The following is a 57,671-nucleotide window of genomic DNA, read 5'->3' as shown; positions in this document are numbered from 1 at the left end:
GATTCCAGGTACTGAGCCTGGGCCTGGGAAACGGAAACTGCGAGCAACAGGGTGCCGACCGATATCGGCTTGATGCGTACTTCCATGTTCACCACTCACTTTCTTATTGTTGTGTAAGCGCTGGGGCGCAGGCTGCGATCTGTTGATCTTGATCTTCAAAACATAAAGTCAAAAGATCGCAGTCTTCGGCAGCGCCTACAGGGATTTGCGGTGTTATCGGGTTTTCGGGCCTTGTCCGAAGGCCTCATCCACCCGCGCCAGATCCTGTTCGTTCAAGGTGCCGGCGTAGTAATGCAACTTGGTCCAGGCCATCAAATAGTCGTACCGCGCCTGTGCCAGATCGCGGCGGGTGGTGAACAACTGCTGCTCGGCGTTTAACGCATCGAGATTGGTTCGTTCACCGCCGAGAATGCTTTGCTTGGTCGAAATCACCAGCGCTTCCGCCGAGGTGAGGGCTTTCTGGTAAGCGCGTAATTTATTCACTCCGGACAGGCAGGCGCTGAACTGACGACGCAGTTCAATCAGCGTCTCGCGGGTCTTGCCATCCAGTTCGTACTCGGCCTGTTCCATGGTGCGGCTGGCCTGACGCGTCGAGGCCGACACCCCGCCGCCGGCATACAACGGCACGCTGACTTCCAGGCCGATGGTGTTGGTTTCGTAGCGCTGGTTGTAGGTGTTGCCGCTTTCCGATTCGTTCTGCCGCATCGAGGCATAGGCGTTGATTTTCGGCAGATGCCCGGCACGGTTGCGCTCTACCTCGTACCGCGCCACTTCCACGGCCTGACGTTGGGAGGCCAGGTTCGGGTTATTGCTGATCGCCATTTCGTGCCAAGTGTCGAAATTGGCCGGCATCAGCGCGAAGGTCTGGAAATTCTGATCCAGCGGCGCCAGATCGCTGATGTCCACGAAAGGTGCGCCAACCAGCGCGCCCAGCTCACGCAGCGCGGCATCCTGTTCGTTGCGCGCTTCGATCTCCTCAGCGGTCGCCAGCTCATAACGCGACTCGGCTTCGAGAATGTCGGTGCGCGTGCCTTCGCCCTGCTTGAACATGTGCTCGTTCTGCTGGAACTGCTGTTCGTAAGCCTTCTTCTTCGCTTGGGCGATATCGATCTGATCCTGGGCAAACAAGGCTTTGGTGTAGTTATCCAGCACCCGTACCAACAGTTCCTGGCTCTTGCCGCGAAAGTTCTCGTCAGCGAACAACGACTGCGCCACGCCCTTGCGATATGCCGCATAGGCTTCGTAATCGAGCAACGGTTGTTGTAGCGTCAGGGCCGAGCCGTAACTGCTGTAATTGCGCTCGTCCGTACGATTGCGCGCTCGTTCATCGAGGGACGTGGCCTTCGAGGTATTGCGGCCCTTGTTATAGGTGTAACCGATTCGCGGCAGCAGCCCGGCGCGGCCAATGGCGCGGTTCTCCAGGCCGGCGTCACGCTCCTTGATCGCACCGAGGAACACCGGATCATTGCGCAACGCCTGTTCGTAGATCTCGAACGGCCCCATCGCCGCCACTGCCGAGTGACTCGCGAGCAGCATCAATGCCGCCCCGAGCATGGAAAGCTTATTCATACAGCCGGACATCCTTATTCTTCGGTCAACGCAAAGCCGGCCCGGTCGAGCAGCGGTTTGAACAGATAGTTGAGGAGTGAGCGTTCACCGGTGCGCACAAACATTTCTGCCGGCATGCCGGGCTTGATCACCAGACCATTGAGCTTTTCCATGGCCTGATCGCTGACGCTGCTGCGCAACACGTAGTACGGCACGCCGGTTTTCTCATCGACCATCTGGTCGGCGGAAATCAGGCTGACTTCACCGGGTACACGCGGGGTTTTACTCTGGTTGAACGCGGTAAACAGGATGTCCACCGGCAGGTGCGTGCCAACCTTGTCGATCAGGTTGATCGGCAAATGTCCTTCCACTTCCAGGGTGGTGCCTTGCGGAACGATCTCCAGCAGGGTCTCGCCCTGACGCACCACCGCGCCTTCGGTATGTACGCCCAGATTGACCGCCACGCCATCCGCCGTGGCGACGATTTCGCTGTGTTGCAGATCGAAACCGGCGGAGGTCAATTGTTCGGACAGGGTGACGCTTTTCAACTGCGCGTCGGCCAGTTGCGTGCGGACTTCCTTCTGATATTCCTCACTGTGCTGTTGCAGTTTCAGGCGCGATTCGAGGATGCCCTGCTCCACGCGACCGCTTTCACCGGTGTTTTCCGCCAGTTGCTGCTGCACTTGCGACAGTTGGCGCTGATATTCCATCAAGCGGTTGCGCGGGATGTAGCCGTTGTCGGCCAGTGGTTGCAGGTTGCTCAACTGTTGTTGCAGCGAGTCCGCCTGGGCATTGAGGTCAGTCCGCGCACGGCGCATGCCGGCCAGTTGCGCGGTGGCGCCTTCGATACTGGCGCGCAATCCGGCCTGCTCGCGATAGAACGCTTCGCGGCGGCTGCTGAACAACTGACGCTGACCTTCAAGGACCAACGCCAGACGCGGGTCCGGGTCGTTGCTCAACTCGGCCGGAAAGGTCACTTGCTTGAGGTTGTCACGCTCGGCCTGCCAGCGCGCCAGACTGGCCCAGGCCATGCGGTATTGCGCTTGAAGCGATTGCACATCGGCGGCGACTTGCGTCTGGTCGAGGCGAAACAGCGGTTGCCCCTGTTTCACGATTTCGCCTTCGCGCACCAGAATCCGGCTGACAACGCCGCTGCTCATCGACTGCACCGCTTTACGTTTGCCCGAGACCACCACGGTACCCTGCACCGGAATGCCCTGATCCAGCGGCGCCAGAGCCGCCCAGGTGAAGAAACTGCCGGCGCCGACAATCGCCAGAATCCAGCCCATACGCGCGAAGAACTTCGCATCGCGTTCCGGGCGTTCGGTGATGTACGCGTGTTCCATGCTCGCTTCGTTTTCAGTGTTCATGCTGACGCTGCTCATACACCCGAATTCCTTGTCGTGGGCTGGTACTGCCGACTCATGCTGAGCCCGCCCGGTGCTTGCGCAGTTTTCTCGCGAGGTTGTTCATTGGCGGCGCCAGACAGCGCCTTGAGCACGTCCTGACTGGCGCCAAAGGCTTGCAAACGCCCGTCGTTGAGCACCAGCAGCTTGTCGGCCTGGGCCAGCACCGAAGAACGATGCGTCACCAAAACAACGGTGGTGCCTTGGGCCTTGAGCTGGGCGATGGCGCTGGCCAATGCCGCTTCACCGACGGTGTCGAGGTTGGAGTTGGGTTCATCCAGCACCACCAGACTTGGCGTGCCGTACATGGCGCGAGCCAGTGCCACGCGCTGCTTCTGACCGCCGGACAGGCCGCTGCCGTCCTCGCCCAGTTGCGTGTCGTAGCCTTGCGGCAGACGCAGGATCATTTCGTGGACACCCGCCTGTTGCGCAGCGGCCACGACTTTCTGCGCATCGGCCTCGCTGAAACGCGCAATGTTCTCAGCAATGCTGCCGCTGAACAGTTCGATGTCTTGCGGCAAGTAGCCAATGTACGGACCGAGTTGGTCGCGATTCCAGCGATGGATATCCGCGCCGTCCAGTCGCACCGTGCCACCCAGTGTCGGCCACACGCCGACCAGTACACGGGCCAGCGTCGACTTGCCGGAGCCGGACGCACCCAGTACACCCAGCACTTCACCAGCGCCAAGGTTGAAGTTGACCATATGCAACGTCGCGGCACGCTGCCCCGGCGGGCCGGCGCTGACTTGCTCGAAGGTGATTTGGCCTTTCGGCGCCGGCAGCGCCATGGCGTCATCACTTGGCGGGAAGGCTTGCAACAATGCGTCGAGACGCCGGTAAGCCAGCTTCGCCCCGCTCCACTGTTTCCACACGGCAATCAATTGGTCGATCGGACTCAGCACGCGACCCATCAGGATCGAACCTGCGATCATCATCCCGGCAGTCATGTCGCCCTTGATGACCAACAACGCGCCCAGGCCAAGCACCAGCGATTGCAGGCATAAACGCAAGGTTTTACTCAGAGAACTGATCACGGCGCCGGTGTCGCTGGCCTGATTCTGCAGACCGAGAAAGCGCGAATGCACCTGGAACCAGCGTTTGCGCAGCGAACCGAGCATGCCCATCGCCTGAATGGTCTCGGCGTTGTGCAGGTGACTGGTGGCCAACTGGCTGGACTTCTGCGAAAAACCGGCGGCTTCGCCCAACGGCTTTTTGGTCATGTATTCGTTGAGGCAGGCCAATGCGATCAGCAGCAGCGCACCCGCAGTGGCAAGCACACCGAGCCAGACGTTGAACAGGTAAATCACGAACAGATACACCGGGAACCACGGCGCATCGAAAAACGCGAACAACGCAGGCCCGGTGACGAATTGGCGAATGTGAGTCAGGTCGCCCAGCGACTGGCCGGCGTTGCCTTCGCCCTTGAACAGGTTGCGTTCGAACGCCGCCTGATAGACCCGCAGGTTGAAACGGCGCTCCAGTTGGCTGCCGATGCGGATCACGATAAAGCTACGCACCACTTCCAGCAGGCCGATGAAAGCGAAGAAACCGACGACCATCAGCGACAGCATCACCAGAGTGGTTTCGTTCTGCGACGACAGCACCCGGTCATAGACCTGGAGCATATAGATGGAGGGCACCAGCATCAGCACGTTAATCAGTGCGGTAAAGCAGCCGACGCTGATCAGAATGCTTTTATAGTCACCCAATGCCTTGAATAAGGGAGCGGTGGCTGGGGCCTTCGCCATCTTCATTGATTCTTCCTGATCGATATCTCTCGCCAATTCTGGGCAAGACTTGAATTAGTTATCCGCGCGATGCGGGAACTTGCTTTTCAGATGGCCGTTTACACTTTCATAACAACTTCCGTTATTTATTACGGTGCAGTTGGCATTAAAGAGCCTGCTTATAACCAAGCAGGAGGGCCTTATATTAAAACTCTGTCAGCTACTTGATCATCACGACGATTGCGCAGTGCGTTGAAGTGTAATGACCAGGCCTGATTTCAAAGTCGTCAGGTAAAGCCCATCACGTTGTCGGCTGAAGAACTGAATTCTTGAGCCCTCCTTGCCGGTAATCGACAAACCGTCAGGATCCGGAAACCAACCGATCGGCTCTTCCTCAAGCCATGCACCCAGGCAGTCGGCGCCCTTGCCCAGCGTCTTGTTTGAAGCCAGTTCCACAAGGCAGGTATTCGAAGGCTTGTCTTGCATTTTTTGTGCTTCGGGCGAGTCGCCCCGAGCCGACAAGGTCGCCTGCCACTGACCGGCGAATACCGAGGGTTCTTCGAGTCTCAGGCTGCTTGCCATGCTTGTTTCTCCAGAAATCATAATCAGCGTTGCCATCAGCCACGCCAGCGTCTTGTAGGTAAAAGCGTTTCGACTCATAGGACATTTCACTCCGATGCCTAGCCTTGCCTACCGGGCAGGACGACGCAAGCGAGAAAGCGGCGCATCACGCGCCACTCTCCTGTTTCACATCAAGCCGCGATGTCGCTGGTTATTGCCTGGCCAACGGTGCTGACCTGGAAGTCGGCGACGCCGTGCCCGGAGAAATCCACCGAGAGCAGGCTGTTGCCGCCCGACGAAGTCAGAACCGCATCGCCGGCTGCACCGGTGAAGCTGCTGACAAAGTGCAGGCCGGCGCCTTTGGTGATACCGGTCAGGTCGATTTTGTCGAGACCGCTGACAAAATCGAGGATCTGATCGATCGCACCCGGCTTGGAGTCCGAGCTGGCCGCGAACACAAACGTGTCCGAACCGGCGCCGCCCAACAGCTTGTCGGCACCGCCAGCGCCCCAGAGGATGTCGTTGCCGGCACCGCCCTTGAGCTCGTTGGCCACGCTGTTGCCGATCAGCAGATCGTTGCCCGAACCGCCGATGGCGTTCTCGATGATCGCGCCCTTGGCGATGGACACGTTGCCCACCAGGCCGCCCACGTCGGAGAACGAAGCGTCATTGAGGTTGATCTTCTGGTTCTGGGTGAAACCCGAGAAGTCCAGAGTGTCCTTGCCGCCCGCATCCCACACCGAGAACACCACTTTGTCACTCGACGACGAAGCGCTGAGGAAATCGCGACCGGTGTTGGAGTTGAAGCCGTAGGTGGTGTCACCGGTACGGGTGGTGGTGTTGGCACCGTAAAGCTTCTGGATCGCAGCGATATCGTCCATCAGCGGGCCGGAGGAATAGGCTTCTACGCCGCCCTTGCTGAAGTTCTGATTGGTGTTGCTCTCGCTCCAGTAACTCATGACGCTGTAGCCGCGGGTGTCTTGCCCGTAGGAAGCGTCGTTGTAAGTCGGGTTGCCATTGCCGGCGTTGTAGTCGCCAGGGTGGGCCAGACCGAGGCTGTGACCGATTTCGTGAGTCAGAGTCTGACGACCGTAGTTGTTCAACTCCGGATTTTTGTTTTGCGTGTAGCCACTGTTGATCAGGTACCACGAGGTGCCGTCGTAGCCGGCGCCGGTGCCTGGCAGATAAGCGAACGCTGCAGCGCCATCCTGGCCACCGCTGTAGTTACCGAAGGTCATGTGGCCGTCGCCGCCCGAGGCTTTTTCGGTGAACGTGACATTGGCCACATCGGCCCAGGATTGCATGGCGAGCTTGGCCTGGGCTTGTTGCTGAGCACTGAACTGACTGAACCCGCTGATCCCGTGCTTGTTCATCGTGCTGGACGATGCCGACGTCAGGAACGTGTAGGTGAGTTCAATCTTGCCGCTGCCATCCTTGTCCTGGTAGGCAGCGCCGTCGCGCAGCAACTGGGTTGCGGCCTGGTCGACGGAGAAGGAGGGTTTGCCATTGACCGTGAGGTTGCCGCCACGATCATATTGATGGCTGAAGCTATTGATCTGGTTGTACGCCGAGCTGGCTGCGGCCAGAGGTTGCGGCGCCGCGGACAGCAGAAAAGCCTGTTCGGCAGTATCAATAGCATTCGATTTAACTTTCGACATAAACACACTTCCTTGTTTAGCAATGGAACAGTTTTTGTCAGATAGCGACAATCTCTGGCGAGATCGTCCTATCACTCGCCCAATGAAGGCGTAAGAAACCTGACACAATTCGAAATCTGTCGTAAAGGATTTTTTTGAGATCGAATCTGGCTGTTCCGGGAAACTCCCGTAAACAATACGTGCGGGGGTCGAAAGAATGTTTTAAAGGGTGGGGCATTGCCTAATTGTCTGACGATTTTCTATTTAAATATTAAATATGGGTAAGTTGCTTTTTGTTGGATACGTCTCACTTTTCTGCACATTATTAGTGCGTGCCAGCGGATTGATATCAATCAATAACAGCCACTTAAAACTCATTGTGGGAGCGAGCAAGCTCGCTCCCACAGGATTTTTGTTTTGTTAGCTACCGGTGCGAATCTTGTTCCATACCCGCGTGCGAATCCGGTCGATATTCAGCGGCATCGCCTCCAGCGCAAACAGCTTGCCCATCATCTCCGGGCTCGGGTAAACCTTGGTGTCGTTCTTGATGGCCGGGTCGATAAGGCTGTCGGATTGTTCGTTGCCATTGGCGTAGTGCACGGAGTTGCTGATGTCCGCCATCACGTCCGGGCGCAGCAGGTAGTTCATGAACGCATAACCGGCCTTCTCGTCCGGTGCGTCGTTGGGCATGGCGACCATGTCGAACCAGATCGCCGCGCCTTCCTTGGGAATTGCGTAGCCGATTTCGATACCGTTCTTCGCTTCTTTGGCGCGGCTCTCGGCTTGCAGGATGTCGCCGGAGAAACCGACGGCCACGCAGATATCGCCGTTGGCCAGGTCACTGGTGTATTTCGAGGAATGGAAGTAGCTCACGTACGGCCGCACCTTCATCAGCAGCGCTTCGGCCTTTTTATAGTCCTCGGGATTTTTGCTGTGGTGCGGCAGGCCCAGGTAGTTGAGCGCGGCCGGGAGCAGTTCCGGGCCATTGTCGAGGATGGCTACGCCGCACTTCTGCAGCTTTTCCATGTACTCGGGCTTGAATATCAGATCCCAGGAATCCACCGGTGCGTTGTCGCCCAGCACCGCTTTGATCTTGGCGACGTTGTAACCGATGCCGGTGCTGCCCCACAGATAAGGAAAACCGTGCTCGTTGCCCGGATCGTTGGTCTGCAAAGCCTTGAGCAGCACCGGATTGAGATTCTTCCAGTTCGGCAACTGGCTCTTGTCGAGCTTCTTCAGCGCCCCACCCTGAATCTGCCGGGCCATGAAGTGGTTGGACGGGAACACCACGTCATAACCTGAGTTGCCGGTCATCAACTTGCCGTCGAGGGTTTCGTTGCTGTCGTACACGTCATAGGTGACGCCGATGCCGGTTTCTTTCTGAAAATTCTTGGTGGTGTCCGGCGCAATGTAGCTGGACCAGTTGTAGACCTTTACCGTGTCTGCGGCGTGACTGATGGAGGCGACCAGCAGCAGCGGCGCCAGGGCGAGGGTTTTCTGGATCATGGGTCGATTCCTGTAGAGGCTATTGTTGTTGGCAGGCAATCAAAGGATCAAACAATCAGAAAATCAGTACGTAGGTCTTGCGCACGGTCTCGTGGATATCCCAGATACCGAGCGTGTTGGCCGGCAACATCAGTGCATCGCCGCCTTGTATATGCAGGGTTTCGCCGCCGTCATCCGGGGTGAACGTGCAGCGCCCGGAGATGAAGTGGCAGAACTCCTGAGCGGTAATCTGCCGGCGCCAACGCCCGGGCGTGCACTCCCAGACGCCGGTTTCGACGCCGTCTTCACGCTCGACGCTGGTGGTCGAGGCAATGGCGATCGGTTCGCCGAGCGGTACGGCCACCGGATTGGATTCTTCCAGTTGGAGCGTGGCGGTGTTTTTGAACTGGGTGATGCTCATGGCGTTACCTGTCTTGGGGCTTTCTTGGTGGCTTTTTTTGGATTGCGTTGACGCTCAGTGCATGAAACCTTCCATGAAACCGGCCACCTGACTGGCGAGCTTGCGCCGCCATGGCGCGGTCGCCGGGTTGGCCAGGGTCTGGTCTTCGTGGACGAAGCTTTTGATGATCGCGTTGTAGCCGAGCCAGCGGCACGGCTCCGGCTCCCACGCACGTAGCGCGTGAATTCCGCCATCCGGCAGCACCCACGGCTGTTTAACCAATTCGCTGTCGCGTTCCAGAATCAGATCCGCCAGAGTGCGGCCACCGAGATTGCTGGCACCTACGCCCTCCCCGCCATAGCCGCCGGACAGCGCAATGCCGTTGGCCCGATCGCAGAGCATGTGCGGTTTGAAATGCCGGGACATGCCAAGATTGCCGCCCCAGGCGTGGGTGATCTGTACGTTTTTCAGTTGCGGGAACAGTTCACCGAACAAGTAGCGACGCAGTTCGACCTCATCGCGAGTCAGGTCAAAGTTGTGGCGCAGCTTGCCGGCAAACTGATAGCCGCCACGGGCGCCGAAGATCAAACGGTTGTCGGCACTGCGCTGGCCATACGTCACTTGGCGACTGAACTCGCTGAAGGCCTGGCCGCGACTGAGGCCGATCTCGTCCCAGGTCGCGGCGGACAACGGCTCGGTGGCGACGATCAGGCTTTGCACCGGCAACTGATAGCGCCCCAGCGGCGGCAATGTCACCGCATACCCTTCAACCGCCGGCACGATCCAGCGACTGCGCACACTGGCCTTGGCCGTGCGCACGCTACCCGACTGCCAGTGCGTGACAGGGCTGTTTTCGTAAATTCTCACGCCCATGTTCTGCACGGTGCGCGCAAGGCCTCGAACCAGTTTGGCCGGGTGGATGGTCGCCACGTGTGGCGCATAAATGCCGCCGTACGGTTTGGCGATGCGGATCTGCTGCGCCAGTTGCTCGGGGCTGAGCCAGCGGTAGTCGTTGTCGGTCAGGCCTTGGGCGTGCAGGCTGGCGAGGTATTCACGCAGACTGGCTTCCTGCTCCGGGTAACGCGCGGCGCAGTACAAAACGCCACCCTTGCGGTAATCGCAGTCAATGCCTTCGCGTTCGAGGACAACTTCCACTTCATCGGGGATGCTGTGCAGCAGATCGAACGAGGCGCGACGCTGCTCTGGCGACAACCCGGCCAGCAGACGATCTTCACCGAGCAGATTGCCCATCAGCCAACCGCCGTTACGGCCGGACGCGCCGAACCCGGCGGTTTGCGCCTCAATGATCGCGATGTCCAGGTCCGGGGCCTGTTTCTTCAGGTAGTACGCCGTCCACAGCCCGGTGTAACCGGCGCCGATGATCGCCACGTCGACGTCCAGATCCCGTTCAAGCTCCGGCCGCGCGATCAGCGGCTCGTCGAGTTGATCCATCCACAAACTGATAGTGCGCCACGCCGGCATGCAAGACTCCGCCACTGAAAACCTTCGATGGCGTCGATCCTAGTGCGCAAGCTCAGAGGATGTCTTGCGCGCGTGTCCGCAAAGAAATTTGTTTGGCGTAAGCCTTGGGCGACTGACCGGTGTGCTGCCGGAAACAGCTGTAGAACGCCGATAGCGAGTTGAATCCGGCCGCAAAGGCCAGCTCATCGATACGCACCGGCGGCGTGGCGGCGTCCAGGGATTTGAGCAAATGCTGTAACCGTGCCTGATTGACGTAGCGATAAAAGCTTTGCCCAAGCACTTGATTGAGCAGGTAGGAAATCTGGTTACGGCTGTATCCGCACTCCTTCGCCACCCGTTGCAGATCAAGCTCAGGATCAAGATACGGCTGTTGCCGTTCGAAATATTGCTGCAGATCGTCAGCCATGAAGCTCAGTTGGCGCGGAGAAAGTCCCAATCGACTGACGGCCGGACGCTGGCTCGGCGTTGTCTTGTCACTGGTTTGCCCACGCACCAGTGAGGCGTACTCGTTGACACGCCAGATCAAACCGTCCCTGACCGTGATCGCCTCACTGGAACGGAACGACACCAGACCGTCGCCACCGCGCAAGGTCACTTCGTATTGAATGAACGCTGTGTTGCCGTCGACACGGATCCGGTCGCAATGCTCCAGCGCTTCGTCGAATTCCCGCGGCATGCTGACGCGCACATACTCGCGCAACTCGTCGAGGCCCAGTACGCGGTTCTGGAAAAAATCGTTGTACTGGATATCCGGGTGATACAGCGCCATGACGCTGTCCAGCTCGCGGTGTTTCCAGCTCAAGTGGTAGCGCATGACCGTGGCAGCCGTGGCCTTGGTCTGTTCTGGGCCGTCGTCGTCGGCGTGCATAAGGAGCTCGGCGAAAAAGAACCGAGCTTGCCCAAGTTCGGCACGTGCATCAATGGCTAATCTGCAGTGGCACTGCGGCGATGATCGCGTAGGCCATGACCTACATCAAAAGATGCGAAGCAATCGCAAAATGAACTGAAAACTCTCACAGAAATTTCACATCGAGATGCTACTTTTAATGGCAAGTCACCGGTTGAGCCAATGAAGGCTCTTCCCACCTAACATGAGCAAACGGAAGCGCTCGATGAAGAAGGCGGGCAACATATGAATAAAGGTTCAAGCAAAGTCACATTCCCCAATGCCTGCCAGCTGATGCGCTGGCATTTTCATCCCATGGGTTTCGAGGCGACGATGGATGCGCCCGGCAGCATGATTGCCCGTCTGTTTGATCGCGCCAGCGGCGAAACCATGATCGCCATTGCTGGCATCCCGTGTGCCACGGTGATGAATGCGGCCGATGTCGAGCGAATTATCGAGGCTGTGGAGGATGAGCTTGAAACTTTCATTCCTCCAGAATCTCTCAGGAGTTATGCATAACCTCTTGATTTACAAAAAAGCCCGCACAGTTTGCGGGCTTTTTTTGTGGCTCATGCGGTGGACTTTTCCGTTCGATGATCGAGGAAGAACGGCTTGTCCTTCACCACCCGATCAGACGCCCGGGGCATATTCACCGCTTGCACTTCTTGCGGCTCGACATACCAGTAGCAATGGCTGACTGCCCTCGTAATCCCGACGTAGGCCAGGCGCAGGATTTCATCCTTTTGCGCAGTATCGTATGGCTCGCTGTCGCCATTTTTGCCCAGACCGGCCATGCGATACACCTGATTCTTGTACGGCGAACTGGTCAGGTGCTGGCAGTCTCCGAGCAGAAACACCGCGTCTGCCTGCAAGCCTTTGGCGCTGTGATAAGTCAGCTGTTTGAGTCTTCTGGCTTCGTACGGCAAGCTCGAATCAACATTAACTACCGACTGAATATGCTCTTCAATCAACAACTTATCGCTGCTTTTTCGATAAAGCATCAGGATTGAATGGCCCTGTCGATAGTGTTCGGCAAGGCGTTGCCCCAAGGCTTGATCGTCACGCTCCAGTACGTTGACTGGCTGCAAAACCTTGGGTTCGCCACTGGCCTTGGCTTTCTTGCCGGGGATCGCCGGTGCAGCGCGAACGATGTGTTCAGCCGCATCGATGATGTGCTGATGACTGCGATAGTTGTCACTGAGCATCACCCGTGTGGTGCTCGGAGAGGGGAATTCCTTGTTGAACTCCATGAAATAGCTTGGTGAACTGCCGCGCCAGCCATAAATGGACTGCCAATCATCGCCGACACAGAGCAGCGATGAACGCTGCGCGCCCCGCCCGACATGCATCGCGGGGCCACGACTGCGGATTTCGTTGAGGCTTGCGCGGATCCAGGAAACGATCTGCGGCGAAACGTCCTGAAATTCATCGATCATCAGGTGCGACATCGGCCGGAGCAATTCATCGCTGAGCAGCTTGAGGTTCTCTGGCGAGTGCTCACTGAACAACGCGAACATGCGGTTGTAGGTCATGATCGGCGGCTTCTGGTCGAGCAGATGATCTTCCAGAGCACGCCAGAACAGGCTCAGCGCCTCGAAGAAAAACCGGTCCGGATCGTCCTTGGCGAAACTCATACGTCCGACAGCGTCAGGCACATCCAGTCCCAGGTTCTCGATGAAGCCTGCTGCTGCAACGAAACAGTCGAGCAAAGGCGCGGAGGCCAGTTCGCCTTTGACTTTGTAATCGAAGCCCGGACCGGCGCTGGCATCCGCCGCCAATGTCGCGAGCACGCGTTTGGCCGACTCGTAACCATCTATCCAAATCAATGGCTTACGACAGAAAGCTTGAAACAGGGTGCGTTTGACCGCCCACTCTGCGCGAACGGAGAGCTTGGCATTGGGCCGGCTGAGCTGTGGGTTTTCCCGTGGATCGAAACCGAGCACCACCCAGGCGTCGAGGCTTGGGATATAGCCATGGCAATGGAATTTCGCCCCGTTGATTTCGAAAGTCTGCCGGTTTGGTTCGATGCCTTTGATGGGCCAAGCACCCGCACGAAACCACAAATCTTCAATGACATCGCAGAGTTCTTCGTCGCGTTTGGCCGCCAGCTCGGTGACAGCCATACGCTTTTGCACATCCGGGTGATCGCGCTCCAGCTCTCTGAGCTGCAAGCCCGCCTTGGCCATAGGCTGAATCAACTGGAGGAAACGCTCGTCCTGGCTGAATAAGCGGTGGTAGCAGGCATTGAGCTGCTGGCGCTGAGCATCGTTGATGCGCAGGTCGAATGGATTGCTGTCGACCTCCTCGTCAGCGCCCTGCGCGCGATGGCTGAGGTTCTCGAATGCCTGCAAGCGTTCGAATCCCGGCAGGCTGCGCACCATCGGCAGAATGCGCGAGTGAAAGGTTCGCACCAGTTCCCGCGCCTGTTTCAAGCTCAATACTTGACCCCAAAGCGCAAAAATCTCGATCAGTTTGTTGATGAAGTCCTTGCGCGACTCGCGGGTGAAGGTCACTACGGTCATCGAATCGATTTCAAAGCCGAGATACTGGGTCAGCAGCAGAATGCGCAGCACCAGCGTGGTCGACTTGCCTGCTCCGGCACCAGCGACCACGGAAGTTGACGGTGTCTCGCTGAAAATCATCTTCCATTGCGCGGCACTCGGCTGAGCGTGTTCCGGCAACAATCTAGCGACATCGGCCTTGATGCGTTTCTTCAGCTCGGCGGTGAGTGGCAGGCGCCAATCGTCGAACAAGTGATTGTCGACGCTCGGCGGACGATGCTCGGTGCTGCGACTGTCGCGGATCAGCAACACTTGCCGGCCTTCCTCCAGCCCCTCGAGCTTGCCCTCTTTAAAGCCGTACTCGACGCCCGCAGTGTGACCGCTGCGAAAGCCGTCAGCCTGGCCGTGCAGCCATGACGCACGGTGCTGAGCCCGCAACCGAGTCAAACCATGACCAAAGAAACGTGCGGCCAGGCGCTTGAACCAAGGCATCTCAGCCAGCGGACGTAGTTCAGGAGGAAGATCGGGGGTGTGTTGCGCCACGCTAATGGGCTCCAGTGGGTAAGGCTGTTGCGGCTATGGTGTCTTTATTTACCGTTGAGTTCTAGCAAAATGCTTACGCGTCATTGGTTTAGGCGATGAATTGAAGGTGAGATGAAACGGTTTCGACGCCCTCTTCTATCAATTTATCCGATGATAATGCCGCATTTTTTACGCTTTTTATCGATGATTGACTGATAGATGATCGCCGTCATAAACCACCGGTCTTGCGCCGGGTGCGGCTCTCTCGCCCCGCGACAAACCTTTTGAGGAGACGATCATGCTTGAACTCAGACCTTTCAGCTCGCTGGGCGGCGCCCATCATGGCTGGCTGGATGCCCATCACCATTTTTCATTCGCCGAATACTACGATCCGCAACGCATGAGTTGGGGCAATCTGCGGGTGTGGAATGACGACGTGATTGCCGCAGGCACCGGTTTCCCGCAGCACCCGCATCGCGACATGGAAATCATCACCTATGTACGTGAAGGTGCGATCACCCACCAGGACAATCTGGGCAACAAGGGCCGCACCGAGGCTGGCGACGTGCAAGTGATGAGTGCCGGCACCGGCATCGCGCACAGTGAATACAATCTGGAAGCCGCAGACACGAAAATCTTCCAGATCTGGATTTTGCCCACTGAAACCGGCGCACCGCCGTCATGGGGCGCGAAACCCTTCCCGAAAGGTCAGCGTGAAGGCTTTGTAACGCTTGCCAGCGGTAAGGATGGCGATGATCAAAGCCTGCGAATTCGTGCCGATGCACGCTTGGTCGCGGCGAACATCAAGGCTGGGGAAACTGCTGAATATCGCCTCGACGAAGGGCGCCGGGCTTATCTGGTGCCGGCCACTGGCGTAATTGAAGTCAACGGCCTGCGTGCTCAAGCACGGGACGGTGTGGCGGTGGCGCATGAACAGTTGCTGACGGTTACGGCGATTGAAGACAGTGAGATCGTGTTGGTGGATCTGGCTTGAGTGCTTGAATTGCAGGCGTAAAAAAGGGCAACCGCGAGGGTTGCCCTTTTTTATGCTGCGATTTCAAGGAGCATCACTTGCTGGAGATAGCACCATCCACCAGGGTCTGCGCCTCGGCCACCAATTGCTTGAGGTGGTCGTCGCCGATGAAGCTTTCGGCGTAGATTTTGTAAATGTCTTCGGTGCCAGACGGACGTGCGGCGAACCAGCCGTTTTCGGTCATTACCTTCAAGCCGCCAATGGCCTGATCGTTGCCCGGCGCGTGGCTGAGAATGCTCTGAATCTTCTCGCCTGCCAGTTCTGTCGAGGTCACCTGCGTTGGCGACAGCTTGCTCAGCAGTGCTTTCTGCTCCGGATTGGCCTTGGCGTCGACGCGCACCGAGAACGGCTCGCCCAGTTCTTCGGTCAACGCGCGATAAGCCTGGCTTGGATCGCGGCCGGTACGAGCAGTCATTTCTGCAGCAAGCAATGCCGGAATCAGACCGTCCTTGTCGGTACTCCATACGCCGCCGTCCTTGCGCAGGAACGAGGCGCCGGCACTTTCTTCGCCACCAAAACCCAGCGAACCGTCGAAGAGGCCGTCAGCGAACCATTTGAAACCGACCGGTACTTCATACAGACGACGACCCAGACGCTTGGCGACGCGGTCGATCAAACCGCTGCTGACCACGGTTTTACCCACGCCAGCATCGGCACGCCATTGCGGACGGTTCTGGAACAGGTAATCGATGGACACCGCCAGATAGTTGTTTGGCGCAAGCAGGCCACCCGACGGCGTGACGATGCCGTGGCGGTCGTGATCCGGGTCGCAGGCAAACGCCACGTCGAAACGCTCTTTCAGACCGATCAGGCCTTGCATCGCGTGGCTGGACGACGGGTCCATTCGAATCTGGCCGTCCCAGTCAACGGTCATGAAACGGAAGGTCGAATCGACTTGCTTGTTCACTACGTCCAGATCCAGACGGTAGTGCTCGGCGATGGCCGACCAGTAGCGCACCCCTGCTCCGCCCAAAGGATCGACACCCAGATGCAGTTTGGCATCACGAATGGCGTCGAAATCGATCACGTTGATCAGATCGGCAACGTAGGTATTCACGTAGTCGTGGCGATGGGTAGTGCTGGCCTTCAGCGCCTGCTCGTAGCTGATGCGTTTCACGCCAGCCAGTTTGTTGACCAGCAATTCATTGGCCTTGGCTTCGATCCACTTGGTGATGTGGGTGTCGGCCGGGCCGCCGTTGGTTGGATTGTATTTGTAGCCACCGCTTTGTGGCGGGTTGTGCGACGGCGTGATGACGATGCCGTCGGCAAGGCCCGAGGTACGGCCGCGGTTGTAGCAGAGAATGGCGTGGGATATGGCAGGCGTCGGCGTATATTCATCGCCTTCGGCGATCATCACGGTCACACCGTTGGCTGCCAAAACCTCCAGCGCACTGGCACCGGCCGGGGTCGACAGTGCATGAGTGTCGATGCCGACAAACAATGGGCCGGTAATCCCTTGGGCTTCCCGGTACAGGCAGATTGCCTGGCTAATGGCCAGAACGTGCCATTCGTTGAAACTCAAGTCGAAGGAACTGCCGCGGTGACCGGAGGTGCCGAACGCCACACGCTGTGTGGAAATGGAAGCGTCAGGTTGGCCGGTGTAATAAGCCGTTACCAGTCGCGGGATGTCGACCAACAATTCTGCCGGTGCCGGTTTGCCCGCAAAAGGACTGATAGTCATGCATGACCTCTGAAATAGAGTGGTTCAGGAATAGAGCGCAGTTTACTGGCAGTTTGACCGCTATGCGAAGGGATCTATCCGGAACTCTTCCGATGTTTTTTAACGTTACTCATCCGGTGCCAACCGCAATGCATCGCCCAGCAGCCCGACGACGCTGACCAGATCGTGATCGCCATGAGTCAATGGGCTCAAGCGCAGATGGTGCGCATGCAAACCCTGCAGGCTGAACAACTCCCCGGGCGCAATGATGATCTGCTGTTTGAGCAGGCGATGGAACACGTTGCCCATGTCCACCGGGCGTAGCGAGCGCACCCACACCGTCGCCCCGCCCTGCGGCTCGATAATCTGCAACGCATCGCCCAGGCGCTCACGCAACAGCTGAATCAATTGCGTACGGCGCTCCTTGAGCATCCGCCGCAGTATGCACAAATGCTGATCCAGCCGGCCGCCGGCCAACAGCCTGGCGATCGCTTTCTGGCGGATCGGTGATAAACGGAATGCGCGCAACAGGAAATGGCGCTGCAGCTCACTGCGCCAATGGTGCGACAGGACAAATCCGAAAGGCGCTTCTGCACCGATGAATTTCTCGAACGTGGAAAACACCAGCAAACGATCAGGGTCGAGCCAGTCGCGCAGATGCCGAGAGTCGCCACCTTCATCATCGAGTTCGCTGTAGCAGTCGTTTTCCAGAACCCAGGTGCCATGACACCCGAGCAAATGGGCGATGGCCTGACGATTGGCATGGGGTAACAGGCTCCCCTGAGGCATGCTCAACGCTGAAGACAACAGGATCAACCGCACAGGTTCGCTCTTGAGCAACGACTCCAGCCGTTGGGTATCGATCACTCCACCGGCCATTAGCGGCAATTCGATAACCCGTACTTCGGCGGTTTCCAGCAGGCGCAAGATTACCCAGTCACACGGCGATTCAACCACCACGGTGGCGCGCCGCAATTGGAGTACAGAAATCAGTATTTCCAACACACCGCGCAGGTCTGCGCCGATATAAACGTCATCCGCATGCCAGAAATTCACCGTTGACGAGGTATAGCGCGCAGCCAGTACGGTGCGCAACTCCAGTTCGCCGCAGGGCTGCACCGCCAATTGTGGCTGGCGCGGGTATTGGCGAAGCAGCTCACGTTCGAGCATCAACAATGGGCTGTCGAGCGGTTGCAGTGAAGCCGGCTCGTCGCCACTCAACACACACATGCCCGGTCGCCTGGCGTTGACGTAGACGGTTTCGAGCAGATCTGTGCCATCACCGGGCAGTTGCATGCTCGGTAGCGCTTGCGCGAAATATCCGGACTTGGCTATCGAATAGACGCGTCCTTCCTTTTCCAGCAGCGAATAAGCGTACTGGACGGTCGAGATGGACACATTCAACCGCTCTGCCAGTTGCCGCAATGAGGGCAAACGCGCCGCCGAGCTGCTTCCCGCTTCGTCGATCAGCAATGTCAGATATCGGTAAACCGCCTGATAAATGAAGTCGTTTTCGCGCAACGCTTTCACGAACCCACATCCCGGGATACCGATTCATTTTCCGGTAAATAACTCACAATCAGCCTTCCGCCGACCGATCGGCTGCCGATCCGGAACCCGCCTTGTCCAGACTTCCGTCCTGCGAGACCAAGTCGCTGGATGCGATGATGCGAATCGGCCCCATTGCGTAGAGACGGACGATCAAACTGACGGGCAATCCGCTGACGTCCGTCATCCACTTGAGTACCTGTTCCGGAGCATGCAAGCCCTGCATCGCCCGATGCAAATCTGGCAGTGCCACCAACATGCCGGGATGGCAACTGCGTAAAAACCGTTCAAGACCGGCGCCGCTGTCAATGAACGGCGCAAACAACAGGCAGGTCAGCTGAATTTCGTTCAGATCGAAGTTGGCCATCAGGCAGCTCTCTGCCTGGTGTCGCAACTGTTCAGGTTCTTGCGGATTACCGAAACTGCATAGCAGTTGTTCACACACCGGCTCAGGCACTTGCTTGCGGCGCATCGCACTCAAGCTGCTTTGAAGGTAGTCACTGATTCCAGACTCGTAAGTGCGATCCTCGATGAATTGCGCCTGCATACCTTGCAGATGCGCAGCCACCAAGGGGTCCGCGTATTCGTCGTCACCCTGATAAAGCATCAGCTCATCCGTCTGAAATCCCAGGAAGTCGCTGAGCAAGGGCCACCGCTCTTCGAGCTTGCCGACAATCATGTCATTGATGTTAATGAAACCGGTGCGCCGGCAGGTTTCAAATTGACCTTCGGGCCGCCACGCTACACGCTCCTCCTCCGTATAAAATTCGCGGTAATAATCCCCGCCCAGACCGTCAAGCAATGGGAACAAAATCTCAAAGCCTGAACCACCGACAATCGGTCCGGCAATTGCCGCCTTCTGCACTGCGCGACTCAATCCGTCGAGAAAGTGCTTTTGACGACGCGCAGACTCACTGCCGATCATTGCATCGACGCCATTGTTCCATCGGGCGATCTGACCGTAGAACTCGGCCGTGGCCAGATAAGCGTCATCCCACAATTCGAGCACTTCACTGAAGGTTCTACGATGGCCGATCAGCAGCAGGTTGACGCGGTTGGCTTCACGCCCCTCTTCGCAGATGGGTGCCTGATGATCGAAGGGCAAAACCTGGCGATGATCCACCATCAACAGTTCGACCCGAGGATCGTCATAAAGGAAGAGCGCGCTGTAGCTGCGGTGCATATTCTGCAGTGCCGTATGACTGTTGCCACTCCAGCGCAGGGTCGCCACCCGCAGTTGAAAAGTCGCGGGCGCACGCCCCGCAATACTCAGTTGCGCCGCCCGTAACAAGGCCAGCGTGTAACAGCTGTCGCGTGATCCGGACTGGTTTACCAGCACCTTGAAATGACCGATATTCTCCATGCCGCCAGCCGCCACGACGAGTCGCTGGATCAACAACTGCAATGCCGTGCGTTCGGCGCGAGAGAAGAAACTCAGCAAACGTTGCAATACTTGCTGGTAGACATAATTCATTGCCTGATCATGGATCGTGCTCATCGGTATTTACCCGGTATCAAAAGTTTCATGCCGCGCAAACCGAAACATCAGTCGCACGACAATTCATCAATAAGTAATAGACATTCAGATGCTAACACTTACAAATCTGTAGTCACTTGAAACACTTAAGCTATAAAAAAACCGCCAAATGCAGACTTGGCGCCTCAAGCGACTGTAATCATTGATGTTTTTCTTTTATTTTGGATTCCTAGGAAACTTCCCACAACGTCCCACGACAAATGAGTACAAGAAAAAGAGAAGCAGTTTCCGAATAAACCTACAACAATTAAACAGTAGTGGGCGCGACCAACAGAGTGGGTCGATTTATTGCGCGCAGGGCAAATTGAATGCACAGCCATGACTCATTCCTTGAGATGAAAGTAATCATTCAATTATCAGGGCTTATATTGCGATTAGAAGATACAGATCGAGAGTAAAAACCAGTTCAGTTACTGAACTGATACCCGGCACAGCACCGGGCGTTTTGTTCTTCAGGGGGGGGATTAACACGCAAGAGTCCGTGGGGCCACGGACTCTGATTGCTGGCTTTACGCTGGTTCGACTTGAAGAGCGACCCGTTCGCGGCAAGGGCATTCGTCCATGTAACGATGTGCCTCGACGAACTCATTGAACGGGAACACACGGGTCTTGAGTGGCAGCAAAACACGATCAGCGGTCAACTGGTTGATGTCACGCAAGGCACGTTGCAAGGCGACGTGGTCCTGGGTGATGCCTAACTCCGGCTTACCGGTGAAGTTGCCGATGCAGTGCACGAAGAACTGGATGTTCTTCTGGAACGCTGCGCACGCCGGGAACGGCGTCTGGTTGCCACCCTGCAAGCCGTAAAGAACCAGGCTGCCACGCGGCGCCAGAACATCGCCAAGCAGCGACATCTGCGGACCACCGAGACCATCGAAAACCACGTCCACGCCACGGTTTTCGGTGATCTTGTTGATTCGCATCAACAGATCTTCCTCTTCGGTGACAATCACCTTTTCTGCACCGAGTGAGAGCAGGTATTCACGCTCTTCCGCCTCTTTGGTGGCAGCAATCACCCGCACACCCATCGCCTTGCCCAGTTGAACAAACGAAGGGCCGGCGCAATGGCTGGCGTCAGTAACCAGGGCAAATTGCCCGGGTTTGACCCGCGCCAGATCGGCGTAAGCGAAATAGGCGATCAACAGCGGTGTGTAATGCACACTGGCTTCGATCGGGCTGAGCACATCCGGATAACGGGTCAGCGCGGTACGCGGCAGTACAATCGACTCACCGTAGACCGGATAGTCGTTCGGACTCTCGGCCGGAAAACTGGCGACCTTGTCACCGACGGACAGATCTTCGACATCAGCACCAACCGCCGTAACCACGCCAGCCATTTCATGGCCAAGCCCGGAGGGCAGGCGTGCCTGGGAAGACGCCAGATTCTGACGCCACAGCGTGTCATACCAGCTGATGCCGATAGCCTCGACACGCACCTGCACTTCGCCAGGACCTGGCTGAGCGGCCGCATGCTCTTCGCATTTGAGCACCTCGGCCGGACCAAACTTGTGAAAACGGATCGTGCGGGACATCGCAAACCTCGTCAAAGTAACCTCTAATGCCCTGAACTCTATCTGGGCTTTTGACCCAAGACTATCAGTGGCTATTAATAGTCGACATGCCTGTCATTGATTCCGCAGTATGGGCGGCATTCGCAAAATCCTTGAAAAAACTGCTCACACCGTCGCAGTAAAGCTGAATTTTCCGGTGCAGAGTACCAGCCTTTCCCCGTAAGATTCATGCCGGCCATTGTTCTCATATGGTCGCCCTCGTCAAGCTTGATGACTCTGCCAGGACTCCAGATGAATCGTAATGACCTGCGTCGTGTCGACCTGAACCTGTTGATCGTATTCGAAACATTGATGCACGAACGCAGTGTGACCCGTGCCGCCGAGAAATTGTTCCTCGGTCAGCCGGCGATCAGTGCGGCGCTTTCGCGCCTGCGCGGCCTGTTCGATGATCCTTTGTTCGTCCGCACCGGCCGGAGCATGGAACCGTCCGCCCGTGCCGTGGAAATCTTCGCCCTGCTCTCGCCCGCCCTCGACTCGATTTCGACAGCGGTCAGCCGTGCGGCGGAATTTGACCCGGCCACCAGCACTTCGGTATTTCGGATCGGTTTGTCCGATGACGTTGAATTCGCGCTGCTGCCAATGCTGCTCAAACGTCTGCGGGCCGAATCGCCGGGGATTGTGCTGGTAGTGCGTCGGGTCAATTACATTCTGATGCCGGGTTTGCTGGCATCCGGCGAAATCTCCATCGGCGTCAGCTACACCACCGATTTGCCGGCCAACGCCAAGCGCAAAGTCTTGCGACGCAGTGCGCCAAAGCTGCTGCGCGCCGACACCGTACCCGGCCCGCTCAGCCTCGACGATTACTGCGCACGGCCGCATGCGCTGGTGTCGTTCGCTGGCGACCTCAGCGGCTTTGTTGATGAGGAACTGGAGAAACTTGGCCGCAAACGCCACGTAGTGCTAGCCGTGCCGCAGTTCAATGGTTTGAGTACATTGCTCGCGGGCACTGACATTGTCGCCACCGTGCCGGACTACACCGCTGATGCACTGACGGCTGCTGGCGGTGTTCGCGCGGAAGATCCGCCGCTGCCGACGCGTACGTTTGAACTGCACATGGCCTGGCGCGGGTCGCAGGATAACGATCCGGGTGAGCGCTGGTTGAGGTCGCGGATTCAGATGTTTTTTGGGGATCCGGACAGTCTTTGAAAAGTCTTAGCGGAGCAGAGTGGCGTTACCCGTTAACGCCACTCTGCTCAAGCGTTCATCTTATTCAAACAACCCCAGCTCAAGCAGACCGAGTAAAGCGGTAGATCGACAGGCAGTAGAACAACAGCGCCGACGCCGCCAGCATGCCGCCGACTATCCCTATGTAAGCAAACCCTAACTGGCCGCCTACCCAGCTTCCCAGCAGTGCGCCGCCGCCGATGCCGATGTTGTAGATCCCTGAAAACATCGCCATCGCCACATCGGTGGCGTCCGAAGCCAGCACCAGAACCTTCGACTGCAACGCCAGCCCAAATCCCATGATCGCCATTCCCCAGAACAGACTCAGCAGGCCCAGGTACGACACCTCACCGCTCAAAGGCAGCAACAACATGAGGCACAACGCGATCAGCACCACGGTGACGATCAGGAAGCGCTGCGGGTTATAGCTGTGCAGCCAACTGAACAGCAGCGATCCGAAAATACCTGCACCGCCGAATAACAGCAGGATGAGCGTTACTGCATCGCCACTCAAACCCGCCACTCCTTCAACGAACGGCTCGATATAGCTGTAAGCGGTGAACTGGGCGGTCACTACCATTGCCGTCAGTATGTATACCGCCACCAGCGCAGGTCGTTTGAACAACAAAGGCAGGCTTCTCAGGGAGCCTGAGTTTTGACTCGGCAGCAACGGTAGAACCTTGGCGAGGCACAACACCAGCGTGGCCGCCAAACCAGCGATCACCATGAAGGTCGTGCGCCAGCCCATGGCTTCGCCCAACAACCGACCGAGGGGTATGCCCAGCACCATCGCCAGCGAAGTACCGGTTGCCAGCAAACCCAAGGCTTGAACTTGCTTGCCCGGTGGCGCCAGCCGCACGGCCAGCGAAGCGGTGATCGACCAGAACAGCGCATGTGCCAACGCCACACCGATACGGCTGACCAACAGGACAGCGAAGCTTGTCGCGAAACTCGACAACACGTGACTGACGATGAACATCCCAAACAGCACGATCAACAGTTTGCGCCTCTCGATGTTACGCGTGAGCAGCATGATCGGCAGCGATGTCAGCGACACCACCCAGGCATAGATCGTCAGCATCAAACCGACCTGCGCCGACGACATGTCGAAGCTGCTGCCGATCGAACTCAACAGGCCAACAGGCACAAACTCAGTGGTGTTGAACACAAACGCTGCCAGTGCCAACGCAATCACCGCGTACCAATTACCATTAGTTGTAGCCGTTGAATTGCTCATTGAAGGGCGTATTACTCACTCGAAAATCGCGAACGTTTATGCTTACCCGTCGGCCAAAACCTCAGGCGACCGGTAGTTCGCTGGGGACCGCACTATAAAGAAAAAGTGAATCGATCGTCGACGACCAGCGTCCGCTGCTGGCCCGAAAAGAGTTCAATGGCTGAGCCAGAACCACTTTCGTTTCTGCGTCGCTTTTGCATTTCTGTGCGACAAATCCCGTTTCAGGGCTCCCGCGATGCTCTACAGCAGTGTTAGTTTGTAAGTGTATGTGTCTCATCGTTGAGACACTCCCAACTCACTGCCCTGCAAAGGAATGCCCTTCGTAATGAATTTCCCTTTCAAAAAACTCGCCGCAGCGACCTTGATGCTGGCGGGGCTGTCAGCTTTCACCGCACCGGCTCAGGCCAATATCACTCCACAGCAAAGCGCTGAAATCCTCAAAACCTTCAAGGCCGAATCGACCACCGATTTCCGCCAGTTCCTCGGCAGCCTGGCCAAAAGCGATCTGGCCAAGACTGCTGATATCGGTCCGGCCATTGGCGCTTTCCTCGACAACAAAACGCTGACGGCTGAACAGCAGAACGAGATCTATCGCCTGCTCGGCATCTATACACGCGTGAAATACAGCGCGGCTGCAACCGAGACTCTGCGCGAACTGGTCGAGATCCCGACCTATCGCAAGGACGGCGTTGCTCAGCACGAAAACCCGGAGTTCATCAAGATCGGCGAGAAGATCAAAAGCCTGGCTAAGTCTTTCAATCTGAATTTCCGCAACATCGACAACCGCGTCTATGAGATCTCTCTCGAAGGCACGGGTGATGAAGTGGTCGGCATTCATGCACACGCTGACGTAGTTCCGGTAACGCCGGAAAACTGGGTCCTGAAGGACGGCACCCGCCTCGACCCGTTCAAGATCACCCTGATCGGTGATCGCATGTATGGCCGCGGCACCGAAGATGACAAAAACGGCATCGTGGTGACGATGTATGCCATGAAGGTAATCAAGGACGAAAAACTGCCACTGGCGCGCAATTTCAAGCTATTGGTGGACACCACTGAAGAAACCACCGGCGACGCGATCCCCTACTACTTCGAGCGCAATCCGACGCCAAACTACAACCTGGCGCTGGACGGTGGTTACCCGGTGGTGATTGCCGAGAAGGGCTACGGCACGGTCATGGCCAACTTCGCCAAACGCAAGGGCGAAGGCAAAGGTGCAGAAATCATTTCGATGACCGGAGGCCTGGCGACCAACCAGATTCCTTCCGTATCGGTCGCCACACTGCTGACCGACAAGCCTGCCGAACTGGCTGCCAGCCTGCAAAAGGCCGGCGCTGATTACGCCAAGCGCAACGGTGGCAATTTTGAAGTAGCGGCGAAGGTCGATGGCAAAGATGTCAAGTTGACGGTGACCGGTGTGTCCGCGCACTCCTCCGAGCCCGAGTCCGGGGTCAATCCGGTGGCGCGAATGCTCGACTTCATCAATAGCCTTGATGGCATAGTCGCGCTCAAGCACAACCACATTACCGATGCTGCGCGCTACGCCGCTGACAATTGGGGCCTGGATTACCTTGGCAATAAACTGGAGGTCGGTTTCTCCGATGCCTTCATGGGGCCGCTGACCACGTCGCTGACCTACGTCGGGATGGATGAAAAGACCTTCAAACTTGCAGTCAACCTGCGCGTTCCGAAGGGCAAATCGCCTGAGAAGCTCAAGGCAGAAATCGCCGAAAAACTGGCGGTCTGGAGCCAGAAGAGCCATGTGGCCGTAGCTTTCGACTATTCGATTGCCGAGCCGATGTACCGCAATCCTGAGGGTGAGTGGGTCAAGGCGCTGCTGGCGGTTGCCACGGAAAACCTGGACATGAAACATGAGTTCGGCACTTCCGCCGGTGCTACCTCGGTGCATGAACTGCCCAACGGTGTGCAATTCGGGCTGGCCCGGCCAGAGGCCAAGTACACCGGCCACACTGATGGTGAATTCAAGACCGTGGATCAGTTCCAGCTCGATCTGCAGATCGTGACGGAGATGATTGCGCGGATCGGTCAGTTGCCGAAACTCTGATCATGAGATTCGAACCCGCCGCACTGGCGGGTTCTTCTTTTTAATCGCCACATAATCCCCTTCTCTCAACCTCAGCCCTGATCGTTGCAAAGCAGACAACACAGCATTGCCATCGACGAGATTGATAGCCACCTAACGAAAGGTGCATGCTAGAGGGCTCGCTCGAGTCTTATATCATTCCGAATGATAGTTACCTTTGCTTCATTCGATTCGTGCCATACCACCCCGCCGAGCATCATCCGCCCATCTTCAATACATTGGCGGATGCATCCATGGAACAGTCACTCAAACATTTGCGCTTCCCGTTGGCCATGTTGGCCGTACTGGTGATGAGCGCCTGCGGCAAGACTCCGGAGACTGCCGCCACCCTGCCCGCTGCCAAAGTCAGCGTGGCCAAAGTGCTGGAACAACCGGTCAACGAGTGGGACGAATTCACCGGGCGCCTTGAAGCGCCGGAAACCGTTGAAATCCGTCCACGGGTCTCCGGCCAGATCGACGATGTCGCTTTCACTGAAGGCGCACTGGTCAAGAAAGGCGACCTGCTGTTCCAGATCGACCCCCGTCCGTTCCAGGCTGAAGTTCGCCGCCTCGAAGCCCTGGTCGCCCAATCCCGTGCCAACGCCACCCGCAGTGAAAACGAAGCCGGACGCGGTGAACGTCTGCGCGCCAGCAACGCCATCTCCGCTGAACTGGCCGACTCGCGCACCAGCGCTGCACAAGAAGCCCGCGCCGCCGTCGGTGCACTGCAAGCGCAACTGGATCTGGCCAAACTGAACCTGAGCTTTACCCGCGTCACTTCGCCGATCAGCGGCCGCGTCAGCCGTGCCGAAATCACCGCCGGTAACCTGGTGACCGCCGACACTACTCCGCTGACCAGCGTTGTTTCCACCGACAAGGTCTACGCCTACTTCGACGCCGACGAACGTGTGTTCCTCAAATACACCCAACTCGCCCGTAAGGGTCAGCGCGGCGCCACCACACCGGTTTACATGGGCCTGTCGAATGAAGACGGCAACCCGCACCTGGGCCAGATGAACTTCGTCGACAACCAGGTCAATCCGAAAACCGGCACCATCCGTGGCCGCGCGGTGTTCGACAACAGCGACGGCAACTACACCCCTGGCCTGTATGCACGCCTGAAACTGGTCGGCAGCGGCACCTACAACGCCATGTTGATCAACGACGAAGCCGTCGGTACCGATCTGGGCAAGAAGTTCGTGCTGGTAATGGATGCGGACAACAAAACCGCCTACCGCCCAGTTGAACTCGGTCCGAAGATCGAAGGCCTGCGCATCGTCCGTACCGGCCTGAACAAGGACGACACGATCATCGTCAAGGGTCTGCAACGGGTTCGTCCTGGCTCACCGGTTACCCCTGAAGTGGTGCCGATGGCCAGCGAGCAAACCCTCGCGGCACTCGCTCAACAACGTCAAGCGCTGGAAGCCAGCAACCTGCCAAAAGTCGCCCCTGCCAAAGGCGCGTCCGGTTCGGTTGTGAAGCTGGCTGCTACGAACCCACGCGGTTAAGGGACGATAACTCCGATGAATTTTTCCCAATTCTTCATTTCACGGCCGATCTTCGCAGCGGTGTTGTCGCTGTTGATCCTGATCGCCGGTGCGATCTCGCTGTTCCAGTTGCCGATCAGCGAATACCCGGAAGTCGTGCCGCCAACCGTGGTAGTACGTGCCAACTTCCCGGGCGCCAACCCCAAAGTCATCGGTGAGACCGTGGCCGCTCCGCTGGAGCAAGCCATCACCGGTGTCGAAAACATGCTGTACATGTCCTCGCAGTCCACTGCTGACGGCAAGATCACGCTGACCATCACCTTCGCTCTGGGCACTGACCTGGACAATGCGCAGGTGCAGGTGCAAAACCGCGTGACCCGTACCGAACCGAAGCTTCCCGAGGAAGTGACGCGCATCGGCATAACCGTCGACAAGGCATCACCCGACCTGACCATGGTTGTGCACTTGACCTCGCCGGACAAGCGCTACGACATGCTCTACCTATCCAACTACGCAATCCTGAACATCAAGGATGAGCTCGCGCGTCTGGGCGGTGTCGGTGATGTGCAGTTGTTCGGCATGGGCGATTACTCGCTACGTGTGTGGCTCGATCCGAACAAGACCGCTTCGCGTAACCTGACTGCGACCGATGTAGTCACCGCAATTCGCGAACAGAACCGTCAGGTGGCTGCCGGCCAACTGGGCGCGCCCCCTGCCCCGACTGCGCAAAGCTTCCAGCTGTCGGTCAACACTCAGGGCCGCCTGGTAACTGAGGAAGAGTTCGAGAACATCATCATTCGCGCAGGCGACAACGGTGAAATCACTCGGCTCAAAGACATTGCTCGCGTCGAACTGGGCTCCAGCCAATACGCCCTGCGTTCGTTGCTGAACAACCAACCAGCCGTGGCCATCCCGATCTTCCAGCGTCCAGGCTCCAACGCCATCGATATCTCGAACGACGTTCGGGCGAAGATGGACGAGTTGAAGAAAGGTTTCCCGCAGGGCATGGATTACAGCATCGTTTATGACCCGACGATCTTCGTGCGCGGCTCGATCGAAGCGGTGGTTCATACCCTCTTCGAAGCGCTGATCCTCGTGGTGCTGGTGGTGATTCTGTTCCTGCAAACATGGCGCGCCTCGATCATTCCATTGGTGGCGGTACCGGTATCGTTGATCGGTACGTTTGCGGTGATGCACCTGTTTGGTTTCTCGCTCAACGCGCTGTCATTGTTCGGCCTGGTACTGGCCATCGGTATCGTGGTGGACGATGCCATCGTGGTGGTAGAGAACGTCGAACGGAACATCGAACTTGGCTTGACCCCGGTAGAAGCCACAAAACGCGCCATGCGTGAAGTGACCGGCCCGATCATTGCGACGGCACTGGTGCTATGTGCGGTGTTTGTTCCGGCGGCTTTCATCTCCGGCCTCACGGGTCAGTTCTATAAGCAGTTCGCTTTGACCATTGCCATTTCGACAGTGATCTCGGCATTCAACTCGCTGACCCTGTCGCCAGCGCTGGCCGCTGTGTTGCTGAAAAGTCACGATGCGCCGAAAGACCGCTTCTCCAAGATTCTCGACAAGATCTTCGGTGGCTGGTTGTTCCGTCCGTTCAACCGTTTCTTCGACCGTGCCAGCCATGGCTACGTCGGCACCGTGCGCCGGGTTATCCGCGGCAGCGGCATCGCCCTGTTGCTGTACGCAGGCCTGATGGTGCTGACCTTCTTCGGTTTCTCCAGCACCCCGACCGGATTCGTACCTGGCCAGGACAAACAATACCTGGTGGCCTTCGCGCAGTTGCCGGACGCCTCGAGCCTGGATCGCACCGAAGACGTGATCAAGCGCATGTCCGACCTGGCGCTGAAACAGCCAGGCGTGGAAAGCGCCGTAGCGTTCCCGGGTCTGTCGATCAACGGTTTCACCAACAGCCCGAACGCCGGCATCGTGTTCGTCACCCTGAAACCGTTCGACGAGCGTAAAGATCCGAGCATGTCCGCCGGTGCGATTGCCGGTGCCTTGAACGGCCAGTACGCGAACATTCAAGAGGCGTACATGGCGATCTTCCCGCCACCGCCGGTACAAGGTCTGGGCACCATTGGTGGTTTCCGCCTGCAAATCGAAGACCGGGGCAACCTGGGCTACGACGAGCTGTACAAAGAAACCATGAACATCATCAACAAGAGTCACAGCGTGCCGGAACTGGCAGGCCTGTTCACCAGTTACACCGTGAACGTGCCGCAGGTCGATGCAGCCATCGACCGTGAAAAAGCCAAGACCCATGGCGTTGCGGTCAGCGACATCTTCGACACCCTGCAGATCTATCTGGGTTCGCTGTATGCCAACGACTTCAACCGTTTCGGCCGCACTTATCAGGTCAACGTCCAGGCCGAGCAACAGTTCCGCCTCGAATCCGATCAGATCGGTCAGTTGAAAGTGCGCAACAACAAAGGCGAAATGATCCCGCTGGCGACCTTCATCAAGGTCAGCGACACCTCGGGTCCGGATCGCGTGATGCACTACAACGGCTTCATCACCGCGGAAATCACCGCTGCGGCAGCCCCCGGCTACAGCTCCGGCCAGGCGGAAAAAGCCATCGAGAAACTGCTCAAGGATGAACTTCCGAACGGCATGACCTACGAATGGACCGACCTGACCTACCAGCAGATTCTGTCCGGCAACACCGCGCTGTTCGTGTTCCCGCTCTGCGTACTGCTGGCGTTCCTGGTACTTGCTGCTCAGTACGAAAGCTGGAGCCTGCCACTGGCGGTGATCCTGATCGTACCGATGACCCTGCTGTCGGCCATCACCGGTGTGATCATCTCTGGCGGTGACAACAACATCTTCACCCAGATCGGTTTGATCGTACTGGTGGGACTTGCGTGTAAAAACGCGATTCTGATCGTCGAATTTGCCAAGGATAAACAGGAAGAAGGCCTCGACCCGCTCGCTGCGGTACTGGAAGCCTGCCGTCTGCGTCTGCGGCCGATCCTGATGACTTCCTTCGCGTTCATCATGGGTGTGGTGCCGCTCGTGCTCTCCAGTGGTGCCGGTGCCGAGATGCGTCACGCCATGGGTGTGGCGGTGTTCTCCGGGATGCTCGGGGTGACCTTCTTCGGTCTGTTGCTGACACCCGTGTTCTACGTATTGATCCGTAACTTTGTCGAACGCAGCGAGCAGCGCAAAGCGGCCAAGGCGAACAATCTTCAAAAGCAACCGGAGGCGCAACAATGAGTCTGAAAGTCTTCCTGCCGAGTCTGCTGGTGCTGGCCCTCAGTGCCTGCGCCGTCGGCCCCGACTACAAGACCCCGGCGACGGAGGCGGCCAACATCACGACCGCCACCGACGGCGCCAACGGTCAGAAGAACTTTGACCGTTCGAAGTTCGAAGGCATCTGGTGGCAGCAGTTCGACGATCCGACCCTCAACCAGTTGGTGACGCAATCGCTGCAAGGCAACCGCGAACTGCGTGTGGCGTTCGCTCGCTGGAAAGCTGCCCGGGCGATCCGCGACGACGCCAGCAACGACGCAATGCCGACCATCACCAGCCGCGCCTCCAGCGATCTGGCCAAGGGACAAATCCCCGGCCAGACCACCAATCGGGTCAACAGCGAACGCTATGACCTGGGTCTGGACATGGCCTGGGAGCTGGACTTGTTCGGTCGTATCCAGCGCAATCTGGAAGCCAGCGATGCCGACCAGCAGGCCGCCGAAGCCGACTTGTATCAACTGCAAGTCACCATGATTGCCGAACTGGTGGACGCTTACGGTCAACTGCGTGGCGCGCAACTGCGGGAAAAGATCGCCGTGGCCAACCTGAACAACCAGCAGGAGTCGCGCAAGATCACCATCAGCCTGCGTGACGCTGGTGTTGGCGATCAGCTCGACGTGGAACGTGCCGATGCGCGCCTGGCGTCGGTCGAAGCCAGTGTGCCGCAACTCCAGGCGGAACAGGTTCGCCAGAAAAACCGCATCGCCACTCTGCTGGGTGAACGCCCGGACAAGCTCACAGTGGACTTGAGCCCTAAAGACTTGCCGGCGATTGCCAAGGCATTGCCGATTGGTAACCCGGGCGAACTGCTGCAACGTCGTCCGGACATCCTCAGCGCTGAACGCCAACTGGCCTCGGCCACGGCGCGTATTGGCGTGGCAAAAGCCGACCTGTTCCCACGGGTGAGCCTCAGCGGTTTCCTGGGCTGGACGGCCGGGCGCGGTTCGCAGATCGGTTCCTCGGCGGCCAACGCCTGGGCACTGGGCCCGAGCATCACCTGGGCAGCATTCGACCTTGGCAGTGTGCGGGCCCGTTTGCGCGGTGCCGACGCGGATGCTGAAGGCGCGCTGGCGACCTACGAGCAACAAGTGTTGTTGGCACTGGAAGAGTCGGAAAACGCCTTCAGCGACTACGGCAAACGGCAGCAGCGCCTGATCTCGCTGATTCGCCAGAGTGAATCGAGCCGAAAGGCTGCCGATCTCGCGGAGATCCGCTATCGCGAAGGCACCACTGACTTCCTTGTGCTGCTCGATGCGCAGCGTGAACGTCTGAATGCCGAAGACAGCCAGGCCCAGGCCGAAGTCGATCTGTACCGCGGCATTGTCGCGATCTACAAAGCCCTTGGCGGTGGCTGGCAACCAGAGACGGTCGCCAGTAAGTAAACGTTGTTAAAGAGCTCCTTTGGTTGGCCGCAACCAACCAATTTTTTTGCCCCGCGTATCATTCGGTCGCGGGGCTTTTTTTGCCTGATCCTTTTTGCTTTCAAGCACATTGACAGTGGATGTTGTGCCCGCCCGCAAGCGACACCTGCAAGCGTAGACACTGCATCGAAAATTTGACGGCCAACGGAGTCGACAGAACTTGTAGGCCGATTCGCTCGCGCGGGGTTTGACTCACGGCCCGAGCTGACCGAAGCTTGCCCCTCTGCTCAAGTACGCCAGTTTTCGGAAACCTGCATGCCTCAGTCCCGCCGCTACCTGCTTATCAGCCTTGGCCTTGTGCTTGTTGTCGTCGTCGCATGGCTGTTCCTGCGCAGCACCGCCCCAGTCATTCCGGACGCGATCAAGCATGGCTATAGCGAAGCGCTGGGTGCCGCCCGCACCGGTGAGCCCGGTGCGGCACGCCAGTTGTATCAGCAATTGGGGCGGCCGGATTTGTCGGTCAAGCGGCGCGTCTGGCTGCATGGCGAATTGGCTAACTACCCCAGTCCACAGGCGCTGAAACTCGCCGACGCGGACTTGCAGAACGAAGCACCCCAAGTACGGCTGGCAGCGATCAAAAGTGTGGTTGGACTGGTGCCGGGCGGGCAACGCAGCCTGTTGCTGGGGCCGATGCTCGATGATGAAGATCAAACGGTTCGCTTTGCCGCGATCAACGCTTTGCTCGGCCTGACCCCGGATGAGCTGGGCCTGTATTTCGCCCCGCTGCAGCAGGCCATCGATGGCTGGGAAGAAGCGCTCAAAGGAGAACCGGAAAGCGCCGCGGCTTACGCGCAACTGGCGCGACTTTATATCCATAACTCCGAACTGAAACAGGCGCAGCTTGCACTCGACAATACGCTACGTCTGGAGCCCGGCAACCTTGCGGCCCTGGTGATGCAGATCGATGTGCTCGACCGCCAGGGCCAGAGCGACGCCGCCCGGCAGTTGCTCGCCCAACAGCTTAAAGCCCAACCTGACTCCGCTTATCTGCAACATGCCCTCGGCCTGTGGCTGCTGCACCACGGTCAACGTGAGTACGCCCTTCTCGGCTTGTCCAAGGCGGTCGAGCTGGAACCTGACAACAAGGATTACCGCTACGACCTCGCTACCACTCTGCACAGTGCGGAGGAGCTGGAAGCGGCACAGAACCAGCTACAGGAAATCGTCCAGCGCCACCCCGCCGACCGCAAGGCGCGGGTTCTGCTGATCAACTACTGGAAAGAAAGTGGCCAGTTGCAAAACGTGCAGATCCTGTTGGCTCAACTCGAGCAGCTCAATCCGGATGACCCTGCTTTGCAGCAAGGGCTTTAAGCGCTGCCGGCAGCCTTCTCGATACATTGTGGGAGAAAAAGCGGAACCGCCATCAACGCGTGGGGTCAAGTAATTCAGGTCGCCGAACTCAGTCGGCGGCCTCGACCCCCGTAGTCATGAGAGGGCATTTTTTGTCTACATCTAACGAGTTGATCAGTGCGAAAGCCGCCACCGGCATTGTGGGCCTGGATGACATCCTCGCCGGTGGTTTGTCTCGCGGTCATGTGTTTTTGCTGGAGGGCGAGCCCGGTACCGGCAAAACCACAGTCGCCTTGCATTTTCTTATGGCCGGCGCAAAAGCCGGCGAACGCTCGTTATACATCACGCTCTCGGAAACCGAGCGTGAATTGCGCCAAGGGGCGCTGTCCCACGGCTGGGATCTGAATGAAAACATCGAAATCTTCGAGCTGACGCCGCCGGAAAGCCTGCTCAATGCCGAACACCAGCAGAGCCTGCTGTACTCCTCCGATCTGGAATTGGGTGAGGCGACGAAACAGATTTTCGAAGTGGTCGAGCGCTTCAAGCCGACCCGCGTAGTGCTCGACAGCCTGTCGGAGATTCGTTTGCTGGCGCAGAGCTCTTTGCGATATCGCCGGCAGATTCTGGCGATCAAGCACTACTTCGTGCGTTACGACGCCACGGTTCTACTACTAGATGACCTGACCACCGAGTCTCTCGATAAAACCGTGCACAGTGTGGCCCACGGCGTGATTCGCCTTGAGGAGCTGACGCCTAATTATGGCGCCGAGCGACGGCGGATCCGCGTCATCAAGTATCGCGGGCAAAAGTACCGCGGCGGTTTTCACGACTTCACCATCATGGGGGACGGCGTGCATGTGTTCCCGCGTCTGGTGGCGGCCGAACACCGTGGTAATTACCCGCGTTTGCAGTTGACCAGTGGCATTCCAGAAATGGACGCCTTGCTCGGAGGCGGCGTAGAAACCGGTTCCAGCACACTGATTCTTGGTCCGGCAGGTACCGGCAAGTCGCTGATCACGATGATCTTTGCGGCGGCAGCGGTCGCTCGCGGTGAAAAAGCGGCACTGTTTATCTTCGATGAAGAACTCGGCCTGCTGTTCGAGCGCATGAACAATATCGGCATTGATCTCGAAGCCCTGCAAGCCACCGGCAATCTGCTGATCGAGCAGGTGGATGCCGCTGAGCTGTCACCGGGCGAGTTCTCTCACCGGGTGCGTCGATGCGTCGATGAAGGCCAGATCAAGACGGTGGTCATCGACAGTATCAACGGCTACCAGGCGGCAATGCCTGAAGAGAACGCCCTCGTGCTGCATATGCACGAACTGCTGCTGTACCTCAATCGCAAAGGCGCCGCGACCTTTATGACCGTTGCCCAGCATGGTCTGGTCGGCGACATGCAGGCACCGGTCGACATCACTTATCTGGCCGACACGGTGATTCTGTTGCGATACTTCGAAGCCCTCGGCAAAGTCCGCCGCGCGATTTCCATCATCAAGAAACGCACCGGCAGCCACGAATCGACGATTCGCGAATACCGCATTTCTACGCAGGGCATGACCATCGGTGAGCCGCTGGAAGCCTTCCAGGGCGTGCTGCGCGGCGTACCGACCTACCTCGGCGCGAGCAATCCACTGCTTCGGGAAGAGGCTTCGTGACGGTTTCGTTAACACTGGCCGAACGGGCGCTGATTCTGGCGCCTGTGGGTCGCGACAGCCAAATTGCGCTGATGATACTCAACGAGGCCGGTTACGAAGGGCTGGTGACGCCGAATCTCGGTTCGCTGTGCACTGAGCTGGAACCCGGCGCCGGTCTTCTGTTGATCGCCGCAGAAGCGTTGCGCGGGCCGGAAATGGAAGCCTTGTTCCTTTACCTGGAACAGCAACCGGCATGGTCGGATCTCCCCATTGTTCTGCTCACCCATCACGGTGGACAAGAGCAAGGCCCCTCCTCGCACCTGAGCAGCCTGTTAGGCAACGTCACGTTCCTCGAGCGCCCGTTTCATCCCGCGACGCTGATCAGCCTGGTGTCTGCCGCGCTGCGCGGCCGACGACGACAGTACGAAGCCCGCGACCGTCTGATCGATCTGAGTGAAAGCGAACGACGTCTGCAATCGACATTGGAAACCCTTGAGCAACAGGTCGAGGAACGCACCGCGCAACTGCGCCACAATGAAGAAGCGTTGCGTCAGTCGCAGAAGATGGAAGCGGTCGGCCAGCTCACCGGCGGTATCGCTCACGACTTCAACAACATGCTGACCGGCATTATAGGCAGCCTCGAATTGCTGCGCCGGCGCCTGGCCCGTGGGCGCACCGAAGACCTCGACAGTCTCATTGATCTGGGTGTGACGTCCGCCAATCGCGCGGCCGGCCTGACCCATCGTCTGTTGGCGTTTTCCCGTCGCCAGTCGCTCGATTCCAAGGCGGTGCAGATGAACACCCTCGTCCTGTCCATGGGCGAACTGTTGCAGCGCAGCCTCAACGAAAGCATTCAGTTGGACATGCGTCTGAACGAAAAACTGTGGGTGGCCGAGGCGGACCCCAATCAACTGGAAAGCGCCCTGCTCAATCTGGTCATCAATGCCCGCGACGCCATGCCCGAAGGCGGCAAACTAGTGGTCGAGACCAGCAACCAGGTGTTGCACAGTGAGTTCACCGAGGCTTACAGCAATCTCGAACCCGGTGACTACGTCATGTTGAGTGTCACCGACAACGGTAGCGGCATGCCGCAGAGCGTGATCAACCGCGCGTTCGACCCGTTTTTCACCACCAAGCCGATTGGTCAGGGCACCGGTCTGGGCCTATCGATGATCTACGGTTTCAGCAAGCAATCACGCGGTCATGTCTCAATCGACAGCGAAATCGATCAGGGCACCACGGTCAACCTTTACCTGCCGCGTTTTCGTGGTGAAGAACTGGAGCAGCCTGCTCGCGACATCCTGCAAACCCCGCACGCGATGGATGGCGAGACCGTGCTGATCGTCGAAGACGATCCGGCCGTACGTGTGCTGGTCAGTGCGGTACTCAGTGAGTTGGGGTATGCGTTCGTGGAGGCCGGGGATGCCGACGGCGCCGTGCCTATTCTCAACTCCGCGCAGCGCATCGATCTGCTGATCAGTGACGTCGGGCTGCCGGGCATGAACGGCCGCCAACTGGCGGAAATCGGGCGGCAATACCGGCCGGGGCTCAAGGTCTTGTTCATCACTGGATACGCCGAGCATGCGGCGGTACGTGGCGGATTCCTCGACTCGGGGATGCAGATGATCACCAAGCCGTTCACTTTCGATCTGCTCACCGCCAAGGTGCGGGAGATGATCCGGGGGTGATCGATTGTATTTCTTTGGCGAACATCAAGTGGAGATGGCGTTCACTTCATTAAACGGCGCCATAACTTTGAATCGCTTTATCAGCAAGCGCCGGGCGATTCGTCGTCATCATTTTCTGAAGACCGGACTTTATGTCTCGTTTGTAGGCATTTCGTACTGTCTGAAACCCGGAATTCACAACGAAATTTACGACTTGCTGCCCCCCATCGCCAATCACTGCGGCCACGGCATCGGACTGCAGCCCCTGCGCCACCAGTCGAGGCACTGCGCTAAAAGCATCGCGGCCGGCCACATTGCTGAGCTGTTTTACAACCGAGAACTGCGATACGTCTCGAGACTCCTGGTATGGCGCCTCCTCCGGAAAAAAACTGCGGGCAAAACTCATATTCATGGCAACCACTCCTTTGGTCGCTGCGGGGTACAGCACCTCTTGGGCAAGGCTTAACGCCAAGGATGGAGCAGGATCAAACAGATTGTACTTGAGGATTTGCGAGGCCCCTTTTGTCAACACCGTGGTGCCAATTTCAGCATTAATGCCTGCTCTTGGGGGCGCCCCTGCCCATTCATTGTTCGGCCAGCTTGATTCAAATTGAGAAAAGAACTCAAAGCCGACGTTATCGCCCAATGAGCTGATCTGATCGATTGCCGCCAGATTCAAACCCGGGCTGAAAAAGTGTTCAACCGCAACAGGAGCAGCGGTTAACAGAGCGCCAGCGAAGGCTCCCGCCGAACGTTCAGCATAACGCCGCACGTTACCGATATCCTCAGCCTGATTCTGAGCGACCCACGCCGCTCCCGTGATAGCACCGTTGATCGCTGCCGAGGCCCCTCCTGCTGCCGTCAGCCCCCAACTCGCCGGACTCGAGACTTTCATGACATAGCCCACGGCGGCTGCGGGCAGTTTTGCCGCAAAGTCAAACACTCCGGCCCACATCATTGCCTTGGCCGTCTCCCATCGAGACAAACCCTGCAAATCGACATACCCCACCGGGTTACCACCGACCATACCGTACAGATTCAACCCGTCGTGGGTGCCTCCCGGATCGGCGCTCAACCATCGTTGACGCCACGGCATGTAGTAACGAAAACCGTAATGGTACAAACCTGTCGCATCGCGCTCCTGCCCTGAATAACGCAACGTCCGGTAACCCGCCTCGACCTTGTCGCGCCCCGCCCACCACGCCGTTCCACCATAGGCGTAGTAGCTTTCCTGGCTGATCAACCGGGCATCGGCGTCAAGCTCCAGGCTGCTGGAGCCCAGGTGATCGGTCAGGATGTACCTGTGTTGCTCCTCGGCGATGTGCGCGGGCCGACCCTTTTCCCACTGCAGGATCTGCACGGTGCAGCGGCCCGCCTGAATACTGATGACGTGCAGGACCTCTTCAGGCGTGGTACGGATTTCAAGCCCGGGCAGGTAGCGGGTTTCGTGGGTGCGGGTCAGTCCGGAGCTTTGGGCCGTGCGGACTTTTCGCAGGCGTTGACCGGCACTGTCGTAGACGTAGCGCTCACTGTCGTTGGGCCCATCTTCACGAATCACCTGATCAACCTGGCGTAATTGATTGCGCGGGTCCCAAAACAGATTCTGGCCTTCTTGCAGCAGGTTGAGATTGCCGGTGACGTCGTATCGCCTGGCGATTTCACCCTCGTCCGGCCTTTCACCTGCGGCGGTGTACGGCAAACTGCGATTGCTAGTCGCTGCCATAGCCGTGCGTTCGCAGCGCGAACCAAGGCCGGCGACGTGGTTCAAGGTATGCAAGTTGCCACCGCAGTCGTATTCAAACGTCTGCCGGTAATTTTCCAGTTGAGCCGAATCCGGCGGCGACATGAACTCCGGCAACGGTGGCCCGCCCGGCGCGCAGATCCGCTGACGGCCAAAGGCTTCGATCAATCGGCCAAGCGTGTCGTAACGATAGGTGTTTAGAGGGGCGACCCGTTGGTTGCGGAAGTAGCGAATCGGCTGGGCACTGTCAGTGATGCTGATCAGATTGCCCACCGGATCGTAGGCATACGCCAGACCCTGCAACGGCGGCCCCCCTTCAACTTGCGCGAGTAAGGTGCTCAGTCGCCCGTTCGCGGGATCGAAGGCGCTGCGCGTGACGACACCGTTACCGGCGGTTTGCTGTTCTATCTGGCCAGAAGCGTTGCAGTGAATATCGCTGACCAGTGGGGTGTAAGTGTCAGTGCTGACTGACTTGAGGAAGATCCCGGACAATTCGCCGGCCAGCGTCTGGCGCAGTAATTGTTCATTGCGCAGTGCATCAACGTGATGTATCAGATCGCCTGAGGCGTTGTATCCCATGCGGGTCACGGCACTTTCACTCTCCAGCAAAGCGTCACGTTCGGTCTGATCCTGTGGCCAGTCTGATTCGTTCAGCGCCTTGAGAAATCGCCGGGCTTGTTCGATGGAAGCACCGCTCAGACTGAATTCACTGAGGTACGCCGACCCCGCCGTGTCGTCGTGACGAATCAATTGTCCGCAGCGGTTATGCCGGGCTGATTCGGCGCTGGCATCGCCGTAGCAAAGGCATTCACTGCGCCGCTCCAGTTCACCGGCCTCAAGGTCGAAAACAAACACCGGCCGCAGGCAGGCATCGTATTGCACACGGCGCCGATTGAGTTTTTGATCCCAGCTTTCAAGCGGCTGGCCAGACGCCCCCGTCAAACTCAAACGCCAACCGGCATCCACGTTGACCGACAGCAACGATGTCCCGGGCAGGCTGGTAATGGTGGTCTGATTGGCGGGGGTTGAGTCGTCTGTCTGAAAGAGCGCAAACAGGCGCGGGTCACGCGTGTGGCTGGCGCGACACTGAAGGTCATGCACCGTTTGCGAGACGTGTACTTGAAGATCGTCTATGCCCGACGACCGACAATACGCGACTGCGCGTACCGCAGCACCGCGAGGGTCGATTACGGCAAGCGTTGGCGTATGACGATGCATGAGCGGCGACCTCGACGTGGTTCACGAGGTCTTTATCAGCCGTGGAGGCGATCACGTCAACTGTCAGAAATTACAGGTCGGGCTTAGAAATAACGCGTTTTCAGGCCAGCAGCTCCTGAATCTTTTCCTGCAGCACGTCCAGATCGAACGGCTTTTCCAGAATAGGTGCCTTGAGCGTGATCGGGCTGCCGGTCTCGCGGATTTCCTGCGGGTAACCGCTGATGAAAATCACCTTCAAGTCGGGTCGCAGCTTTACGGCGGGCTCGGCGATCTGTACGCCGGAGATGCCGCCAGGCAAACGGAAGTCGGTGATCAACAGATCCAAATGTGGCTTGCTCGCGAGGATTTCGAACGCCTGCTCGCCGTTTTCGGCTTCGAGCACGCGATACCCTTGATCCTTCAGATAAATCGACAGAATCATCAAGATATTCGGTTCGTCTTCGACGATAAGTACTACATCTTGTGCATCTACGCTCATGGGAAGCCTTTGTTCGGTCAATAGCTGCTGATACGACCGTGTGGTCACTCAGAGGTTGCGTCGGATTTGCCGTTTTCCTCTATCGGCAGACAAACGCGAAACAGGGCGCCCTCGTTGATTTCACTCTCGACGACGATTGAGCCGCCATGGGCGGCGACGATCTGCTCGGAAATGAACAGACCCAACCCGAGCCCGGCGACTACCGTCTTGGCGGAAACCCGTTCGAATTGTTGGAAAATACGCTTTTGGTTCTCTTCGCTGATGCCGATCCCGTGATCCTGAACCTCGACCCGAGCTTCGTTGCCTTGGCGGTAGACGCGCACCTGAATCAAGCTTCTGCCGCCATAACGCAGCGCATTGGTCAGCAGATTGGAAATGACCTGCTCGATGCGGAACTCATCCCAGCAACCTTCCAACGGCATGTCCGCTTCGAAGCTGACCGTCGTTTCCGCTGCTTCGATCTGCTGCGCAAAGTTTTGCAGCAGATTGCCCACCAACTGCACCAGATCGAAACGGTTAGGCCGGATCGACAACTTGCCGGTACGTATCCGGGAGACGTCGAGCATGTCTTCGATCAGCCGGATGAGGCTTTTGATCTGGCGCTCGTCGCGGTCGACCATCGCGTGCATCTTGTCGAGGGTGAACGCCGCGGCGTTATCCCGCGCCAAGTGCATCTTGCGCAATTGGGTTTCGAGTATCAGGCCATTGAGGGGGGTGCGCACTTCGTGGGCGACGATTGACATGAAGTCATCGCGCATCCGCACGGCTTGCTCAAGCTCCGACTGCGTACTCTGCAACTGTTGCAACAGCGCTTCCTGCTCGCGACGCGCCTGTTCCAGCGCTTCGACCTGTTGCTTCATGGCCTTGCTCTGTCGGTACAGATCGACGAAAACGTTGACCTTGCTCTTGACCGCGTGGATATCCAGCGGCTTGTGCAGAAAGTCCACTGCCCCGCTCTCATAGCCCTTGAACGCATAGTTCAGTTCACGACCGGCAGCGCTGACAAAAATGATCGGGATGTTCTTGGTCTTCTCGGTGCCGCGCATCAACTCGGCCAGTTCGAAGCCGTTCATGCCCGGCATCTGCACGTCGAGAATGGCCATGGCGAATTCGTGTTGCAGTAGCAGCGACAATGCTTCGTCTGCCGACAGCGCCTTATAGACGGTGCGGTCTTCGCGTTTGATCAGCGCTTCAAGAGCCAGCAGGTTCTCGGGCAGATCGTCGACGATCAGCAGTTTTGCCTGGATATTACTCAGCATGCGATTCGTTCCAGCTCGACAAGCAGACGGCCGATGCCGTGGATGGGTAAAACATGATCCGGCTGCCGGATTTTCAGGGCAGCCAGAGGCATGGTGGCGACTTGGGCGTCGGCGGGATCCTGGACGATGGTCAGTCCGCCGTGGCGTTTGACTTGTGCCAGTCCGCGCGCGCCATCTTGGTTGGCACCGGTCAACAGCACAGCGGCCAGTTTCGGGCCATAGGCGTCGGCGGCGGACTCGAACAAGTAGTCAATCGACGGCCGGGAATGATGGTTGCGATCCTCCTGGCTCAACGACAGGCTGCGATCCTGCTCCACCGACAGGTGATAACCGGGCGTGGCGAAATACACCGTGCCCGCCTCGATAACCTGCTTGTCCGTGGCCTCCTCGACTGGCAACGCCAGACGCCGGGCGAATACCTCGGCCAACTGGCTGCGGCGCTCTTCCGGCAGGTGCAGCACGATGATGATCGGCAGTGCAAAACCTTTGCGCAGCGGCCCAAGCAGGTTTAACAAGGCTTCAACGCCACCGGCGGAAGCCCCGACCACAATAGCCTCGATTCGAGGCAGATCCGCAATGTCGTTCATGATTTGCGGTAGATCCGTTCTTGTTTCACCAGCGGTTCGAACTGGTTTGCATAGCTGGAAAAATCCAGCGTCTCTTTGCTGCCGAGCACCAGAAAACCGCGATGACACAGGGATTCATGGAACAGTCCGAACGCTCGATCCTGCAGCTTCTTGTTGAAATAGATCAACACGTTACGGCAGGAAATCAATTGGGTTTCGGAGAACACGCTGTCGGTGGCCAGACTGTGGTCGGCAAACGTCACGCTCTCGCACAGACTCTTGTCGAAAATCGCGTAGCCATAGGCCGCGGTGTAGTAGTCGGAAAATGAACACTGACCACCTGCCTGCTGGTAGTTGGCGGTATAAGCGCGGACGTTTTCCATTGAAAATATCCCCTGCTTGGCCTTGTCCAGCGAGCGCGGATTGATGTCGGTAGCGTAAATGATCGTGCGATCGAGCAGGCCCTCTTCGCGCAGCAGAATCGCCATCGAATAGACCTCCTCACCCGTGCTGCACCCGGCGATCCAGATCTTGATCGAAGGATAGGTTCTGAGCAGCGGCACCACTTCCTTGCGAATGGCCAGGAAGTGCGACGGATCGCGAAACATCTCGCTGACCGGAATCGTCAACAACTGCAACAACTGCATAAACGCCGTCGGGTCGTGCAGGACTTTTTCCTGCAACGCCGAAATCGTCGCGCACTCGAATTGACCCAACGCGTGTTGGACCCGGCGCTTGATTGAAGCGCCGGAGTAATCGCGAAAATCGTAGCTGTACTTGAGGTAGATCGCCTCGATCAACAGCCTTAATTCGATTTCACTGTTTCGTTCCGCTGGATGACTGCGTTCCACTAAATGCGTTCCATCTTCGGTAACCACACGCGAATCAGCGAGAACAGGCGATCCAGATCAATGGGCTTGGCCAGATAATCGTTGGCGCCCGCCTGCAGGCAGCGCTCCTGATCGTCCTTCATGGCCTTGGCCGTGACCGCAATAATGGGCAGTTTGCGCCAGCGCGGATCCTTGCGGATTTCAATGGTGGCTTCGAAACCATCCATCTCCGGCATCATCACGTCCATCAACACCAGATCGATGTCCTCGACTTCATTCAGTTTTTCAATCGCTTCACGGCCATTACGACCGATCACCACGACTGCGCCTTTGGTCTCCAGGGCACTGGTCAGGGCGAAGATGTTGCGCACATCGTCGTCCACCAGCAGCACTTTGCGACCCTCGAAAACCTTGTCGCGGCTGCGCGCGGTCTTCAGCATCTTCTGCCGCTCATGGGACAACTGCGATTCGACTTTGTGCAGAAAGAGTGTGACCTCATCGAGCAGACGTTCCGGCGAGCGTGCGCCCTTGATGATGATCGAGCGCGAGTACTTGCGCAGGTCGGCCTCTTCATCGCGCGTCAGGTTACGACCGGTATAAACGATGACCGGCGGGAACGAGCAGATATCTTCGGTGGACATGCGCTTGAGCAGGTCATTACCGAGCATGTCCGGCAGCTTCAGGTCGATGACCATGCAGTCATAGATCGTCGTACGCAGTTTCTCCAGCGCGTCCTGCGCCAGACCGACAGCCGTGATCTCGATGTCGTCATCGCCGATCAGCCGCGCAATGCTCTCGCGCTGCAGATCGTCGTCTTCAACCAGCAACACGCGTTTGACCTTCTGGGTCAGCTTGGCTTCCAGACGGGCGAACACGTCCTTGAGCTCTTCGCGGGTGGTCGGTTTGACTGCATAGCCAATGGCGCCCATGTGCATCGCCGCTTCGACCCGATCCTCGACCGAAATCACGTGCACGGGGATGTGGCGGGTTTCGGCGTGTTCTTTCAAACGCTGCAACACAGTCAATCCGGAGTGATCCGGCAGACGCATGTCGAGCAAAATGGCATCCGGCACGAACTCGCGGGCCAGGTCATAACCTTCGTCTGCGCCATGGGCAACCAGGCACTGATAACCCAGTTCGTGCGCCAGATCGTAGAGGATATGCGCAAAGTTCGGCTCATCTTCCACTACCAGAATGCAACGGGTGGCGAACGGTGCCTTGTCGCGGTCGTCGGCAAAGCGCGGGATGTGAACCGGCGCCAGAGGCGAAACCACCACCGCAGGCGCTACGGTCGCCGTCACGGTCTGGACTGGCGGAGTGAAGGTCAACGGCGCTTTCGATACATCAGTGGACTCGTTGTACTGCTGCGGCAATACCAGCGTGAACACACTGCCCTGCCCCGGTGCGCTGCTGACGCTGATCGAGCCGCCCAGCAAGGTCGCCAGATCCCGCGAGATCGAAAGGCCCAGCCCGGTACCGCCGTATTTGCGGTTGGTGGTGCCATCGGCCTGACGGAACGCTTCAAAGATGCTTTCCTGCTGATCCGCGGCAATGCCGATGCCCGAATCGCGCACGATGAACGCAATGCGATCATTCGGCTGGCCGCTGATGGTCAGGCTCACCGTGCCCTGCTCGGTAAATTTCACGGCGTTGGACAGCAGGTTTTTGATCACCTGTTCCAGCCGCTGACGGTCGGTAAACAGTGTCACCGGCGCATCCGGGAGCAGATCCACGCTGAAGGTCAGTCGTTTGTCGGCCGCCAGCGGTTCGAACACGCTGCGCAGGCCATCGGCCAGACGCGCCACGCTGGTGATTTCCGGGATCACTTCAAGCTTGCCGGCCTCGACCTTGGAAATATCGAGAATGTCGTTGATCAGGTTGAGCAGATCGTTGCCGGCGGAGTAGATCGACTCGGCAAACTTGACTTGTTCAGCACTGAGATTGTCCTGCGGATTTTCCGCCAGCAACTTGGCCAGGATCAGCGAACTGTTCAGCGGCGTGCGCAGTTCGTGGGACATATTGGCGAGGAACTCGGACTTGTACTTGCTTGAGCGCTGCAACTCTTCGGCGCGCTCTTCGAGTTGCACCTGCGCCTGATTCAGTTCGGTGTTCTTCAGATCCATGGCATCGCGCTGCTCGGCCAAGGTCTGCGCCTGTTCGGCGAGTTGTTCGTTGGTCTGTTCCAGCTCGACTTGCTGGGTTTCCAAGTGCGCTTGGGATTCCTTGAGGATCCGCGACTGCTCCTCCAACTCTTCGTTGGCAGTCTTCAACTCTTCCTGCTGCACCTGCAACTCTTCGTTGAGCTGCTGGGTTTCGGCCAGCACTTCCTGCAAGCGCTGACGATAACGCGCCGCTTCGATGGAAGTGCCGACGTTGCCGGCAATCAATTCAAGCAGCTCGATATCGCGGTCGTTGAGCGGACGCAGGAAACCCAGTTCGATCACGCCGTTGACTCGTTCGTCATCGCTGGTCGGCACGACCACAACGCTGCGCGGCAGGCCTTCGCCAAGTCCGGAGCTGACCTTGAAGTAATCCGACGGTACCGAATCGAGACGGATAAGCCGCGCCTGCTGCGCGACCTGACCGACAATACCTTCGCCGCTGTAGATCGACTGGTCCTGATCTTCCTGTTCGCGAGAAAACCCATAAGTCGCCACACGTTTGAGGCCACCGTGCTCTTCGCGCACGTACAACGCCGCTACGGCCGTGCCAAGGTATTGCGCGCAGAACTGCAGAATGTTGCGACCGAGCAGATTGAGCGTCAGTTGCCCCAGCACCTGTTCGGCCAACTCGGTCTGCCCGTTGCGCAGCCAGGCTTGCTGTTCCAGACGCTCGGCACTGGCCTGCTGCGCCGCCAATGTGGCGCCGTAGCTTTCGGACAGATTGACCAGGTCTCGCCGACCGATGTACGCCAGCAATGCGCTGATGCCTGCAACAAACAGCAGATAAAGGGTGATGCTCCAGATCGTGGTGCGCCGCACTTCTTCATTGCGCGTGGTGCGCAACTGCTGCTCCATATCGATGACGTCTTCGAACTGCTTGCGAATCTCGTCGGTCAGGCGCTTGCCACGTCCAGCCTTCACGGCACCGCGATAATCCCCGCTGCTGCGCTGCAAATCGATCATCGATTGTGCATAGGTCGCCCACTCGGTCTGCAACGCCTGGAGACGGCGCAAACGGTCGGTCTGCACAGGGTTGTCGGCGGTCAGTTCGAGCAAGGTATTGAGCGCCACGGCAATACGCGGCTTGGCCGTCTCGTAGGGATCAAGGAAGTGCTCGTCGCCGCTCAGCAGAAAACCGCGCATGCCGGTTTCCAGGTCCACGGTGAGTTTCACCGCTTCGTTGGCGTTATTGATCACCCGGTCGGTGTGTTCAACCCACTGAATGACCGACAGCAGATACGTGATCAGCGAAACGAAGAACACGGCACTGAGCACACCAACACCCAGCGGCAGGCTGATGTTGCGACTCAGGAGTTTGCGAAACCGTTGCTCATCAACCGAAGACGGAGAGGACATGGGGCAGCCTTGTCGAACTGTTGAAAACCCGAGAGTTTGCCCCAACAAGCGGCGTGGATCCATTTTTCTCACAGCTTTGGCAGCAAATTCCTACATTTGCTCGCGTCTAGAGCCACGCCAACAGTTATCCTTGCCTGTCCCTTTGCAGTGAATGTTTTTTGTATCAAACCGGGAACTTGTGGCCATGCGCCACTTACTCATGCATGAGCCCGGCAGATTCGACCGGCCGATACCCCTGAATTTCTATCTTTGAGAGCCTCTATTATGTCCACCCCAGCGTCCATCATCCTTGTAGTAGAAGACGATGCCATTGTGCGCATGCTGATCGTCGATGTGCTGGAGGAGCTGGAGTACAAGGTGCTGGAGGCTGACGGCAGCGAACAGGCGCTGGTGTTTCTCAATGATAAGGACCAGAACATTGATTTGATGATGACCGATGTAGGTTTGCCGGGTATGGATGGTCGTGAGTTGGCGACTCAGGCACGCATCGTGCGCCCCGCCCTGCCAATCCTGTTTGCCAGTGGTTACGCTGAAAGTATCGAAGTGCCCGAAGGCATGCATGTCATCGGCAAACCCTTTTCGATCGATCAATTGCGCGACAAAGTAAAAAACATCATTCAATAAATAACTCAACGGACCGCCCCTTTCAAACAACTTCAAGGGGCAGTCCGGTCTCATATTTTCGCGAATAAAACTTAAGCTGGCGAGCTGTTGAAAAACACACTCACATAATGCTTCTTGATAAACACGCTCCAACAAAAGAGGATCACTCAAACATACAAACCAACATAAAACGAATTTATTATGACCCTAAAACATTCAAACCCCCTGAATCAACGTCACTTATCCCGACCTGCCCCTTCTTCTAACCTCCACCGTGAATACGTTGCATGCGATAACCGCGAACGAGAGGAAGTGATATATAAACTCAAGCAGCGCTCAGAACATCTTGCTCCTTCGCAAAGAATTTCACTGGAAGGCGCAAAACTTTCTGTGGAGTCGGGATCGTCACTTGAAGACGCCCTGCTTCCCGGCAGGCAACTGTTGCAACGGATGTCCGAACAAGATTCCTTCAAAAGACTGGTGGGCAAGCTAAGACTTTCCGAGTACTCAGACTTTGAAGTGACCGCTGAAGGCGAAATAAATGCAAAGCACTCCGGTGATATCGTGAGTTTTGCTAACGCCTTCAAACTTTCCCCCGATCTGAAAGACGATCTGCAGATACTGGTTGAAATGGCCCATTTGACCGGTGGCAAAATTTCCACCGCAGACGAAGTTGATTTAGCACAATGGCTGGCTTTCCACGGTTACTTGATACCTCACCATGCCGCCGACGTTTCCCGGTTACTGGCATTCATGCAAGCCGCCCCTCCTGCAAGCCCAGAGTTGAGCAACTATTGGGAAATGATAAAGACTGGAGAAGGCAACTCGGCGACGCTTTCTGCAACTGAGCGCAGTGAGTTCCGCAAACTCATCGCCAGTTACATCAAGGATCAATCGTTACTGGAGCATTTGTCGGAGAGCATTTTTGGCGGACGAACTACGCCCTTCACACGTGCCGAGGCTGAGGACATTATTAAGGCACTTGTTTCCAGCCCCATCGCTGCTGACTGGGCCGACGCTTACGTACGGGATCTTGGCTGGTACGGCGCGCGCGACAACCAACCGCAATCGGAAACGTCGCGCAAGCAGGTTGTCCTGACTTCGCTGCTGCTCAATCTTCATCCTCAAGTTGGCGAAGATGTACCGCGAAATCATGTTGCCGGTTTCGATTTGTATGCTGCCAAGCATATGGAAAAATCCTTCGCCGAGATTCAAACCGATTTCGAGAATCACCTGATCGAGCACCACAGGGTGAGTAAAAAGAATGCAGCATTGGCCGCTCACTTACTGCTGGCGGAGCCTGCGCCGGAATTTCTGGTCAAAGGTCTACCTGCCACCCTGCTAGTGGGAACGCCGCAATGCGTGGAATTTTGCCGAATCGTGGCGGTGCAAGAAATCATAGCGCCAGGCTCGACTCGATCCATGACTTACGCGCAATTGCAGCAACTTTCGACACTGGAACCAGTGACCGAATCACGCAAGTTGCTCGACGCTTTGGCCGCCGTGGATCCTGTGATTGATTGGGCAGTGCTCAACAAAATCGTCACGCCTGATGACGTCGAAAAATCAGTCACTGACTCACTGACAGTCGCCACGGACGCCTACGCCCGACATGCGAGGACGCTTGCCGAAAACGCTGAAACACTGACGCGTCAACTGCCAACCCGCAAAAGCGTCGCACTGGATATCCTCAAGCAGGTCGCCAAGGGCTGCACTTATCTTGAAAGCGACGTCCTTCAGCAAACGCGCAATCGACCGCTGGAAGACGCTTACATTTCGCTAAAAATGTCACCTGTCGAGTTGCATATGTCCAACGATCTGGCGACCGGCAATTGGGATTTGAAAAAAGGGGAAAGCATCTATACAGCGTTCCCCAACATGCGCCGTAATCTGGTTTCTCCCGACGATGAGTTCTACCGTCAGTTCAATCGGGCCTATCTGGCGCATGCGCAAGCGATGAATACGCACTTGAAGCAAGCATTTACTTCAATGCCATTGCTCGACCGGATTCGATTGCTCAAGGGCAAGGTGACGATGTTCACCGTCAGGCCCTCGGTCGCCAGACTCCAATCGATTACCGGTATCTCCGCCAATCCTATCGCGGCGACCCTTGACGCCATTCTGAAAACGACTGAGCGCAAACCGACGGAAAGTCATAAAGAAATAGATGAAGCAAAGGGTCGCTACGGCGTAGTGGTCTGCAGCGCGTTCGAAGGCCGGGTGACCTGTTACGAATTATTCACGCTGCACGGCGTCTGTCGCGAAAACACTGAGTTGGCCAAGCTTGTGCAAAGGGAAAACCTGTTGAGCGCTCCCGCTCGCAGCAATGAGACGAATTACTCTGCGCCTGCGAAAATTCATCAACTGCCGATGAACATCGAGTGTTATACCCATGGTGTAACGCCCGGTCTCGTGGACGTCAGTTCGGGGGTGATCGACAAAGTTGCCGAGTTGTCAGCCGTCGCGCCGCTGGAGCCAATAAATGGGTACTACCAGAGCTTCTACTCGACAGAGTTCGACCGTCTGGTGAACTTCGTACTCAAGCACAGACCCGTCGCGACTTACGATGAGTTGGTTAAAGAGTGCTGGGGCCAGACCCGGCTTGAAGCATTGCGTGCAAAACGGGAAAAGGACCTGGACACGCTCCTCAACTTTGTCGTGCCCTTCAAGTCATGCATCGAAGATCTCGGTTCAGGCGACATCGAGCGACAATTGGACGGAGCCAAGGCGTGCACGCTGGAAGCCGCGATGACCGTTCTGTTAGTGGTCGGAGCCATCGCAAAGATTGCCAGCCTGGCCGCCACGAGCATGAGTATCGCCACCAAGGCCAGCAAGATAGCTTCCACAGGCGCTGGATTGGTCAGCAACTTGCTCAATCCGCTGGATGGCGCAACCGATTTGCTTGTGAATGGTGCCAAACTTTTGCGCAAAGGTTGGCACAGCGGTGTGGCTGCACTCGAAAGCGCTATTTACGATGCACGCAAATGGTCGGGAAAGACGCCCTATCACGCACTTTCGAAGGCTGTCGATCCAGACACTATCCGCCTGGGCATCCGACAAACTGCGCAAGAATCCGCAGACGTGTTCCAGGTTTGGGGCATACGCCACAGTGATGAATGGTACGCGTTGAACCGTTTGGGCGAACCATGGGGAGCCAAAATGGACAGTCTGAATTACAAGTTCAAACTGCCTTCCCTACCTTGGCGCAAGCTCATGCCAAAAAGTTACACCCAACGGTATTTGAAAAAAGCAATCCCCGCCGCCAAAACCAAACTCAACAATGCCATCGCCTTGTTGGGCGACTCGGAATGGGAATTCGAAGTTCGCAAGATTCTTACTTATTTGTTTGGCACTGGGTCTGACGAAGCCGTAAAGCACATCGGGTCGAGACTGCAGGCAATGCGCAAGGATCTGGATGCTTTCACGCTCGCCAACGTATCATTCAAAAGGACCGATGTGCCTGCGGTGGCAGCCTTGCATGTGCCCGATTACAAACGATGGAAAAAGGCAGTCGTCAAGGGCACCGTACATCAGGAATCAATCAAAAGGTTCATCAAGATTTTTCCGGAACATCTGGATGATCTATATCGCACATCCAAATACGACGAAACCCGGATAGCGGATGTTCTGATCCATGAGATGTCCCATGGCGCACCCGGCACACTCGATCTGTATTACGGAAAGACCCTGGAACACGCGCAAACCGATGTGGCTTCCCTGATTGATCTCGCACGAAACCCGCGCATGGTCGATCCGACGTTCTCCAATCCTTACAGAACAGTGAGCACGGACAGCTTCACCCATCTGCATCAGTTTGATTCCATTCGTCCGAGTCTTCCGACTTTGATTCAGAAGCACCCGGCTCTGTACAACGCAGAATCTTACGAAGTAGCGGTTTCTTTGATTAATCAAATCAAATCCGATCCAGCTGGATTTGGCATAAACATGTCGATCCTCGAATCAGCGCTGAAAAATTCCGCAGCCGAACCATTCCTCGGCACTCTGGGCCTCAACCTGGGCAAAGCGTAGGTCGTATCTTTATTTCCGCCACCGGGCCTGATTGATAACCGGGCGCAAGCAACCACCACTGTGGTTTAATTGCGCCCGTTTTTCGCCCCCGCTTTGCTGCATAGGATCACCGCTAATGGCTCAGCCCGTCACCAAAGTCCTGGTCATCGGATATGTCTGGCCCGAACCGCGCTCGTCCGCCGCCAGTGGCCACGTCATGCAGATCCTCGAAACGTTTTTGCAACAGGGTTGGGACATCACCTTCAGCAGCCCCGCCGGCCCCGGCGAGCATAAGGCGGATCTGGCAGTGCTGGGTATTCGCGAAGTATCCATTGAACTCAACAACAGCAGTTTCGACGTGTTCATCAGTGAACTGGCGCCGGATATTGTGCTGTTCGACCAGTTCATGATGGAGGAGCAGTTCGGCTGGCGGGTTGAGAAGCACTGCCCCGAAGCCCTGCGTGTGCTCGAAACCTCCGACCTGCAGAGCCTGCGGCATGCCCGCCATCAGCGGCTCAAGGATCGCCTGAAAGCCAACAGCGATCAGGATGACTTCAGCGAGCTGTTTGCGCCTGCACTGCGCGAAGAGTTTGAATTGATGGCCGATACAGATCTGGCCAAACGTGAAATCGCGGCGTTGTACCGTTGCGATCTGAACCTGATGATCTCCGAAGTTGAAATCGAGTTGCTGGTCGAGCAATTCGGCTTGCCGCGTCAGTTGTTGCATTGGTGTCCACTGATGGTTGAACTCCCTTCGGCACCCGCGCGGGCATTTGCCGATCGCGAGCATTTCCTGAGCATCGGCAACTTCCGTCACGCGCCCAACTGGGATGCCGTGCTGTGGATGAAAACCACGGTCTGGCCACTCATTCGTCAGCAATTGCCGGATGCGCAGTTGCACATCTATGGCGCCTACACGCCGCCCAAGGCCACGGCTTTGCACAACGCCGCGCAGGGTTTTCACATCATGAACTGGGCCGAAGATGCGTTGCAGGTCATGTCGGCTGCACGGGTGTGCCTGGCGCCGTTGCGTTTCGGGGCCGGGATCAAGGGCAAACTGGTTGATGCGATGCTGTGCGGCACCCCAAGTGTCACGACGCCGATCGGCGCCGAAGGCATGTATGGCGACCACCCTTGGCCTGGCGCTGTCGCACACAACGCATGTGATATCGCCGACAGTGCCGTTCGGTTGTATAAGGATCAAACACTTTGGCAAGCGGCTCAGCAGGCAGGAACCATGTTGCTCAGCGAGCGCTATCAATACGCTGTACACGGTCAGGCACTTATTGAAAAACTGCGCTATTGCCAGCAGCATTTACAAATACTTAGAACCAGCAATTTTACCGGAAGCATGTTGCGCCACCACTTTCATAAAAGCACTCAATACATGTCGCAGTGGATTGAAGCAAAAAACCGCCATTCACCTACTGACTGAACAGATAACTTCACCCCGTACACGACTTGCATTAAAACAAGCATTGGCCAAACAAGTATTAAGCACTATAAACATCCTGCGCGCACAACTTAAATACTATTTAACGCAGGATAACCAAATGAATAACACCCAGTATGAAACCTCGCCTCTTCATCGGTGGATGACCGTAACTCCACAAATCAACAACTTGTCACTGTTCGAACTGACCATACCAGGGACTCATAATGCCGGCTGTGACTGGAAAGCCTCTTACGCATTGTTCCCAGGCAAAAACCTGACTGCATGCCAGGATGATTCTTTCTTCTCACAACTCAATCTTGGCGCCAGAGCTCTGGATGTTCGACTGGTTTACAATGCCAAAGCACAAGGCTTTAATCAGTTTCGCTTTCAGCACAACGGGTTCCTTTCTTCTCGAAACCTTGAAGACCTTGTACGAGACGTCAACAAGTTTCTTGAGGACAATCCGGAAGAATTCATCATTCTGGACTTTCATAAACTGGAGAAAGGTGACGCCGAATTCAATCACGCCAAATTCAGGGATCTGATGCTCGAACATCTCGGCAAACGGATGATTCCTTCCCACAATATACATATGACGCTGGGGCAACTGAAACAAGCAAGCCCCCTGCAACGCGTCCTGGTAGCGGCGTCCATGACGTGGGACACAAACGACAACAGGTTCAATTCGCCGATCGGCCACAAATGGATCGGTGAAAAAATCGTTACAACCAGTGATCTGCACGGCTACATTACAAAAGTGATGAGCGAACCTATGAGCAGGCTACGCCTCTGGTCTTTATCAGCGACGACTTTTAGTATTGGTCCCCAGCGAATTCTCAATGATCTGGACAACTGGTTCTCCCCTGCCAGATCGGACTGGGCCCAAAAGTGCAACATCATCAATTTCGACTTCATTAAAGACTCGAACATCGTGTTCTATTGCCAATCGGCCAGTATTATTAAAGCCAATAAGAAATCGCTGATAGCTCCTCGTGTGCAAGCAGATTAAATTCTCTGTGTGAACGCTCCTTTACGAATTGATGGACGACCAAACGGGTCGTCCATCCTCTAATGCCATTACGATTTCCAGTATGTCCACACAGGATTCAGCAAATGCATGATCTTGACCTTCAACACTTCCAGCCCAATCGATGGATGGCCGCCACACCGCAACTCGACAACTTGTCATTATTCGAGATGACTTTACCGGGCACGCATAATGCCGGTTGTGATTGGGAGGCCTCTTACAGCCCCTCGATCGCCGCAAACTGGGCGGTCTGCCAGGATGTGCCTTTTTATTCCCAGCTCAATCGCGGTGCCAGGGCACTTGATCTGCGATTGGTGTATGACAGCCACGCCACAGGGCTGGCAAAATTCCGATTCTTTCATGACAAGGTCTGGTCATCGCGCACATTGGAAGATCTCATTCGTGATCTCAAAGGTTTTCTCGAGCGCAGTTACGATGAATTTATCGTCCTTGACTTTCACGAACTAAGGGACGGTGACACGCCCTTCGACTTCAAGTACTTCAACGACATGATGTTGCAACATCTCGGCGAGTACATAATCCCTGAAAAAAACAAACATCTGAGCCTCGGCGAATTGAAGAACATCAGCCGAATGCAACGTTTGCTGGTAGCGACCCCCTTTCATTCCAACATCGACTGGCAGTGGTTTTGCCACCAGGTGATTCATAAGTGGGCGGGTAACGCCTATGTTCTGGAAACCCTGTTGCCGACGTTTACGCTACAAAACTACCTGACCGAGGTGATGAAGAGGCCGCCTTCGAGAACCTTGCTGTGGTCGCTTTCGGCAGCCATCTGGAATGCAACCGGCCCTCAACGGATTTATGAAAAGCTCGACGCCTGGTTTGATCCGGCGAACAGTGATTGGGCGCAAAACTGCAACATCATCAATTTCGACTTCATTAAAAATTCGAACATCGTGTTGTTTTGCCAGCAAGCCAATCTGCAGAAAGCGATTGCGAAGTCCACGGTAACGCTTCACCTGGAGCACGTTGGCTGAACCTGCGCAACGGATGTCCATCGCGGCAAACTGGCGCACGGCAGGACAAACGAGGCATGATCGCAAGGCTCCTACGAAAAGAAGCTACCCGCCATGACCCGAACTGCCCGCGTGACCGACCCTTCATACGAGTTGATGGATGACCACAACGGGTTGTCCATCATCTACCGCCAGCATGGTTTCCCCTGCCCACTGGTGCGCTGGCATTTCCACAAGGAATACGAACTGCATCTGATCGTCGCCAGCTCTGGCAAAGTGTTCATAGGCGACTACATCGGCAACTTCTATCCCGAGACCCTGTTTCTGACGGGTCCCAATCTGCCGCACAACTGGATCAGCCAGGTGGCCGAAGACGAAGTGGTGGAAAAGCGCGACATGCTCGTCAATTTTACCGATGAGTTGTTCGAGAGCGGCCATCAGGTATTCGCTGAACTCCGAACGCTTGCACCGCTCTTGGAGCGTGCTCAGTACGGCATCGAATTCCGCTGCAAGCGTACGATCCGTCAAGCCATGACGCTGATGCAGCGTATCGCCGATACTCAAGGCATCACCCGGCTCGGGCACTTCTTCATCCTGATGGAGTTGCTCGCCGCCAGCGATGATTTCCAGTTGTTGTCCGGCGCCACCACGCCGCAACTGGCCGATGAACACAACATCGATCGCACCAACCGCGCCGTTGATTACATCTTCAGCCACTACGCCCGGGATATTTCGCTGGAAGAAGTCGCCGAGCATCTGGGCATGACGCCGACGTATTTCAGTCGCGTGTTCAAACAGGCGACCGGGCGTAACTTCATCGAATTCGTCAATCGTTTGCGCATCAGTAAGTCCTGCGAGCTGCTGGCGGACGGCGATAAACCGGTGACCGATGTGTGCTTTGAGTCGGGTTTCAACAATATTTCCAACTTCAATCGGCGCTTTCAACAGCTCAAGGGAATGACGCCTTCACATTATCGGCGTCTCGCCGTACAGCGACTGACTGAACAGAACCATTAACGAGACTTCCACAGGTTCCGACCTGTTTTTGCAGCGAAAACCTGTACGCATTCGCTAGCCTCCTCGCTCTGAAATCCCCTTCCCTGCGTTAACTCCCTCAAAGCTCAGTGCAAAAAAGTATTGATAAAAGTGCGATGGATGATTTGTCAGTCTGTCGATTGAAGGCTGTAATCAGTGCACATTCTTCCTGCACAGGAAGACACAAAAACAATAACTGTCCTTCTGCCCCCTCTGGGTTCAGAAAAGGAGTGCACGATGCAACCCACTGCAAAAGCTCTGCTTGCCCTCACCTGCATGACCCTCAGCAGCGTCAGCCTTGGCGCCCAGACCCTGACCATCGCCACCGTCAACAACAGCGACATGATCCGCATGCAAAAACTCTCGAAAACTTTCGAGACCGAGCATCCGGACATCAAGCTCAATTGGGTGGTGCTGGAAGAGAACGTCCTGCGCCAGCGCCTGACCACCGATATCGCCACCCAGGGTGGCCAGTTCGATGTGTTGACCATCGGCATGTACGAAGCGGCACTGTGGGGCGGCAAGGGTTGGCTGGAACCGATGAAGGATCTGCCGGCCAGTTACGCCCTCGACGATGTATTCCCGTCAGTGCGAGAAGGCCTGTCGGTCAAGGGTTCGCTCTACGCCCTGCCGTTCTACGCCGAAAGCTCGATCACCTATTACCGCACCGACCTGTTCAAGGATGCCGGCCTGACCATGCCCGAGCGTCCGACCTGGGAACAGATCGCCGGCTTCGCCGAAAAACTCACCAACAAGGATAAAGAGCAGTACGGCATCTGCCTGCGTGGCAAGGCTGGCTGGGGCGAGAACATGGCGTTGGTCACCACGGTCGCCAACGCCTATGGCGCACGCTGGTTCGATGAGCAGTGGAAGCCGGAATTCAGCGGCCCCGAGTGGAAGAACGCGCTGAATTTCTACGTCAACACCATGAAAAAATCCGGCCCGCCGGGTGCTTCCAGCAACGGTTTCAACGAGAACCTCGCCCTGTTCAACAGCGGCAAGTGCGCGATCTGGGTTGACGCTTCCGTCGCCGGCTCATTCGTGACCGACAAGACCCAGAGCAAGGTCGCCGATCACGTCGGCTTCACCTTCGCACCGCATCAGGTCACCGATAAAGGTTCGGCGTGGCTGTATTCCTGGGCGCTGGCGATTCCTGCCAGCTCCAAGGCCAAGGATGCGGCAAAAGAGTTCAGCGCCTGGGCGACTTCCAAGGAATACGGTGAACTGGTGGCCAAAACCGACGGCATCGCCAACGTACCGCCAGGCACTCGCGCCTCGACTTACAGCGACGCCTACATGAGCGCTGCGCCGTTCGCCAAGGTGACCCTCGAGTCGTTGAAAGCTGCAGACCCGAGCAAACCGACGCTGAAACCGGTGCCTTACATCGGCATTCAACTGGTGACCATTCCTGAATTCCAGGGGATCGGCACCCAGGTCGGCAAGTCCTTCTCGGCAGCGCTGATCGGCCAGACCACGGTCGACCAGGCGCTCACCGCCGCGCAGCAAACCACCGAACGCGAGATGAAGCGCGCCGGTTATCCCAAGTAACCCGTAAAGCTCGCTCCTGCCTCCTGTGGGAGCGAGCCTGCTCGCGAAGGCGTCTTTCCAGCCAATACACATGGCACTGACCCACCGCTTTCGCGAGCAGGCTCGCTCCCACATGGGATCTCCATAGGTCTGTATGACTCGGTTGTGATCACCATGAATACTTCAACTGCCAAAGCCCACATCGACCTCGCCAAGCCACAGCGCAAAAACCGCGTAGCCAATCCCGGCTGGTTTCTGGTCAGCCCTTCGGTGGCCCTGCTGCTGCTGTGGATGATCGTGCCACTGGGCATGACCCTTTACTTTTCGATGATCCGCTACAACCTGCTCAACCCTGGCGAAAACGAGTTCGTCGGGTTTGAGAACTTCTCCTACTTCCTGACCGACTCGGGCTTCATGCCCGGCGCCACCAATACGCTGTTGCTGGTCGGCAGTGTGCTGCTGATCAGCGTGGTGTTGGGCGTGTTGATCAGCGCACTGCTGGAGGCCAGTGAATTCCTTGGTCGCGGCATCGTGCGGGTCATGCTGATCTCGCCGTTTTTCATCATGCCCACGGTCGGCGCGCTGATCTGGAAAAACCTGATCTTCCATCCGGTGTCCGGGATCCTCGCCTACATCTGGAAACTGTTCGGCGCGCAACCGGTGGACTGGCTGGCGCACTACCCGCTGCTGTCGATCAT

At 57.1% G+C, this 57,671-nt stretch carries 40 protein-coding genes (1 of these 40 only partly in view); 18 read left to right on the top strand and 22 right to left on the bottom strand.

The window, feature by feature from the left end; genetic code table 11:
• The 10 genes from ACIOVB_RS00855 to ACIOVB_RS00810 all read right to left on the bottom strand — a co-directional run.
• Positions 1–86, bottom strand: partial view of an autotransporter domain-containing protein gene (locus ACIOVB_RS00855; protein ID WP_401264029.1) — the beginning only. Its footprint begins 2,866 nt before the window's first position; 86 of the gene's 2,952 nt are visible here — the first part of the coding sequence; the start codon lies at positions 84–86; its stop codon lies off the left edge, out of view.
• 127 nt (positions 87–213) lie between these two features.
• Positions 214–1,581, bottom strand: a complete 1,368-nt coding sequence (locus tag ACIOVB_RS00850) for a TolC family outer membrane protein (RefSeq protein WP_401264028.1) — start codon at positions 1,579–1,581, stop codon at positions 214–216.
• A gap of 2 nt (positions 1,582–1,583) precedes the next feature.
• Positions 1,584–2,933 carry an HlyD family type I secretion periplasmic adaptor subunit gene (locus ACIOVB_RS00845; protein WP_401264026.1) on the bottom strand — a complete coding sequence of 450 codons (1,350 nt, stop codon included), beginning with the start codon at positions 2,931–2,933 and terminating at the stop codon, positions 1,584–1,586.
• Positions 2,930–4,708 carry a type I secretion system permease/ATPase gene (locus tag ACIOVB_RS00840; RefSeq protein ID WP_401264024.1) on the bottom strand — a complete coding sequence of 593 codons (1,779 nt, stop codon included), beginning with the start codon at positions 4,706–4,708 and terminating at the stop codon, positions 2,930–2,932. The genes ACIOVB_RS00845 and ACIOVB_RS00840 overlap by 4 nt, the downstream gene beginning before the upstream one ends.
• Before the next feature lie 204 nt (positions 4,709–4,912).
• Positions 4,913–5,341, bottom strand: coding sequence for an AprI/Inh family metalloprotease inhibitor (locus ACIOVB_RS00835; RefSeq protein ID WP_401264023.1), 429 nt, complete (start codon positions 5,339–5,341; stop codon positions 4,913–4,915).
• Between the two features lie 92 nt (positions 5,342–5,433).
• Complete coding sequence (locus tag ACIOVB_RS00830) at positions 5,434–6,900, bottom strand: serralysin family metalloprotease (RefSeq protein WP_401264021.1); 1,467 nt, start codon at positions 6,898–6,900, stop codon at positions 5,434–5,436.
• A 399-nt stretch (positions 6,901–7,299) separates the two neighbouring features.
• Positions 7,300–8,385 carry a polyamine ABC transporter substrate-binding protein gene (locus ACIOVB_RS00825; RefSeq protein ID WP_401264019.1) on the bottom strand — a complete coding sequence of 362 codons (1,086 nt, stop codon included), beginning with the start codon at positions 8,383–8,385 and terminating at the stop codon, positions 7,300–7,302.
• A gap of 55 nt (positions 8,386–8,440) precedes the next feature.
• The gene (locus ACIOVB_RS00820) at positions 8,441–8,785 is read right to left on the bottom strand and encodes a cupin domain-containing protein (RefSeq protein ID WP_187678991.1); all 345 of its coding nucleotides are present in this window, start codon (positions 8,783–8,785) and stop codon (positions 8,441–8,443) included.
• Between the two features lie 54 nt (positions 8,786–8,839).
• Positions 8,840–10,246: an NAD(P)/FAD-dependent oxidoreductase gene (locus ACIOVB_RS00815; RefSeq protein WP_401264017.1), complete on the bottom strand. Its 1,407-nt coding sequence runs from the start codon at positions 10,244–10,246 to the stop codon at positions 8,840–8,842.
• A 52-nt stretch (positions 10,247–10,298) separates the two neighbouring features.
• Positions 10,299–11,114 (bottom strand): helix-turn-helix domain-containing protein, encoded by an 816-nt coding sequence (locus ACIOVB_RS00810; protein WP_401264015.1) that lies wholly within the window; start codon positions 11,112–11,114, stop codon positions 10,299–10,301.
• Positions 11,115–11,378: 264 nt separating this feature from the next.
• Between ACIOVB_RS00810 and ACIOVB_RS00805 the strand changes: the two genes are divergently transcribed.
• Positions 11,379–11,651: a DUF1652 domain-containing protein gene (locus tag ACIOVB_RS00805; RefSeq protein ID WP_187678988.1), complete on the top strand. Its 273-nt coding sequence runs from the start codon at positions 11,379–11,381 to the stop codon at positions 11,649–11,651.
• 50 nt (positions 11,652–11,701) lie between these two features.
• Here ACIOVB_RS00805 and ACIOVB_RS00800 read toward each other — a convergent pair whose 3' ends face one another.
• Positions 11,702–14,176, bottom strand: a complete 2,475-nt coding sequence (locus ACIOVB_RS00800) for a UvrD-helicase domain-containing protein (RefSeq protein ID WP_401264013.1) — start codon at positions 14,174–14,176, stop codon at positions 11,702–11,704.
• A 277-nt stretch (positions 14,177–14,453) separates the two neighbouring features.
• Here ACIOVB_RS00800 and ACIOVB_RS00795 point away from each other — a divergent pair, with 277 nt between their 5' ends.
• Entirely contained in the window at positions 14,454–15,149 is a 696-nt protein-coding gene (locus ACIOVB_RS00795; RefSeq protein WP_401264012.1) for a pirin family protein, read from the top strand.
• A 73-nt stretch (positions 15,150–15,222) separates the two neighbouring features.
• Here the strand turns inward: ACIOVB_RS00795 and pgm are convergent, their stop codons facing one another.
• From pgm to ACIOVB_RS00775, 4 genes are all read right to left on the bottom strand, one after another.
• Positions 15,223–16,869 carry a phosphoglucomutase (alpha-D-glucose-1,6-bisphosphate-dependent) gene (gene pgm / locus ACIOVB_RS00790; protein WP_187678985.1) on the bottom strand — a complete coding sequence of 549 codons (1,647 nt, stop codon included), beginning with the start codon at positions 16,867–16,869 and terminating at the stop codon, positions 15,223–15,225.
• Positions 16,870–16,974: 105 nt separating this feature from the next.
• A complete protein-coding gene (locus ACIOVB_RS00785; RefSeq protein WP_401264010.1) occupies positions 16,975–18,378 on the bottom strand; it encodes a PLP-dependent aminotransferase family protein in 1,404 nt (467 codons plus the stop codon).
• A 49-nt stretch (positions 18,379–18,427) separates the two neighbouring features.
• The gene (locus ACIOVB_RS00780; protein ID WP_401264009.1) at positions 18,428–19,894 is read right to left on the bottom strand and encodes a hypothetical protein; all 1,467 of its coding nucleotides are present in this window, start codon (positions 19,892–19,894) and stop codon (positions 18,428–18,430) included.
• Between the two features lie 548 nt (positions 19,895–20,442).
• Positions 20,443–21,465 (bottom strand): zinc-dependent alcohol dehydrogenase family protein, encoded by a 1,023-nt coding sequence (locus ACIOVB_RS00775; protein ID WP_187678982.1) that lies wholly within the window; start codon positions 21,463–21,465, stop codon positions 20,443–20,445.
• A 270-nt stretch (positions 21,466–21,735) separates the two neighbouring features.
• Here ACIOVB_RS00775 and ACIOVB_RS00770 point away from each other — a divergent pair, with 270 nt between their 5' ends.
• Positions 21,736–22,650, top strand: coding sequence for a LysR family transcriptional regulator (locus ACIOVB_RS00770; RefSeq protein WP_262410342.1), 915 nt, complete (start codon positions 21,736–21,738; stop codon positions 22,648–22,650).
• A gap of 79 nt (positions 22,651–22,729) precedes the next feature.
• On the opposite strand, the gene ACIOVB_RS00765 is transcribed toward ACIOVB_RS00770, so the two are convergent.
• A complete protein-coding gene (locus tag ACIOVB_RS00765; protein WP_401264007.1) occupies positions 22,730–23,905 on the bottom strand; it encodes a sugar transporter in 1,176 nt (391 codons plus the stop codon).
• A 325-nt stretch (positions 23,906–24,230) separates the two neighbouring features.
• Between ACIOVB_RS00765 and ACIOVB_RS00760 the strand changes: the two genes are divergently transcribed.
• From ACIOVB_RS00760 to ACIOVB_RS00730, 7 genes are all read left to right on the top strand, one after another.
• Positions 24,231–25,970 (top strand): dipeptidase, encoded by a 1,740-nt coding sequence (locus ACIOVB_RS00760; RefSeq protein ID WP_401264005.1) that lies wholly within the window; start codon positions 24,231–24,233, stop codon positions 25,968–25,970.
• Positions 25,971–26,242: 272 nt separating this feature from the next.
• A complete protein-coding gene (mexE, locus tag ACIOVB_RS00755) occupies positions 26,243–27,496 on the top strand; it encodes a multidrug efflux RND transporter periplasmic adaptor subunit MexE (protein ID WP_401264004.1) in 1,254 nt (417 codons plus the stop codon).
• A gap of 15 nt (positions 27,497–27,511) precedes the next feature.
• Positions 27,512–30,703, top strand: a complete 3,192-nt coding sequence (locus ACIOVB_RS00750) for an efflux RND transporter permease subunit (RefSeq protein WP_401264002.1) — start codon at positions 27,512–27,514, stop codon at positions 30,701–30,703.
• Positions 30,700–32,121, top strand: coding sequence for an efflux transporter outer membrane subunit (locus ACIOVB_RS00745; RefSeq protein WP_401264001.1), 1,422 nt, complete (start codon positions 30,700–30,702; stop codon positions 32,119–32,121). Before ACIOVB_RS00750 ends, ACIOVB_RS00745 begins: the two co-directional genes overlap by 4 nt.
• A gap of 294 nt (positions 32,122–32,415) precedes the next feature.
• On the top strand, positions 32,416–33,471 hold the full coding sequence (locus ACIOVB_RS00740; RefSeq protein ID WP_187678976.1) for a tetratricopeptide repeat protein: 1,056 nt from the start codon (positions 32,416–32,418) through the stop codon (positions 33,469–33,471).
• A gap of 131 nt (positions 33,472–33,602) precedes the next feature.
• On the top strand, positions 33,603–35,105 hold the full coding sequence (locus tag ACIOVB_RS00735; RefSeq protein WP_401263999.1) for an ATPase domain-containing protein: 1,503 nt from the start codon (positions 33,603–33,605) through the stop codon (positions 35,103–35,105).
• Positions 35,102–36,772: an ATP-binding protein gene (locus ACIOVB_RS00730; RefSeq protein WP_401263997.1), complete on the top strand. Its 1,671-nt coding sequence runs from the start codon at positions 35,102–35,104 to the stop codon at positions 36,770–36,772. Before ACIOVB_RS00735 ends, ACIOVB_RS00730 begins: the two co-directional genes overlap by 4 nt.
• Before the next feature lie 49 nt (positions 36,773–36,821).
• On the opposite strand, the gene ACIOVB_RS00725 is transcribed toward ACIOVB_RS00730, so the two are convergent.
• The 6 genes from ACIOVB_RS00725 to ACIOVB_RS00700 all read right to left on the bottom strand — a co-directional run bounded on the left by ACIOVB_RS00725 (position 36,822) and on the right by ACIOVB_RS00700 (position 46,361).
• Complete coding sequence (locus ACIOVB_RS00725; RefSeq protein WP_401263996.1) at positions 36,822–39,710, bottom strand: RHS repeat domain-containing protein; 2,889 nt, start codon at positions 39,708–39,710, stop codon at positions 36,822–36,824.
• A gap of 100 nt (positions 39,711–39,810) precedes the next feature.
• A complete protein-coding gene (locus tag ACIOVB_RS00720; RefSeq protein WP_401263995.1) occupies positions 39,811–40,188 on the bottom strand; it encodes a response regulator in 378 nt (125 codons plus the stop codon).
• A 44-nt stretch (positions 40,189–40,232) separates the two neighbouring features.
• The gene (locus tag ACIOVB_RS00715; protein ID WP_401263993.1) at positions 40,233–41,447 is read right to left on the bottom strand and encodes an ATP-binding protein; all 1,215 of its coding nucleotides are present in this window, start codon (positions 41,445–41,447) and stop codon (positions 40,233–40,235) included.
• Positions 41,441–42,034 carry a chemotaxis protein CheB gene (locus tag ACIOVB_RS00710; RefSeq protein WP_401263991.1) on the bottom strand — a complete coding sequence of 198 codons (594 nt, stop codon included), beginning with the start codon at positions 42,032–42,034 and terminating at the stop codon, positions 41,441–41,443. Before ACIOVB_RS00710 ends, ACIOVB_RS00715 begins: the two co-directional genes overlap by 7 nt.
• Complete coding sequence (locus ACIOVB_RS00705) at positions 42,031–42,864, bottom strand: CheR family methyltransferase (RefSeq protein WP_401263989.1); 834 nt, start codon at positions 42,862–42,864, stop codon at positions 42,031–42,033. The genes ACIOVB_RS00710 and ACIOVB_RS00705 overlap by 4 nt, the downstream gene beginning before the upstream one ends.
• On the bottom strand, positions 42,864–46,361 hold the full coding sequence (locus ACIOVB_RS00700; RefSeq protein ID WP_401263987.1) for a response regulator: 3,498 nt from the start codon (positions 46,359–46,361) through the stop codon (positions 42,864–42,866). Before ACIOVB_RS00700 ends, ACIOVB_RS00705 begins: the two co-directional genes overlap by 1 nt.
• Before the next feature lie 264 nt (positions 46,362–46,625).
• Here ACIOVB_RS00700 and ACIOVB_RS00695 point away from each other — a divergent pair, with 264 nt between their 5' ends.
• From ACIOVB_RS00695 to ACIOVB_RS00660, 8 genes are all read left to right on the top strand, one after another.
• Positions 46,626–46,985 carry a response regulator gene (locus ACIOVB_RS00695; RefSeq protein ID WP_401263986.1) on the top strand — a complete coding sequence of 120 codons (360 nt, stop codon included), beginning with the start codon at positions 46,626–46,628 and terminating at the stop codon, positions 46,983–46,985.
• Positions 46,986–47,165: 180 nt separating this feature from the next.
• On the top strand, positions 47,166–50,993 hold the full coding sequence (locus tag ACIOVB_RS00690; RefSeq protein ID WP_401263985.1) for a hypothetical protein: 3,828 nt from the start codon (positions 47,166–47,168) through the stop codon (positions 50,991–50,993).
• Between the two features lie 115 nt (positions 50,994–51,108).
• Positions 51,109–52,407, top strand: coding sequence for a glycosyltransferase (locus ACIOVB_RS00685; RefSeq protein ID WP_401263983.1), 1,299 nt, complete (start codon positions 51,109–51,111; stop codon positions 52,405–52,407).
• 118 nt (positions 52,408–52,525) lie between these two features.
• On the top strand, positions 52,526–53,416 hold the full coding sequence (locus ACIOVB_RS00680; protein WP_401263981.1) for a phospholipase: 891 nt from the start codon (positions 52,526–52,528) through the stop codon (positions 53,414–53,416).
• A gap of 104 nt (positions 53,417–53,520) precedes the next feature.
• The gene (locus ACIOVB_RS00675; protein WP_401263980.1) at positions 53,521–54,432 is read left to right on the top strand and encodes a phospholipase; all 912 of its coding nucleotides are present in this window, start codon (positions 53,521–53,523) and stop codon (positions 54,430–54,432) included.
• A gap of 93 nt (positions 54,433–54,525) precedes the next feature.
• Positions 54,526–55,428: an AraC family transcriptional regulator gene (locus ACIOVB_RS00670; RefSeq protein WP_187678964.1), complete on the top strand. Its 903-nt coding sequence runs from the start codon at positions 54,526–54,528 to the stop codon at positions 55,426–55,428.
• A gap of 255 nt (positions 55,429–55,683) precedes the next feature.
• Positions 55,684–56,994, top strand: a complete 1,311-nt coding sequence (locus ACIOVB_RS00665) for an ABC transporter substrate-binding protein (RefSeq protein WP_401263978.1) — start codon at positions 55,684–55,686, stop codon at positions 56,992–56,994.
• Between the two features lie 153 nt (positions 56,995–57,147).
• The coding region (locus ACIOVB_RS00660) for a carbohydrate ABC transporter permease (protein ID WP_401263976.1) at positions 57,148–57,671 on the top strand (524 nt) is incomplete at its 3' end.

The organism is Pseudomonas sp. NPDC087639 (assembly GCF_044743385.1).
In the GTDB taxonomy this organism is placed as follows: Bacteria; Pseudomonadota; Gammaproteobacteria; order Pseudomonadales; family Pseudomonadaceae; genus Aquipseudomonas.
This window is presented reverse-complemented; position numbering and strand designations above follow the sequence as displayed.

Bases quoted from the DNA above. Each gene is read 5' to 3' on its own strand.
- ACIOVB_RS00795 (WP_401264012.1), top strand. From the start codon at position 14,454: ATGCTTGAACTCAGACCTTTCAGCTCGCTGGGCGGCGCCCATCATGGC.
- ACIOVB_RS00830 (WP_401264021.1), bottom strand. From the start codon at position 6,900: ATGTCGAAAGTTAAATCGAATGCTATTGATACTGCCGAACAGGCTTTT.
- ACIOVB_RS00685 (WP_401263983.1), top strand. From the start codon at position 51,109: ATGGCTCAGCCCGTCACCAAAGTCCTGGTCATCGGATATGTCTGGCCC.
- ACIOVB_RS00675 (WP_401263980.1), top strand. From the start codon at position 53,521: ATGCATGATCTTGACCTTCAACACTTCCAGCCCAATCGATGGATGGCC.
- ACIOVB_RS00820 (WP_187678991.1), bottom strand. From the start codon at position 8,785: ATGAGCATCACCCAGTTCAAAAACACCGCCACGCTCCAACTGGAAGAA.
- ACIOVB_RS00815 (WP_401264017.1), bottom strand. From the start codon at position 10,246: ATGCCGGCGTGGCGCACTATCAGTTTGTGGATGGATCAACTCGACGAG.
- ACIOVB_RS00670 (WP_187678964.1), top strand. From the start codon at position 54,526: ATGACCCGAACTGCCCGCGTGACCGACCCTTCATACGAGTTGATGGAT.
- ACIOVB_RS00690 (WP_401263985.1), top strand. From the start codon at position 47,166: ATGACCCTAAAACATTCAAACCCCCTGAATCAACGTCACTTATCCCGA.
- ACIOVB_RS00770 (WP_262410342.1), top strand. From the start codon at position 21,736: ATGAATCGTAATGACCTGCGTCGTGTCGACCTGAACCTGTTGATCGTA.
- ACIOVB_RS00780 (WP_401264009.1), bottom strand. From the start codon at position 19,894: ATGAGCACGATCCATGATCAGGCAATGAATTATGTCTACCAGCAAGTA.
- ACIOVB_RS00715 (WP_401263993.1), bottom strand. From the start codon at position 41,447: ATGCTGAGTAATATCCAGGCAAAACTGCTGATCGTCGACGATCTGCCC.
- ACIOVB_RS00720 (WP_401263995.1), bottom strand. From the start codon at position 40,188: ATGAGCGTAGATGCACAAGATGTAGTACTTATCGTCGAAGACGAACCG.
- ACIOVB_RS00805 (WP_187678988.1), top strand. From the start codon at position 11,379: ATGAATAAAGGTTCAAGCAAAGTCACATTCCCCAATGCCTGCCAGCTG.
- ACIOVB_RS00710 (WP_401263991.1), bottom strand. From the start codon at position 42,034: ATGAACGACATTGCGGATCTGCCTCGAATCGAGGCTATTGTGGTCGGG.
- ACIOVB_RS00840 (WP_401264024.1), bottom strand. From the start codon at position 4,708: ATGAAGATGGCGAAGGCCCCAGCCACCGCTCCCTTATTCAAGGCATTG.
- mexE (WP_401264004.1), top strand. From the start codon at position 26,243: ATGGAACAGTCACTCAAACATTTGCGCTTCCCGTTGGCCATGTTGGCC.
- ACIOVB_RS00680 (WP_401263981.1), top strand. From the start codon at position 52,526: ATGAATAACACCCAGTATGAAACCTCGCCTCTTCATCGGTGGATGACC.
- ACIOVB_RS00850 (WP_401264028.1), bottom strand. From the start codon at position 1,581: ATGTCCGGCTGTATGAATAAGCTTTCCATGCTCGGGGCGGCATTGATG.
- ACIOVB_RS00745 (WP_401264001.1), top strand. From the start codon at position 30,700: ATGAGTCTGAAAGTCTTCCTGCCGAGTCTGCTGGTGCTGGCCCTCAGT.
- ACIOVB_RS00835 (WP_401264023.1), bottom strand. From the start codon at position 5,341: ATGAGTCGAAACGCTTTTACCTACAAGACGCTGGCGTGGCTGATGGCA.
- ACIOVB_RS00775 (WP_187678982.1), bottom strand. From the start codon at position 21,465: ATGTCCCGCACGATCCGTTTTCACAAGTTTGGTCCGGCCGAGGTGCTC.
- ACIOVB_RS00810 (WP_401264015.1), bottom strand. From the start codon at position 11,114: ATGCACGCCGACGACGACGGCCCAGAACAGACCAAGGCCACGGCTGCC.
- ACIOVB_RS00725 (WP_401263996.1), bottom strand. From the start codon at position 39,710: ATGCATCGTCATACGCCAACGCTTGCCGTAATCGACCCTCGCGGTGCT.
- ACIOVB_RS00845 (WP_401264026.1), bottom strand. From the start codon at position 2,933: ATGAGCAGCGTCAGCATGAACACTGAAAACGAAGCGAGCATGGAACAC.
- ACIOVB_RS00750 (WP_401264002.1), top strand. From the start codon at position 27,512: ATGAATTTTTCCCAATTCTTCATTTCACGGCCGATCTTCGCAGCGGTG.
- ACIOVB_RS00765 (WP_401264007.1), bottom strand. From the start codon at position 23,905: ATGAGCAATTCAACGGCTACAACTAATGGTAATTGGTACGCGGTGATT.
- ACIOVB_RS00760 (WP_401264005.1), top strand. From the start codon at position 24,231: ATGAATTTCCCTTTCAAAAAACTCGCCGCAGCGACCTTGATGCTGGCG.
- ACIOVB_RS00695 (WP_401263986.1), top strand. From the start codon at position 46,626: ATGTCCACCCCAGCGTCCATCATCCTTGTAGTAGAAGACGATGCCATT.
- ACIOVB_RS00740 (WP_187678976.1), top strand. From the start codon at position 32,416: ATGCCTCAGTCCCGCCGCTACCTGCTTATCAGCCTTGGCCTTGTGCTT.
- ACIOVB_RS00700 (WP_401263987.1), bottom strand. From the start codon at position 46,361: ATGTCCTCTCCGTCTTCGGTTGATGAGCAACGGTTTCGCAAACTCCTG.
- ACIOVB_RS00665 (WP_401263978.1), top strand. From the start codon at position 55,684: ATGCAACCCACTGCAAAAGCTCTGCTTGCCCTCACCTGCATGACCCTC.
- pgm (WP_187678985.1), bottom strand. From the start codon at position 16,869: ATGACTATCAGTCCTTTTGCGGGCAAACCGGCACCGGCAGAATTGTTG.
- ACIOVB_RS00825 (WP_401264019.1), bottom strand. From the start codon at position 8,385: ATGATCCAGAAAACCCTCGCCCTGGCGCCGCTGCTGCTGGTCGCCTCC.